The organism is Corynebacterium sp. HMSC055G02 (assembly GCF_001809065.1).
Taxonomy (GTDB): Bacteria; Actinomycetota; Actinomycetes; order Mycobacteriales; family Mycobacteriaceae; genus Corynebacterium; species Corynebacterium jeikeium_D.
The window spans coordinates 208833-266503 of record NZ_KV795672.1 but is presented as its reverse complement, the minus strand read 5'-3'; the positions used below and the strand labels follow the sequence as shown (position 1 = coordinate 266503).

The window sequence follows — 57671 nt, the reverse complement described above, 5'->3', positions numbered from 1 at the left end:
GGCCGGAAGGATCCAGATGGCGAACCGTTAACTGCCGCACTCGTCACAGAACATCTCGAGTATTCGCTGCCGTATCGTGCAGTTTTTTCTCAACAGGTCACCCGCGAAACTGTGGTCCGCCTGATTGACTCGCTGGTAGTCCTGCTAGTTCGGTTACATCTCCTTGGTTTTTACTGGGGCGACGTGTCACTGTCGAACACATTGTTTCGTCGTGACGCAGACGCTTTCTCCGCCTACCTTGTCGACGCGGAAACGGGAGATTTGCAAGGCACACTCTCAGATTCCCGCAGGCTTTACGACGTTGACGTTGCCCATACCAACATCATCGGAGAGCTCATGGATCTGCAGGCCGGCGGATTCCTCGATCCTGAGTTGGACGTAATTGCGGTGGGTAGGCGCATTATTGAGCGTTATGAGGACTTGTGGCAAGAGCTGACGGGGGAAGAATCTATTGGTGTTGAGGAGCCTTGGCTTGTCGATGAGCGGATTCGCAGGCTCAACGACCTCGGTTTCGATGTTGGCGAGCTGAAAGTCACCAGTGATGGTGGCCGTGTTGTGTTCCGACCACGAGTGGTTGACGCAGGGCATCACCATCGGCAGTTAATGCGACTGACGGGGTTGGATGTTCAAGAACGGCAAGCGAGGCGGATGCTCAATAGTATGCAGACCTTTCGGTTGGCGGAAGGTCTTGAAGGGGTTCCGCTAGAGCAGGTTGCGCACCGATGGCTGCGTGAAGTTTTCGAGGCCACAATTCTGGCTGTGCCCGAGGGGCTGCGTGGAAGGCTGCAGGATGCGCAGGTTTTCCACGAGGTCTTGGAGCATCGCTGGTACATGGCAGAAAAACGCCGTGCGGATGTGCCGCTTCAAGAAGCGGTGCAGAGCTACGTGGATCGAGTGTTGCCCGGGCATCGCGACGAGTCCGTATATCTTCCCGCGAGCGATGAGGTCGAGTAGCTCTCTAGAAGCAGACTGTCGAGCGTACGATTATTTCAAAAGTGACAAGTAAACGACCCGCCAGAATATTATAAAAATATACATTCAGGCCAAACAGGGGTGCTTTTGGTGGTCGGGTGGTTGTCGGGTCTGCGTGTGATTGTCGCGGCCAGGTGCTTACTTTGGTGCCGGTAGGCGGCTCTGTTCAGCGAAAACAGCTCGAAAACAGCTCAAATTCTAGGTGTGCTTTCGAGAGCTTTTGCTATTTTTCTCCTTTGCATTTGTTCACAGCTGGCTGAAGGCCAACCTAAATTGGTTTTGGTCAAGTAAGATTTTGGTGAGACCGAATACCCGCGTGGGTGGCGTCGAAGTTCGCATGAAAGGCTACTTCTAGCCGCAGGGCGGGATAATCCAATTAGGCCACGGCTGCTGGCAAATATTCGTCCGAATTGCTCGGAGGATGCCATTGAAGTGGCCTTTCTTCTCAAGGGAGAAAACATAGTGAAGAACTTCAAGCGCCTTTCAGCTCTGTGTGCAGCAGGCCTGATGGCAACCGCTGGTTTGGTTGCGTGCTCGAGTGATGATGCGGTTGCAGATGGTGGTGTCTACTTCCTTAACTTCAAGCCGGAGCAGGATGCCGCATATCAGAAGATTGCGAAGGCATACACTGACAAGACTGGTGTCCAGGTCAAGGTCGTTACTGCAGCTTCGAATTCCTATGAGCAAACTCTGAAGGCCGAGATTGGTAAAAAGGACGCGCCAACACTGTTCCAAGTCAATGGTCCGGCGGGCCTGCGTACTTGGCAGGAATACATGGCAGACATGTCTGACACTGAGATCGCACAAAACCTCAACGAGGGCATCGAGCCGCTGAAGGGCGAGGACGGCAAGGTATACGGCGTCCCGTTTGCAGTCGAGGGGTTTGGCCTGATCTATAACGAAGAGATCATGGACAAGTACTTCGCGCTGCCCGATGCCAAGGCCAAGAGCATCGACGAGATTAAGGCCTTCGGAAAGCTGAAGGAAGTTGCTGAGGACATGCAGGCCAAGAAGGACAAGCTGGGGATTTCCGGCACCTTCGCTTCCACCTCGCTCGCATCCGGTGAGGATTGGCGCTGGCAGACACACTTGGCCAACGGACCGGTTCATTATGAATTCGAGGACCTTGGCACCAAGGAAACCGCTGATGTGAAGTTCAAGTACAACAAGGAGTTCAAGAACCTCTTTGATCTGTACCTGAATAACTCCACTGTCGAAAAGACTCTGGCCCCGTCGAAGGCTGTGTCCGACTCGATGGCGGAATTCGCCCAGGGCAAGGCCGCTATGGTTCAGAATGGCAACTGGGCATGGTCCCAGATCAACGATGTCTCCGGCAACGTGGTCAAGCAGGACAAGATTAAGTTCATGCCTATGTACATGGGCCTGAAGGACGAGGATAAGACCGGCATCTCGGTTGGTACTGAGAACTACCTGACGGTCAACTCCAAGGCTTCGGAGGCTTCCCAAAAGGCAACGAAGGACTTCGTCAATTGGCTGTTCAACACCGATGAGGGCAAGAAGTACGTCGTCGAGGATCTCGGATTCATCGCTCCGTTCCAGAACTTCACTGAAGCCGACACTCCGAATGACCCGCTAGCCAAGGAAGTGGCCGCAGCAATTGAGAACGAGGACCTGACCACCATCCCGTGGGACTTCCAGTACTTCCCGTCGCAGCAGTTCAAGGATGATTTTGGCGCAGCGCTGGCGCAGTACGCTTCCGGAAAGATGCCGTGGGACAAGGTTGTCGAGACTTTCGCCGACAGCTGGAATGCGGAATCTCCGAACAATTAAATACCAGCAAATCAATGGTAATCCATTCCATCGGTGAGTGTGAAGCGAAAGCTTCTCGCGCATGAACAACCGACGGAATGAGTTCATCCAATGGCAAGGCGGAGCTCGGGGCTCGGTGACCTGTTAAACCGGTCTCGAGGCACCAGGCTCCGCCTTTAGCTTTAGGAGCGGTGTTGTAGATGCAAGCAACATTGAAAAAGTATTTCCCAATTTTCGTGCTACCCACGCTGATTGCCTTTGCAATCGCGTTCTTGGTGCCGTTCGTTATCGGTTTCTTCCTATCATTTACTGACTTCACAACCATCACTAATGCGCAGTGGGTTGGTATCGAGAACTACCAGAAGGCCTTTAGTGAGCGCGAGGGCTTCGTCGCTTCCTTCGGATTTACTCTCATGGTGGTTGTTGTTTCCATCATTACTGTGAACTTGTTCGCGTTCTGGATCGCATGGATTCTGACGCGCAAGCTGAAGGGCACGAACTTCTTCCGCACAGTCTTCTTCATGCCGAACCTCATCGGTGGCATCGTGCTCGGTTACACCTGGCAGTCGATGATTAACGCAGTGCTGGCATCGTACGGTACGACAATCGTGTCCGACTGGAAGTTCGGTTACGCCGGTCTGATCATCCTCATCAACTGGCAGCTGGTCGGTTACATGATGATTATCTATATTGCCGGTTTGCAGAATGTCCCGCCGGAGCTCATCGAAGCTGCGGAGATTGATGGCGCTGGACGCTGGGAGATCCTGCGGCACGTTACTATCCCGATGGTCATGCCATCGATTACCATTTGCCTCTTCTTGACCCTGTCGAACACTTTCAAACTCTTCGACCAAAACTTGGCCCTGACCAATGGTGCGCCGGGTTCAGAGACAGAAATGGTTGCTCTGAACATCGTCAACACCATGTTTAACCGAATTGGTGTGGAGGGCGTTGGTCAAGCCAAGGCAGTAATTTTCGTCGTCGTGGTCGTAGCGATCGCGATGCTGCAGCTGCGTGCTACTCGCAGCAAGGAAGTGGAGGCATAAATGTCTGTCGACGCTGCAATGACCACTGAAACGGCCACCAAGCTCCCCAAGGCCAAGCCCGCTAAGCAGGACGAGGCCAAGGTGGGAGGCGTATCTAAGGTCATCATCTACGCGATTCTGGTGTTTTTGACCGTCGTGTTCTTGGGGCCAATCGCGTTCATTATCTTCAACTCGTTCAAGTCCAAGTTCGCAATTTCAGATAACCCCTTCCAGCTGCCACTAGGTGACATGTGGGTCGGGTTCGAAAACTACGCCGTCGGCCTGATGAAGGAGGGCTTCGGCTGGGCGATCGTGTGGTCCTTTGTCATCACGATCCTCTCGGTTATTGCGATTGTGTTCTTCTCTGCGATGACGGCTTACTACATCACGCGAGTGAAGACGTGGTGGACCTCGCTGCTGTATTACCTGTTTGTGTTCTCGATGGTCATCCCGTTCCAGATGGTGATGTTCCCGACCGTCAAGATCGCCGACATGCTGCATTTGAACAACCCAATCGGCATTGTGGTTCTCTACTTGGGCTTTGGCTCTGGCCTGTCGGTCTTCATGTTTGCCGGCTTCATCAAGTCCATCCCGATTGACATCGAGGAAGCCGCGATGATTGATGGCGCATCTCCGATGCAGAACTACTTCCGCATCGTTTTGCCCATGCTCAAGCCGACTGCAGTGACAGTCGCCATTCTGAACGCAATGTGGGTATGGAACGACTACCTGCTGCCGTACCTGGTCATCGGCTTGTCCACTAAGTACAAGACCATCCCGGTCGTCGTGCAGAGCTTCGTTGGTTCCAACGGTAACCGTGACCTTGGCGCGATGATGGCAATGCTGGTGCTCGCAATCATTCCGATTGTGATCTTCTACGTCGCCACCCAGAAGCACATTATCGAGGGTGTTGCTGCGGGTGCCGTTAAGGGATAGCTGCCTAAGCGTTAGCGCATAGGACGCCAAGCACCGCGTTTTACGAAAGCGAAAGCCTCAACCGCGTAGGTTGAGGCTTTCGTCTGTTAATCAGCCTTTATTAGGATATGAACCCGTGGATAGATTTTTCAGCACCGATACAAAGTTCTACGCAGCCTGGTCGCTGTTAGCAGACCTTGTAATCATCAACCTGCTGATGATCGTCGCATCCATCCCGATAGTCACTGCAGGCGCCGCAACTCGCGCTGGGGTAGTGGTCGCTCGCGATATGGTCCGTGACGAAGGCTCAAGGCCCGTACAGCGCTTCTTGCGCGCACTGCTGGACAATTGGCGCACACCAACCGTGTGGTGGCTATTCACCGTGGTTCTCGCCGGAGCCATTGGCTATGAGTTTTACGTTATTTCCCGCGCGGATCTCGGCACTGTCGGCCTAATCTTCGCCGCAGGAGTTACCTCCGGGGCGCTAATACTGCTGGGAATTACCGCCTGGGTCTACTCGCTGTGCTCGCTTTCCGACGGTCAGTCGTCGCTACGCCGAACCCTGGCAACGGCCACCAGCATGACCGTCAAAAACCTGCCGCGGACTGCGCTCGCAGTTTTGGCGCTTCTCATCGTGCCCGCGGCCATATTCTTTTTCCCGGCGAAGATCTACGCGATTGCTACCTATGTCTTCCTCATCGGGTACGCGTTGAGTTGGTATTTGGTGATGCTGGCGCTTGAGCCCGTTCTGCCAGACAATGCTGGGTAGGTTTTCCCACTGGCCCCACTGGCTCCACTGGCCCGACTGGCACTGACTTAATCGGCGCCAGCTCGCGCACCAAGTCGTTGACGACCCTTAGCCCTCGTACTCTTTCACAGAGGGAAAATCCTCCGCCTCGACCATCTCCAGCAGTTTTTCGCGGCGCACAAAAGCGGAGCATGCGCCGACGGCCTGTACGGCTGCCGCACCTGCTGCGGTGGCCAGGGGGACGGCGTCGTAAAGCGAGGTGCCCTTAGCCAGTTCCGCGGTAAGCGTGCCGACGAACGCATCACCGGAGCCAGTGCCGTCGACAATCTTCTCCTCTGGCAGCTTAAGCGCGGGGTGCTCGTAGATTGTCGGCTCGTCGTCGAGACCGTCGGAGTGCTGTGCGAAGAGACAGCCGTGGTCGCCCCGGAGCATGACGACACTGGGGCAGTACTGCAGAAGTGCCTCGAGCTGTGCGCGGTAGTCGGTAGCGCGGATGCCCTCGGCGATGTCCAGGCGACGGATTGTTTCCCAGGCGCCCTTCATGTTGACGATCAGCGGATCTGCATGGTCAATCAGCGCAGGTGTAACGGTTACGACCGGATTGAGGTTCAGTACCAGACGCGCGCTGTACATGGATGCGACGGACGCGATGGCCTCAGTTGCTTCCGGAAGTAGCTCGCCTTGCGCGAGCACGACATCCGCTGATGCGAACTCGTCGACGAAATCGGTGGGGTCGGTTAGCGCATCGGCACCGCGCTGGACAAAAATCACCGGGCGACCCTTGCGGTTCGTTGCGACGAAAGCGCTGCCGGTCGGCAAATCCCAGGAAGTCTGAATGGAGTGGACATCTACGCCGTGTGCGTTGAGTTCCTCGACCACGAAATCCGCTGCGCGGTCCTCGCCAACAGTTCCGGCCATAATCGCACGGACACCGTCATAAGCGATAGCAACGGCCTGGTTGGCGCCCTTGCCGCCCAGCATATTCGTGCCGTCATCAACGATGAGCGTGCCACCTTCTGCGGGTACGCTATCGACCTGTACCAGGGTATCTAGGTGGATAGATCCACATACAACAACTGTTGGATTCTCATTCAGGTCAGGAATCGGCTGCATAAAAATATAGGATAGTCGGGAATTCAAATCCGTGTTGGCGGCCCGAGTTTACAGCCGTCAGAGCCTGCGAATCGATGCCCTACAATCGATGGCTATGGCAAAACTGTACTTCCGCTACGGAACCATGAACAGCGGAAAATCCATCGAGGTCCTCCGCGTCGCCCACAACTACCGCGAGCGCGACATGCGACCGTTGATCGCCAAGCCGGCCGTGGATACTTTGGCTGACGGTGATGTGCACTCCCGCATCGGAATCGCGGAACGCGCGCACCTCATCCACGATGGCGATGACCTTTCCTCGCTTGCCGACGGCTACGATTGTCTAATCATCGATGAGGCACAGTTTCTTACCCCTGACCAGGTCGATCAGTTGCTGGGAATTACCCTTCGCGGTACTCCGGTGCTCTGCTACGGTCTGCGTACCGACTTTCGCACGCATGCCTTCCCAGGCTCCCAGCGCTTGCTCGAAGTTGCCCACACCATTGAGGAAATCAAGACAATTTGCACCTGTGGGCAGAAGGCCATCTTTACTGCACGGTTGAATCCGGACGGCAGCATTATCCTCGACGGCGAAACCGTGGAAATTGAGGCACTCGAAGCGCCGAAGTACATCTCCCTATGCGCCAGCTGCTACAACCGGATGTCGGGTAAATGGGCGTGAGTAGAGCCCAGAGTTTTTAGTGCCCCCACCAGGGCTCGAACCTGGGACAAAAGGATTATGAGTCCTCTGCTCTAACCGACTGAGCTATAGGGGCAAGGATTGGGCATTGTGAAGTGACAATTAAGCACTATGAACCAGTGCCCAAAACCTCATAGCATCATAGCAATCTGCCACCGTGCGGTGATAAAAGCCCTATACCCAGCGGGTTCGGCTGCCATTGCGTGGGTTCAATGAAGCTAAGTGTTTCCGTGTCGACGAAGGTAATCCCCGTTCTCAACGAAGCTGATCTTTCCGCAAAGTTACGACTTTCGGTTGATGAATCAGCCCTAGGACACTTCTAGCATTAATCCTATGAGTACAAAACCTTCCTTGAGCAGCGCCGACGTCTCAGTCGACGCACAAACCGGTGCCACAGCGAAAGCGAAGGGCACCCCCGTCATGGCAATCGCCAACGAGGATCAGATTGCTGAGTTCGGGGCCTCGCCACAGCGGTGGTGGGGGTTGCTCGTGCTCGCGGTTGGCCTCGGCATGATTGTCCTGGACGGCACCATCGTTGGTGTTTCATTGCCGACCATCATTTCGGAGCTGGGCCTTGACATCGTGGGCGCGCAGTGGATTACCACGATCTACTCGGTCGTTTTCGCCGCACTACTCCTGACCTCTGGCCGCGCTGGCGACCGCTTCGGCCGTCGAACGCTTTTTCTCGTCGGTCTGGTCATCTTCACGGTCGGCTCCGTCGTGGCCGCACTTTCCACAGCCTTGGCGCCACTGGTCATTGCCCGCGTCATCCAAGGCATTGGTGGCGCGTGCATTCTGCCATCAACACTGTCCAGCGTGAACGCACTATTCCGTGATAAAGATCGTGCCACCGCATTCGGCATCTGGGGTGCGGTCATGTCTGGTGCTGCAGCAGTCGGCCCACTCCTGGGTGGCGTGCTTACGCAGTTTGCTGGTTGGGAAGCTATCTTCTGGGTCAACGTGCCCATCGCCGTCGTGCTTTTCGTCCTTGCGCTGCGCTGGGTGCCGAACACCGCAGGCGATACCAATGGCGCGGGTCGCTTCGATGTCCTTGGCCTGGTGTTGTCTGGAATTGGCTTTGGTGCCGTGGTCTTCGGCATCATTCAAGGCGCCAAGATAGGGTTTGCTTTTCCCTCCGCACCCGTCGTCACGCTCTTAGTTGGTGCGGTGGTGCTTGTCGCTTTCGTGCTGTGGGAAAACAGTCGTCGGAAGAACGCGGATCCTGCGCTGTTGGACGTGTCGATGTTCTCCTACGCCACGTTCAGCTGGGGGAATACCACGGCGATGCTTGTCGCGGTGGGTGAGTTCGCGCTGGTCTTCGTGCTGCCGCTCTACCTGGTGTCGGCGATTGGCTTATCGACGATCGCAACCGGCCTGGTCCTGGCAGCAATGGCTCTCGGTGCGTTCTTCGCAGGTGCCATGGCGCGTCATCTGGCAGCTCGGATTACCCCGGCCGGTGTGGTGATTGTGGGCCTTGGTCTCGAGGTCTTTGGTTCGCTGCAGTTGGCGGCCGAAGAGCGCGTTGACCTGCCGCTGTGGCTGGTTGTGTTTGCATTGATTGTCTACGGTCTGGGTCTTGGTCTGGCATCGGCGCAGCTGACCTCGTTGGTGCTTGGTGATATTCCGGTGCGGCTGTCGGGGCAGGCATCGGCAACGCAGTCGACGATTCGGCAGATTGGTTCGGCGCTCGGTGCTGCGCTCGGTGGTATGGCGCTGACGATTGGGCTGGATCGTGAGATCGCGAAGCTGTCGCCGGGCCTGGAGCAGATGGGGCAGGGGCTGAAGGATTCCGCCGGCTCGATGCTGATTGGTCTGCGTGCGCAGGGTGCTCCCGACGGTGTGTTGGTGTCGCTGACAAATGCGTTTGCACATGCCACGCAGTTTGCGCTGTATTCCGCTGTCGGCGCGTTGACTATTGGCTTCCTCTGCTCGCTGAAGGTACTGCAGTTGCGCAGGCAGGCTGAGAATGCGCAAGCAAGCTGAGAAATCGAATTAAAGATTCGGAATATTCGGTCGTGAGCTTGTGTTGGAAATTGGTGTCACAACATCAATCGTGGCAGTCTTATCGTTTGTCTCTTAACCGGACTTGCTAGATAGAAATGACCAACATGAAAATGCTCACAAAGCGGCGTTGGCTCGATTACGGCCGAATCTCCACTTCCTCCTGTCGCTAAACACTTCGGGGCTTCCGCCTCGCTGCGCCTGTCTCTTCGAGGCTGAGCTCAGCGGCCTCGGATCCCGTCGCGCGCATTTGTCAGACGGCATAAGGCGCGGCACAAGTGTTTTCAGAGAAATAAAACTCCAGGAGGAAAAGTGAATAAATTTAAATGGGCGACCGGCTTCGGTGCCCAAGTTGTCTATGGCCTGATTATTGGTCTCATTTTGGGCTTCATGGCCCGCAGTACTGGCGATGACTCCTCGCTGCGCACAGCGCTCGACGAGGTCGGCAGTACCTACGTCACGCTGTTGAAGCTGCTCATCCCGCCGCTGGTGGTCACCGCGGTCGTAGTGTCGATTGCCAACCTGCGTCAGGTCGCAGGTGCAGCCAAGCTGGCTGTTTCGACACTGATTTGGTTTGCCATTACGTCCTTTGTATCGGTGGTCATCGCCATCGTGCTGGGCTTGGTCATCAAGCCGGGCGTTAACTCTGGCGTGGATGCTTCGGCAGCGCAAGAGCCGAGTTCCGTGGGCTCCTGGTGGGGATTCCTGCAGAGCATCGTCCCGCAGAACTTCCTCGGCCTTGGCGTGAAGATCAGCGAATCTGACGGTGCTGTATCCGGCTCGCTGAACTTCAACGTCCTGCAGCTGCTGGTGATCGCGATTGTCTTCGGCGTCGCCGCGGTGAAGGTTGGCCCGAAGGCTGAGCCATTCATCGAGTTTTCCGGCTCTCTTTTGACCATCGTGCAGAAGGTCCTGTGGTGGGTCATACGTCTGGCACCGATTGGTACCGCAGCCCTCATCGGCCACGCCGTCGCTGAGTATGGCTGGGAAGCGCTCGGCAGCCTGGGCAAGTTCGCCATTGCCATCTACATTGGCCTGTTCCTGGTCATCGCAGTTGTCTACCCAGTTGTGCTGAAGATTCATGGCATTAGCCCAATCGACTTCTTCCGTCGCGTCTGGCCAGTGACCTCGCTCGGCTTCTTCACCCGTTCGTCTATGGGCGTCATGCCGGTCACTGAGCGCGTTGTCTCCCGTCGTCTGGCAGTACCGGATGAGTACGCCTCCTTCGCAGTACCGCTGGGCGCCACCACGAAGATGGATGGTTGCGCCGCCATTTACCCGGCTATCGCGGCTATCTTCGTCTCGCAGTTCTACGGTGTGCCGTTGGACTTCACGGACTACTTGCTCATCATCTTCGTCTCCGTCATCGGTTCGGCTGCAACTGCTGGCACCACCGGCGCTACTGTCATGCTGACCCTGACTCTGTCGACCCTTGGCCTGCCACTCGCCGGTGTCGGCCTCCTGCTGGCTGTCGAGCCGATCGTGGATATGGGCCGCACTGCGGTGAACGTTACCGGTCAGGCCGTGGTCCCGTTGGTCGTCGCAAAGCGTGCGGGAATCTGGGATAAGGACGAGTGGGACGCCAGCGCCAACGCCGACCTGTCGCCAGCCGACGAGTCGGACGACGAGTCTGCAGACGCGCCTGCTGAGAAGTCCGATTCCGCCGAAAAGTCCGAGTCCGCCACGCTTGCGTAGTCTTGAGGACATGACTTCTTGGAAGCCCTCTGTTCTTGCGCAAGTTGATCAGTGGCCAGTTGACACGGTCGCGGCTGCCGTGCGTGCCGACGATGGCAGTTGGCACACCCACGGAGATAGCGGTCGCGATTTTGAGCTCGCCAGTGTGACCAAGTTGCTAGCCGCCATGGGAATGCTTGTAGCCGTCGAAGAGGGCGCGGTGGAGCTCGACCAAGAGCTCACGCCACCCGGTCACGGCGCGACTGTGCGTCACCTTCTGGCGCACGCCGGCGGAGTGGGGTTTGCCAGCCGTGAGCTGGAAAAAGAACCAGGGGAGCGGCGCATTTACTCCTCCGCGGGCTTTGACATCATCGCCGATGCCATCGCTGCGGAGGCAGAGATGCCGTTTAGTGAATACCTGCGCCAGGCCGTGTTTGAGCCGCTGGGGATGTCAGATTCCGTGCTGGATGGCTCGGCAGGGCATGGCGCACGCAGCAGTGTCGCTAATCTCATGGCCTTCGTCGATGAGGTTCTCGCCCCGACTCTGCTGCATCCCGATACCGTGACCGAAGCGTTGACGGTGCAGTTCCCGGGCCTGAATGGTGTGGTGCCGGGCTATGGTATGCAACGTCCGGCCGATTGGGGCCTGGGCTTTGAGATCTTCGGGCACCCCGATTCCAAGCAGGGGCTGTGGTTTGGTGTTTCGATGCCCAAGGACGTCGCTGGCCACTTCGGGCAGGCGGGTACGTTCCTGTGGCTGCATCGTCCAACCGGGCGGGCGGCGATCGCCTTGACCGACCGAGCTTTCGGGGAGTGGGCAAAGCCGCTGTGGACTGATTTCAACGATGAACTATGGCGTGAACTGGAAGAACACGCTAAAGATTAAGGGGATATGAGCTAAGTCGGCGTCGCTTGCGGCGCCGATTTTTCGTCTCAGCGATAAATCACATCTGGGGGATTAAGGACAACTTGAGGGTTGCCAGCAGCCGTCTCGGAAATAACAATCATAAACACGTGCAACGCAAACCTCAGAAGTGTTGTTTTACCGCAGTGCTTTTTCTGCAGTGTGGCAAGTGTCGTTGGATGAGTTCGTAGGGGAAGACGAATCTCGTCTTACACCAATTGACCGCAACTTTTCCGAGGACCTTCGTCTATGCGCACCCAACTTTCAGGCGTTCTGTGGATTCACAGCATGCCAGGGCCGCTGCAACCACACATCACGTGGGCGCTGGCCCGGCTCAGCATGCCCGATGGCACTAAGCCAGGCCGGGATATTTGGCGTGCGACCGACCAGGATGCCACTTTGTGCGCCGAGGTGCCTTTCACTGCAAGTGCTGACACCATCGCCACACTGGTGGACAACCTGGCTAGGTGGCCGCGCCTCTATTTCGAGCTGGCGCAAGACCCAGCCGTGGATGATGACGGCTACGCCATCGATGGCATGCGCTACTGTCATACCCCGCAGCTGGGGACTTTTGCCGGACAGACTGATGCCGCCGGAAACATCGTGGTCAACGAGGATGCGCTGCGTTCCATCATGGCGCGCGGCGGCGACATCGAAGGGGCCCTAGACGCGGCCATCGGCGGGCCGTGGGACCGCGTGCTAGAGCCGATGCGCATGATGACGGCAGGCTACGCCCCCGAAGAGTGCTTTACGACGTCCGCCCCTGCCGGACCCGACAGTGCCAGCGGCAACTCGACCGCCGGCAATGCAGACCTCGGTTGGGTAGAGGCAGCTAACGTGCTGCAGCTCTACCCGCGCCGGGCGGCGATGTAGTCAACTACATCGCCAAGGGTCTTAAACGAGGAAATGTCCTCGTCCTCAATGCGGACTCCCAGCTCTTCCTCACAGCGGACGGCCAACTCTACGACGCTCAAGCGGTCAAAGCCGTAGTCGGTCAGCGAAGTGGAGAGCTCCAGGGACTCCACCTCGTCGTTAGCCATCTTTTTGACGATTGCCGCGACCTCGCCGTGAAGACCTGCGGGCAGGTCAGCGTCGGCGGAACCCTTCTTCGAGCCCGCGTTCGCTGCATTGGGCGAGGCATCGTCAGCGTCACCGGCGCCGGTGACCTGTGTGCCCAGTAGGGCGCTAAGCTGATCTCCAAGGCTAGAGGTCATTATTCAGCGTCCTGAGTGGTTGCGGTTGGGTCGGTAATCTGCAGCTCTTCGGCTGCTTCCTGGGCGACACTCTTGTCGAGCTTGCCAGCGCGTGCCAGTGCGGCCAGGGCCGCAACAGCGACTGACTCGCCGTCGGAGTTGAAGTAGCGGCGAGCGGCCGGACGGGTATCCGAGAAGCCGTAGCCGTCGGTGCCGAGGACGGTGTAGTCCCCCGGAACCCACTTGCGAATCTGCTCCGGGACCGCACGCTGGAAGTCAGTCACTGCGATGAATGGCCCATCGGTGTCGGACAGCTGGCGGGTTACGAAGGCGTCTTCGACCTCTTCAGCCGGGTTGTGCAGACGCTCAGTGTCACGCTCGTGTCCATCGCGAGCCAGCTCATTCCACGACGTCACCGAGTAAATCGAGGAAGCCACGCCGTAGTCTTCCAGGATGTCTGCGGCACGCAGCGCCTCCTGCATGCCAATGCCGGAAGCCAGCAGGTTGACATGCTTGTCGCCCTCGGCCTTGCGGAAGCGGTAGATACCGCCAAGCAGCCCCTCGACATCGAGATCTTCTGGGACAGCCGACTGCGAAGTCGGCTCATTGTAGATAGTCAGGTAGTAAATGACATCTTCGCCGCGCTCCGGGCCGTACATGCGGTCGATGCCATCGCAGACGATGTAGGCAATCTCGTAGGCGAATGCCGGGTCGAAGGAGACCACCGACGGGTTCGTAGCCGCCAGCAACTGGGAGTGACCGTCCATGTGCTGCAGGCCTTCACCTGTCAGCGTCGTGCGGCCAGCTGTCGCCCCGAGCAGGAAGCCGCGGGACATTTGGTCACCAGCGGCCCAAATGGAGTCAGCCGTGCGCTGGAAACCGAACATCGAGTAGAAGATGTAGAGCGGAATCATGGCCACGCCATGGGTGGCGTACGCCGAGCCGACAGCGGTAAACGACCCCACAGAGCCCGCCTCGGAAATGCCCTCGTGCAGAATCTGACCGTCCTTCGCTTCCTTGTAGGACAGCATCAGTTCATGGTCGACCGGAGTGTAGTTCTGGCCGTGCGGGTTGTAGATCTTCAGCGTCGGGAACCAGGAGTCCATGCCGAAGGTGCGGGCCTCATCAGGGATGATAGGCACGAAGCGGTCCTTGAGATCCTTATCGCGCATCAGGTCCCTGAAAACACGCACCGTCGCCATAGTGGTGGCAACCTTTTGCTTACCTGATCCCTTGAGGAGGTTTTTCAGGGTTTCCGGCTTTGGCGTTGTCAGTGGTTCGTAGCTAGTGCGACGCTCCGGCACGAAACCGCCGAGTTCCTTGCGGCGCTCCAGCATGTACTGCACTTCCTCGGACTCTGGGCCCGGGTTGTAGTACGGCGGCAGGTAGGGATCCTTCTCCAGCTCCTCGTCGGAGATCGGAATGCGCTGGTTATCGCGGAAAAGCTTCAGATCATCGAGCGTCAGCTTCTTCATCTGGTGGGTCGCGTTGCGGCCCTCGAAGTTATGGCCGAGGCCATAGCCCTTAACCGTGTGCGCCAGAATGACGGTCGGCTGATCCTTGGTCTCCAAGGCCTTCTTGTAGGCAGCGTAAATCTTGCGGTAGTCGTGGCCACCGCGACGGAGGTTCCAAATCTCCTCGTCGGTCATGTCCTCGACCAGCTTGGCAGTGCGCGGGTCACGGCCGAAGAAGTGCTCGCGCACCCAAGCGCCGTTGTTAGCCTTCAGCGTCTGGTAGTCGCCATCGCAGAACTTATTCATCAGGTCGACTAGTGCGCCGTCCTTGTCCTTAGCGAAGAGCTCGTCCCACTCGCGGCCCCAAACGACCTTGATGACATTCCAACCAGCGCCGCGGAAGAACGACTCCAGCTCCTGGATGATGCTGGTGTTGCCGCGCACCGGACCGTCGAGGCGTTGCAGGTTACAGTTAATGACGAATGTCAGGTTATCCAGGTTGTTCAGCGCCGCATGCTGAATGGCGCCACGAGATTCCGGCTCATCCATTTCGCCGTCACCGAGGAAGGCCCAAACGTGCTGCTGGGAGGTGTCCTTGATGCCGCGGTCATGCAGGTAGCGGTTGAAGCGTGCCTGGTAGATGGCGTTGAGCGGACCAAGGCCCATGGACACCGTCGGGAACTCCCAGAATTCTGGCATGCCATGCGGGTGCGGGTAGGAGGGAAGGCCATTGCCCTCGCCGAGGGAGACTTCCTGACGGAAACCGTCGAGGTCCTCTTCGGTCAGACGCCCCTCTAGGAATGCGCGGGCGTACATACCCGGCGAAGCGTGGCCCTGGAAGAAGACGTGGTCACCGCCGCCTGGGTGGTCTTTGCCGCGGAAGAAGTGGTTAAAGCCGACCTCGTAAAGCGGTGCGGCGCCCGCATAGGTGGAGATATGTCCGCCCACGCCGATACCCGGACGCTGTGCGCGATGGACCATAATTGCCGCATTCCAACGGATCCACTTGCGGTAGCGGCGCTCAATGTCCTCATCGCCAGGGAATTCCGGCTCCATCTCAGTCGGGATGGTGTTGACGAGGTCTGTCGAAGTCAGTGGCGGTAGAGCTACGCGCTTTGCCGTGGCACGTTCCAGCAGCCGCAGCATGAGGAAGCGTGCGCGCTCCGGACCTGCCTCTTCTAACAGGCCGTCGAGAGACTCAAGCCACTCCTTGGTCTCTTCAGGATCTGCATCCGTGAGATAGGAGGCGACCCCATCACGGATAAGGGCAAAGTTTGACTCATCAGAGTGGGCTTGTGGCGTGCCTGACGATGTATCGGACATTGTGAGCTCCTTTCAGTCCCTGAAGGAAAGGCAAAGGTTATTTTTCTCCACTCTACGTCTGAATCGTTTGTTGTGCCCCTAGCCGTTTCTTGCACACGCTTTCACCGAACAATCCGGTCGGCTTTACGACGAGCATTGCGAAGAACACTGCGAAAACTGCACCTTTTTGGGGAAATTCTTATTTTGCAGCTGTGAAAAATGTATTTGAGCGGTAAAATTTCCCCACATAGCTCGAAAAATCGAGCTGAATATTTTTTCTAGAGGAGGAAAAGGGAAGTGGTCAACGCCACAGGCGCTGCTCATGAATATGCGAGCAGGCTCGGCATCAAGGAAGGTCAGCTAGTCCAGGAGGTTGGCTGGGATACAGACTGTGACTCAGCAATCAGTGAGTCGGTCGAGAATTTCCTGGATGCAGACCTGCTCGACGAAGACACGGATGAGGTTGTCGACGTCGTATTGCTGTGGTGGCGTGAAGAAGACGGCGACTTGGTCGATGGTCTTGTGGATGCTTCCCGCCCTTTGGAGGATGAAGGCCGCGTTTGGTTGCTCACGCCAGGCGCTGGTCAGCCGGGTGCCATTGATCCTGGTGTGATTGATGAGTCCGCACAGCTGGCAGGTTTCTCCAACACCTCGGCGCTTCGTCTGGGGGATTGGCAGGGCAATTGCCTGGTGCAGCGCTCTAGCTAGCCGGTTCTAGCTGATTGGCTTTAGCTAATCAGCTAAATTTGGCCACTAGCTGAGCTGTTGCTGGGTAGGGCTGCCGTGAGGCGGGCTGTCGTCGTTGAGAAAGTCTGCTTAAATAATCTGCATAAACGCTGTGTGTAGTGCGCAATTGGCAATCTATGTTTGCCGTGTGTTAAAGTTTCGCAGCAGCGCGGCGATAGCTCAGCGGTAGAGCTCTGGTTTTACACACCAGCGGTCGGGGGTTCGAAACCCTCTCGCCGCACAGACATAATCCGCCCGGATTCTTGTAATGGAGAAACCGGGCGGATTTTTGTTTGTGCTAAACTCCCGGTCTGTGCGTTTTACCAAATCGCTAGTAACCATCATTGTTGCCGGATCTCTACTTGCGGGCCCACAGGCCTACGCAATTGGAGGAGACGGTAAACCAGTAATCGACGCTGCCACCTGTAAGGCAATGGTCAAAGCCGCAAATGCAGGCGAGCCGGTGGAGGATCCATCGATTCTCCATCTCTCCGACAAGATGCCTTCCTACCTTGCCGACGGCACCCTGGACTACGTTGTTGCTCCAGACTTTCCGTACCGCGCGCAGCTGGACGCTGCTGCCCAAGAGTGGAATGAAAAGCTCGGTGGCAAGGTCGTGCTCCGGGAAGTGACCAAAGACAAAGCTGATTCGGATACCGTGAGCGTTCGCTACGTGCCTAAGCCGAACTCGCACGTTTTGGCTTCTGCATCGGAAATTAGTAAAGAAATGACGGTTTTCGTTACTTCCACACTCTATCCTGATGCAATTCGCAGCACGCTTGCACACGAGTTTGGGCACCTACTCGGTATCCGGCACACCTGTGATTACACCTTGATGGCTGCATCTTCGCACCGTCATCCGGCAGCACATGTCACTCCGCTCGATGTCGTAGCCGTTCTGCAGGGACAGTTCGATTAAATTGCGTATAAAAGCCAGGAGCCGACAACTCTGGCGGCGCGGTGCAGCTATCGCTGTGGGGTATGCACTTGACCGCATTTTCGCAGATCCCACCAATCACCATCCGGTGGCCCTCTACGGGCAGGCTGTCAGCAAGCTTGAGCGCCGAATCTACGCCGACTCCAAAGGGTGCGGTGTAGCTTTCACCACCATCGCAGTGGCCACACCGGTAGCGCTAACCGCTGCGGCCAGCACAGTCGCTCCGAGCCTCACGCTGGCTGCTGTCACGTGGGTGTCGCTTGGCGGCACCACTCTTCGCCGCACTGGTGAACGCATGGCCGACCGACTCACCTCCGGTGACATCGATGCCGCTCGTGCGCTAGTGCCGTGGCTGTGCTCGCGTGATCCGAAAGCTCTCGACGCTGATGGCATCGCCCGAGCCACCGTCGAATCGCTCGCCGAGAATACCTCCGACGCCGTCACCGGCACCCTCATGTGGGGTGCCATTGCAGGAGCTCCTGGTGTGGTCGCTCATCGAGCGGCCAATACCCTCGACGCGATGGTGGGGTACCGCAACGCTCGCTATCGCCAGTTCGGGTGGGCTAGTGCACGGCTTGACGACGTCGCCGGGTTCCTCCCCGCGAGACTTACAGCTATCGCAACTGTGGTTGCAGGTCCGGACCGTCGTCAAGCATTGGCAGCGTGGCGACGAGACGCCAGCAACCACCCAAGTCCGAACGCAGGCGTCGTGGAGGCAAGCGCTGCAGGCGCGCTGGGGCTGCAGCTGGGCGGCGCGACGGTGTATCCCAGTGGAGTGGAGATGCGCCCGGTACTCGGCAGTGGTCGGAGACCTGCGGTGGCAGATGTTCGGCGTGCGGCTGAGCTGAGCAAGCGAGTACAAAATATTGTTGCGCTCAGCTGTGCGGGAGCTGTGGTTGTGGCCGGATGCGTCCGGCACGCGAAGGCGCGAGCTGCGAGCTAGAAGCGTTCGTCGTATCGGTTGTCGCGGTAACCTGCGGCGCGGTGGCCAGTGTTGCCGTAGCGTTGCGCCATGCGCTGGCGGTGCAGCTCGGCGGCGCGATCCTCTTCGGACTTAGCCTGCGGAGGAGTGGGAGTGGTGGCATCGTCCGATTCGGGTGTTGCGTCCTCAGAGTCATCAGCGTCATCTACTGGTTCCGCGGCTTCGGCATCGCGGAGGTTCTTAGCCATCTCCTCTTGCTCCGCGCGGTCTCGTCTGCGCTCGACGATTTCAGCACGAATGAACCAGACGACGGCCAGCGGCACGAGAGCGCCGAAGAAAATCCACTGAATGCCGTAGGAGAGGTAGGGGCCGGACTCCAGAGTGGGCAGTGGAATGGCCTCGATGACGGCATCGGATTTGTCCGAGAGCTGAAGCCAATCGGGGTTGAGTTCGGTGTCGACTAGCTCGGACACTTCCTTGGTGTTGATTCCGTAGACCTGCGGCGGGGTGCCGGGGATTGGGGCGGTCTCGGCGGGAATCTCGTTTCGGCGGGTAAAGGCCGAGATAGTCAAGGTGCCCTTCGGGGCTGGCTCAACATTGGGGGTGCTGGAGTCTGTCGGGCGTACAAAGCCGCGGTTGACCAGGTAGTTTTCGCCATTGTTAGCGACGAAGACATCGAGTACCTGGACGGCGGGGGCTCCATTGACCGGGCGGTTACGCAATAGCACGCGGGTATCCGGTAGGAAGGACCCGGTGGCGGTAACGCGACGCCATTCGTTGCCCTCGACGAACCCTTTGCCCTTGGGCATTAGCTCATTGACATCTACGGGGTCGAGCTCGAATGAGTGCTCAAGCTGCTGATTGCGATGCTGCGTCGCGGTGTTCTTACCCAACTGCCACGGAGCCAGAACAGTAAATGCGAGATAGGAAAACGCAATGGCGACAATGGCAGTGAGAACCCATCCAGGGGTCAGAAACTGGCGCACATTCTTAAACACATTCATTGAGCTTACCCGGTGGTGTGGATGGCACTAGAGCGGCAGGTGATTGGCGGTGCGGAGATTGAGTGAACTTCGGGTAAAGTTATTTGAGCGTATTTGACGGGGAATCTACCCGGGGATAGATGGAAAGAGAGGTGTCGTGGTGGGCACGCAAACAGCGAAATCTTCGCCTTCACGCCGCTTCAGCACAGTCTCGCGCCAGTTCATCAAGTTCGGCCTGGTCGGCGGCACAGGTGTGGTTGTCAACCTGATTGTCGTGATTATTGCCCGCAAGTTGGGCCTCAGTCTGGGCACCAATGAGCACGACGTGTTTATGAACTTGTTCGGAACGCGGTGGAATATCCGTTACTCCCACGTCTATGCAACTCTGGCGTTTGTCGTGGCTAACATCTGGAACTTCCAGCTCAACCGGTCCTGGACCTTCCGAACTGACAATCGCCCGAACTGGTTTAGACAGTTCTTCCCGTTTTTATTTGCAGGTATCTCAGCACTGATTGTGAACCTGGTTGTCATCACGCTGCTGACTAACCCCACCTCGCCACTGGCACTGCCGGTGGATATTTTCGACGACTCCACCGGCTTTAGAAACCGCCTCTACTGGGCAAACCTCATCGGCGTCATCTTGGGTACGCCCGCTAACTTCATCTTGAATAAGATTTGGGCGTTTCGAAACCGGGGCAATGCCAGCAAAACAAAAGAAAAGGTTGTTTTGAAACCTTAACGCTCAGAGGCCAGCGCCAGAGTCTCACGCAACCATGCGATGATTCCCGGCGTCGCGGCCTCAATTTCGTTTCGAGTGCGGACGAATCCCTCCGGACCTCCGTAGTAAGGATCAGCCACGACGGCCCCCTTCGGGGATGCCGGGTCGAAGGAACGCATCAGGCGAATCTTCTCTTTTGGCACGCCAGCGTGGAGTAGACCATTGATGTGCGATTCATCCATGGCGATGAAAAGCGTTGCATCCATGTGCTCATCGCCCAGCTGTGCCGCGGTGTGGTTCGGATCGTAGCCAGCATTTTCCAGCTCGGCTTGCGCTCGCTCGTCGGCGGGTTCGCCGACATGCCAGCCGCCGATTCCGCAGGAGGCGAGCAGGACATCGTCGGCAAGCGCATTGGCTTCAACCGCGTCACGGACGATGATTTCAGCCATGGGGGAGCGGCAGATATTTCCGGAGCAGACAAACACGACGTACACGGACTCAGTACGATGCGACGAGTTCATAAGCATAATAGGCAAAACCAAACTTCTCGGAAAATAAAAATAGGATTGTCACTAATCGTTGACGAGTCTTAAAGATACAACATTTCCCGCACAACACGATTCAGGTCCCCAGGCGACGACGCCACCGCCGCTGCCGATGCCCACTCAGATTCCGAGCCGTAGCCCCATTTAACAGCGATGGCGGGGATGCCGAACTGTGCGGCGCCCTCAAAATCATGGATGCGATCGCCAACCATTACGACCGAACCGTGCGGACGCACTGCTTCATCGGTTTCAATGCCCAACTCCTTGAGCGTGTACTCAATGACCTCGGTCTTTGTCTGTCGTGAGCCGTCGTCGCTGGCGGCGCCGATGAAGTCAAAGGCGTCGAGAAGCCCGAAATTGTCCAAGGTTTTACGGGCGAAGTAGTCGCCCTTGGAAGTCGCAGTGGCTAGTTGGACACCAGCTGCCCGCCAATCGCGCAGGAGCTCCGGCCAGCCGGGGAACATCTCGGCACGCTGCCAAGCACCGGCGTGTTGATGCTCCATGTACACAGCGAAGGCTCGGTCGACTTGTTCGTCGGAAAGCCCGAGGGATGCGAGTGTCTCCACCATTGGCGGGCCTGGGATCGTGTTGATAAAGCTCTCGGGCGGAAGTGGGTGGTCAATTGCCTCCAACGCAAGGCGGAATCCATGTGCGATTGCGGGGAGAGAATCGGCGATGGTGCCGTCGACATCAATAAGGACAGTGGGACGATGGCCAGTGGACATATTGTTCATCCTAAAAGGTCATTAGGCTGGATGGCATGTTAGACGACCCGCTGCGCTATCACGGCGATCAGGCCGCCCATGGCGCTGACCTGGACTTTGCCGTCAATGTTCACGGCACCACACCGCAGTGGCTGCAGGACTCGCTTGCCACGTCCCTTGGAGAACTTGCCGCGTATCCGTCTGCGCAGCTCGATGCCGACGTCCGCGCCGCCATCGCCGCCAATCACAATCGCAGCGCCGACGAGGTTCTGCTTCTTCACGGCGTCGCCGAGGGCTTTTCGCTCTTGCCGCACCTGGGCTTGCCCGCCACCATCGTCCAGCCGCAGTTCACCGAACCTGAAGCCGCGTTCCGCGCCGCGGGAGTCGGGGTGGATTCGCTGGTACTACCGTCGCCGTACACGCTCACGCCTACGCTTGCCGACGTCCACGAGAACGCCTCCTCCCCGCATTCCCAGCAGCTTGACGGTCGGATGGTCATCATCGGCAATCCGACTAACCCCACCGGTGTTGCTCATTCAGCGGATGACCTGCGGGGGCTCGCCAGCCGTTGTGGGATCTTGGTCGTGGATGAGGCATTTATGGACATCGCCGATGGTGAGATTATTCGGCGGTGCTCGCTAGCTGATTGCAGGCCGGGGGAAGCGAACAGTATCCCCGATAATGTCATCGTTTTCCGCAGCATGACTAAGACCTGGGCAATCGCAGGCCTGCGCTGTGGTTACGCGCTGGGAACCCCTGAGCTCCTGGCGCAGTTGGGGCGACTGCGTCCGCACTGGCCACTGGGCACGCTGCAACTTACCGCTATGGCGGCAATCGCGCGTCGCGAGGCAGAGCTGTTGCCACAAATCCGCGCTGAGATTGGTCAGCAGCGCGAGGCTATGACACAGCTGTTAGTAGCCGCCGGCTGGCAGGTGTTGGATTCCAAGGCTCCCTTTGTGCTGGCACGCCCGGGGGTTGCCCTGAGCACGCATGATGGTCCGGGCGCTGCGGAGGTTGACGTCGTCAAGCACGAGCGCCTGAGACAGCGGCTCGCTGCGCGCGGAGTAGCCGTGCGGCGTTGCGACACCTTCGCCGGTTTGGACGGTTCGTGGTGGCGGCTGGCTGTGCGGGACGAGACGAGTGTGCGGCGGCTTATTGCGGAAGTATCGGATTTGCTGTCGCAGAACTGATGGGGCGGGGCAGAGTTCACTACGCTGGAAGAGAAGCTGGAGAGAAATGCATGTTGAAGGGATGGATGTATGACGGACTCTGCGCAGACCCGTGCCGAGGGCAATAACACGGTGGTGACCGTTGCCGACGTGCGTGCGGCGATGGACGCGGCCTACCCGCCAGCACTGGCGGAGAGCTGGGATAAAGTTGGCCTGATCTGCGGTGACCCGCAGGATGAGGTGCGTCGCATCGCGTTGGCGCTGGACTGCACTGACGAGGTTGCAGATCGCGCGATTGCCTCCGGTGCTCAGATGCTCGTTGTGCACCATCCGCTGCTTCTGCGTGGTGTGAATTCCGTGGCGGCGGATACACCGAAGGGTCGGATTATTCATAAGCTGATTCGGGCAGGTGTGGCTCTCTTTGCAGCGCACACCAACGCTGACAGCGCCCGACCGGGTGTCAACGACCAGTTGGCCACGGTTCTCGGAGTTGAACCGGGTGCGCCGCTAGCTCCGCAGCCGGCTCCCGGCTTGGATACCTGGACAGTGAAGGTTCCGGCAGATCACGTCGATAAGGTCGCGCAAGCCATGTTTGAGGCGGGCGCGGGCACTATCGGCGACTACGACAGCTGTGCGTTTCGCATTAACGGCCGCGGCCAGTTCCGCCCGCTGAGCGGGGCGAATCCCTTCATCGGTGCCGAGGGGCAGATTGAGTATGTCGAGGAAGTACGCCTGGAGATGGTCGCGCCACGGTCCGTGCGCGCGGCGATTGTCAAGGCTCTCGTTGCAGCGCATCCGTATGAGGAGCCTGCCTTCGACATCGTGGACAATCAGGCCACCGGCTTGGATCCGCAGCAGGCTGTGGGCATTGGGCGAGTGGGCACGCTGGATACGCCGATGCCATTTAAGGAATTCGTCGCCCGTGTGGCTGAGCGCCTGCCCGCAACGGCATGGGGCGTGCGAGGCGCAGGCGATCCGGAGCGGATGATTCGCACGGTTGCCGTCGCATCTGGTTCAGGTGACTCTTTCCTGGACACTGTGGCAAAGATGGGCGTCGATGCGTTCGTTACCTCTGACCTGCGGCATCATCCTGTCGATGAGACACTGCGAACCGCGGACTTCTGCGTGGTGGACACGGCTCACTGGGCCAGCGAGTTCCCCTGGTGCTACCAGGCCGCAGAGATCCTGGCCGAGAGGCTCGGGGTCGCGACCGAGGTCCTTGAGGTGCGCACCGATCCCTGGACAGTGGCAGAATCGTCGACACAGGCAAGGAAGTGAAGACCATGAGGCTTAGTCCACAAATCCAAGTTGCGATGTTGGAAAAGGCGGAAAACCAAACTCTGTTGGATGGGCTCACCGCCCGCCAGAACGTTCTGCCCGAGCGTGCCGAGTTGCAGGAGCTGCGCAAAAAGCACAGCCGTCAGGCCAGTGAGGCAGCGCGCTCCAAGCTCAGCGCCTCCGATATCGGCCGCGATATTGCCAAGCTGGAATCGGACATCAACAAGCTGAAAGCCCGCGAAAAGGCTGATCGTCTGTCGCTCGGTGCCGCAGAAGACGCATCCACGCGCCGTGACCTCGAGCATGACCTGCGCTCCACCAAGCGCCGCCGCGAACGCGCTGAACAGGAACTCCAGCAGTACGAGCGCATGCAGGAGGCCTATCAGGTCGACGCTGAGCACGAATACGACGCCGACGAGGCGCACGATGACATCGTCGCCGCCAAGCAAAGGCTTAACGACGCCGAGGTTGACCTCATTGCGCGCATTTCCATCGCAGAGACCCGAATCGAAGAGGCTGACAAACTCATTGATGGTTCGGCAGCCAAGCTTTACCGTCGTCTAGCGCTTGCTAATGGGATCCCCGTTGCCCGCTTAAACGGACGCACCTGCGGTTCCTGCTTCATGGAGCTCGATGTAGGAACCGTGCATGAATTCACCACGCTTGCGCCGGAAGAAGTGACGTTTTGTCCTGAATGTGGCGCGATGATTGTGCGTGCGGAAACGCTGGGAGCGGTGAAAGGCGCGTAAATGAGCCAGGCTGCAGACAAGCGCGATAGCGCGCCGGGCTGGACGGGTGCGACTACGGATCCCACGCGGTTGGTGCTGCTGCGCCATGGGCAGTCGCCAATGTCGATTCGCCGGGAGTACTCGGGAAGTCGTTCGAACCCCGACCTGACAGAGGTGGGCAGACAGCAAGCGGAAGCGGCAGCACGTCACCTGGCGACGTTGGCCGATAGCGGCAACATGAGTTTCTCGGCGATTGTGGCCTCTCCACAGCGTCGTGCACAGCAGACAGCAGAGGCGGCAGCCAAAGCGCTCGGGCTGGACATCCACGTTGAAGAGGATCTGCGCGAGACCGACTTTGGGCAGTGGGAGGGCATGACTTTCTCCGAGGCTCACAACGCCACCCCTGAGCTGCACAGTTCCTGGCTTGCGGATCCGGCCGTGGCGCCACCGGAGGGGGAGGATTTCCGCACGGTCGATAGCCGAGTGAGCGCCGCGCGTGAGCGCATCGCTCAACAATTCGGTGCCTCGGATGTGCTGGTAGTCAGCCATGTCACACCAATCAAGTCGCTGCTGCGCCAGGGGCTCGGCTGCGGCTTTGAAATCTTCACTCGCCTGCACTTGGACCTGGCCAGCCTCTCCATCGCGGAGTTCTACGCAGATGGGCCGACATCAGTGCGGCTGATTAACGACACCAGCTACCTGCGTGGTTAGCAGCCGAGCACGGCGGGTTATTTGAATTGCGGTTGTGGCGGGTACACTAACCATTCGAGCGAGCCGGCCGGGTGATCGCGGCAGTTAACGGAACCGGACGCCTCTTTTACAGAGTGTGTCCAGGCCGCTGTCGAGGAAAGTCCGGACTCCACTGGGCATGGTGGTTGCTAACAGCAACCCAGGGTGACCTGCGGGAATAGTGCCACAGAAAATAGACCGCCGGGCGCACAGCCGATGTCTTTGACGTAAAGCTGTGGAGATCCGGTGAGGGTGAAAAGGTGCGGTAAGAGCGCACCAGCGGGGCAAGTGATTGCACCGGCTAGGTAAACCCCACCAGGAGCAAGGCAAAATCGCGCATGCTTCGTCGTGCGCGTGCGCGAGTGTTTGAGGGCTGCCCGTCCGATACTCGCGGGTGTGCTGCTTCAGGCTGTCAGCAATGGCAGACCGAGATGGATGATCGCCACCCGGCGCTTTCCGAAAGGAGCGCCGAGGGACAGAATCCGGCTCATAGGCCGACTCGTTCACACAAGCTTTTCTACTCGACCACCGCGCCGGCCGCAGTGTTCTCCACACGGATGGTCTCGGAACCGCCGTCGTTAAGCGCGGAGGCAATCCGATCGGCATCGTCGACGTGGGACCACATCACCAGCGACGCACCCGGGCACGGCGCACAACGGGCAATCTTCTCGCAGTCAATGGTGTCGGTCAGCTCGGCAATCTGCCCCAGCACAGAGCTTGCCGACGGCGCGGAGCCACGCTCACTGACATCGCGCGAAACCCCTGCGATGGCTGCTTGAATATCGCTGTGACGGATGTGGCCGATGACTGCGCGGGCGCGGTCGGAGGATGCGTCGGCTTCGTCAAGCCACTGAATGGCACGGCCGATGGTGGGGATGTCTTCGTCGTCCGGATGCACCTCGTGACGAGCACGCACCCAGTCCGCGACCCGCTCTTGTGAGTCGGGGAGGCTAGCGAGAGTCGGCACGCCAAAAGCGGCGCAGGCTTGCTGGAAGAACTCGTAGCGCTCCTCGTCGGGCGAACCGCCGGTGACATCGGGGGAGTAAGCGACAGTCAGCGCCAACGACTGCGGGAACGCCGTCTGCGTGACTGCCTCATCGGAGTGGTTGATGCACAGTAGGCTGTCCGGGCGGCTGCGCAGCGCCGTGGTGTAGGGGTACAGCGGCCACGACTGTCCCTTAATCTGCACCATGGTCTCGTGGATAGCGGTGGCAATACGCGTGCGGGTGGGCACATCATCGCGGTCGCCAAAACGCGCATTGAGAGCCAGCGCGAGAGCACACTGAATTGCCGGAATCTCTCCAAAACCGCGACCTGGCGCGATAGTGGAGGCAATGGTGACCTTCAGGCCGTTGCTGTTGCGCGGAACGAGATGCAGCGAGTGCTGTAATGCGACGATGGCAGCCGCGACAGCGGTCGGCACCTGAGAAAAAGCGGCGGGGACGCTATCCGGGAAATCCATCTTGGTAGTTTCGCGCTTGTACACGACAACGAGCTGCTGCTCGTCAATTTCCTCGATGCCGACCGCAGCATAGGCCGGAATGGCGGTGGCTAGGAGCATGCCGCCGGAGGACGCGCAGTCCTCACCCAACAGGTTGATGGAACCCGGGGCGTATGCAACTGAAGCATTAGAACCGACGGCATCGAAGACGTCGTTTACGACAGCGGGTGCGGCGGGCATGGGTGAAACCTCTCCAGAGATCGGACTCATAGTGCTGGTGTGCAGTGTTCGCGTTCAACGCTTGTGTTCTAAGGTGAACAATTCCGTCGATAATACCCGGGTCGGGGGACAGTGACAAACCTATATACTGGGATTTTATGTCGCCGCAGCGCACATGGCAGGCAAATGGTTGCCTCTCTGCAAGTTTGCTTATGTGTGGAGTTGGCGGTGACAGAACCGCTTGATAACTCGACAAGTTCTCGATGTGGAAGAGGAGAAAAATCGTGAGCGACAACAGCAGTAAGTGGTACTACCAGCCGTCGACGGGCACGGTGTTTCAGGGAAAGAAAACCGGTTGGGACGACCGAATGGGCCCCTACGATTCCGAAGAGGAAGCCCGCGCTGCCATGGAAAAAGTCGCCGAGCGCAACAAGGCGGCCGACGACTGGGATGAAGAAGATGACGACTGGGGAGTAGCTGAAAAATAAGGCTCTACGCCTTTAGGCCTTCTTGCCCTTCTTAATCTTCTTTTCCATCTTGCGGAAGGCCTTGAAAACCTTTGCCACGGCATCGTCGTACTCAGCCAGGGCCTTCAGGCCGTCGTAGTACTCCATCTGGTAAAGCACGCCGTAGCCGAAGGTGTCCCTGCCCGCACGGGAGGCACGCTTAGCGCGAGCCAGCACGAAGTCGCGCGCAGTACAGGTGTCCTGGAAGTCACCGAGAACCGACTGCAGGTTCTTGCAAGCAGCGTAGAGCTTCTCGGTCGGCAGGTCCGCGTTCTGAGCAGCTTCCGCGCTGTAGCGGAGCTTCTTCGCAGCCTTGCGGACATCGTGGTAACGCTCGTCCAAATCTGCCTCTGGCAGGTCAGCATCCTCGCGGCCATCGAGTACCAGGTTGTGGCGACGACGGAACTTCGAAAACGCGCTGCGCAGGTGATCAAGCAGCACCGCAGTGGTGTCGAGTTCCTTCGGTGCCGCTACCTTCTCCGGCTCGGCCTTGTCTGAGGTCGTGGAAGCTGCTGCATCGGCGGCAGTATCAGCCTCAGCCGCGACCTCGGAACCAGCTGCCGACGTATCCTCGGAGTCTGCGGCCTCCGCGCCGTCGACAAGCGAATCATCCTTCTTCTTAGACTTCTTTTCCCCAGCCTCGGCCTCGTCCGCATTTGCGGCAATTGGCGGATTGGCGAGGAACTCATCGAGATCGTCGAGAAGTTGCAGGTACTCGCCGGAATTCAGCGCGAGAATAACGCGGTGATGGGCGCGCTCGTAGTCCTTCTGGACATCCTCGACAAGGTTCGCGCGCAGCTCCTCGCCCAAAGCGGCGCTTTCGCGATTGGCCAGCAGTTCTTCCCAGCGCATAGCGACGACCTCAGCGTCACGAGCCACGCCGAGAACACCCGCCAGCTGCTTGAGGTTGCTCTCCAGCTCAGCGACCTTATCGCCCACAACAATGCCGTGGAAGGTCTGCATGTGACTGCGTAGCTCACGAGTGGCGACGCGCATCTGATGCACCGAGTCAAACTCATCGCGGCGTACCTTCGGGTCGTACTCGACCATCTTGGCCACGTTAGCGGCCAGCGCATCGACCACAGTGCGCCCCGGAGTACCCTTCGGCAGCTTCGCTGGAACCGGCGGCAGGGGAGCGGAGTCGATGGAGTCACCCAACGCCGTCGCCAACTTCGAAGGGCTTTCCGACGGCACGGCGCCAGCCACCTCAGCGACCTTGGACATCGCTGCCATTACGGCCTTACCGTCCGGGTGATTTGCCCAATCCCCGAGCAGCTCAATCTCCCACTCACGCCAAGTAGTGGTTTCGCCGCCATCGAGGAAGGAAGTCGCCGTGACGTGATCATCCGCAAACTCCGCCATGGGCGTGCCATCGAGGGCAAACACCGTGGTGACGTGGCGCTCATTGTCTACCTGCGCGATTGGTTGCAGCGGGTGATTGCGCACAATTGCGCGCACGGGGGCAAGCAACTCGGTAGGCACGATGTAGTCAGCATCGCGGCCTTCACCGTTAACAGAGCCCTCTTCCAGGCCAACGCCATATTCGAGGCGACCGCCGGTACCCGGCGCCTTCAGATGCCACCCCTCATCGGGGCCGCCCGTGCGGCGACGCAGAGTGTGCTTGGACCGGGTCAGACGCAGGTCCGCCGTGTCCAGGTAAATCGCGGAGAGATTTCGCACCTCAGTGGTGGTGGAGCCAACCTGTGGAACGAAATCGAACGATGGGGCTACCACTTCTGGGGTAGCTGAGAACTTAGATTCCACCTCCAACGCCGCAGTTGGAGTTTTGGACTTAGAACCAGACTTAGATGCCATAACCACTAATCCTACCCCCGAATCGAAGAGCTAACCCGAGAAGTTCTGCGCCTCAGTAGGGAACTCGCGGGAGTGCACCTGGTCGACATACTGCTTCGCTCCCTTGGTCAGCATCTCGCCGACCTCTTCGAACACCGAACTAAACGACGGCCTGCGGCCATCGGCCGGAACTGCAAAGGCATCCTGCCAGACGAGAACCTGGCCATCGCACTGGTTACCAGCGCCAATGCCACAGGTTGGGATGGATAGCTCGCGGGTAATCTCGGTGGCCAGATCCGCAGGCACCATCTCAAGGACCACGGCCGCGGCACCAGCATCGGCTACCGCATGGGCGTCGGCACGCAGCTGGTCCGCCCCCGCACCGCGCCCCTGGACCTTGAAACCGGACAGCGCGTTGACGGACTGCGGGGTGAAACCGATGTGCGCCATGACCGGAATGCCGGCGTTGACCAGCGCACGGATGCGCGGGGCGATACGCACGCCACCTTCGATCTTGATCATGTGTGCGCCGGTTTCGCGCATCATCTTCGCGGCGGACAGCACGGCCTGCTCATCGGAGGCCTCGTAAGTGCCGAAGGGTAAATCGGCAACCACAAGTGCGTTGCCAGCGCCCCGGACGACACCGCGAGCAAGCGGGATCATTTCTTCCAGCGAGATCTCGGTGGTGGTGTCGTAGCCGTAGACAACGTTTGCTGCAGAGTCGCCGACCAACAGCAGCTCGACACCGGCGGCGGAAAAAGCGCGCGCGGTGGAGTAGTCGTAGCAAGTCAGCATTGCCCAGGGGCGAGACTCAGCCTTCCATTCGGCCAGATTATTCAGACGAATCTTTTTTCCGCTCATGTCAATAGAGCATGCCATAGTCACCCGCAATTCGAGGCCACGAGGGCAGCGGTTATGACACGGGCGCGGCAGTTGGCTAGCCACGCCGGATGGTCAAAATGTGTACCGCGAATCCGGGCACCTGGGTAACGTTGGAAAGTATGAACAGTCAGCAGGAATTCGTCCTCCGCGCAATCGAAGAGCAAGATATCCGTTATATCCGCCTCTGGTTTACCGATATTTTGGGGTATCTGAAGTCCGTTGCCGTCGCACCGGCTGAGCTCGAGGGCTCCTTTGAAGAGGGCATTGGTTTCGATGGCTCCGCGGTGGAGGGCTTTTCCCGCGTTTCCGAGGCTGACACTATCGCGCAACCGGATCCTTCGACGTTCCAGGTCATGCCGCGTCTGCATAAAGAAGACACAATCACGTCCGCGCGCATGTTCTGCGACATCGTCATGCCCGATGGTCAGCCGTCGTGGGCAGATCCACGCCAGGTGCTGCGCCGCCAAATTAAGGCGCTTGCCGACGAGGGCTTCCACGCGTTCATCCACCCGGAGATTGAGTTTTTCCTAGTAGAGAGCCTGGCTACTGATGGAAAGCCGCCGGTGCCAACGGACAATGGCGGTTACTTTGACCAGGCGGTCTACGACCGCGCACCCCGCTTTCGCCAAGAAGCGATCACGGTGTTGGAAGACATGGGAATCCCTGTGGAGTTCTCCCATCACGAAAATGCGCCGGGTCAGCAGGAAATCGATCTGCGCTACGCCGATCCGCTGACTATGGCGGATAACGTGATGTCTTTCCGCTACATCATTAAGCAGATCGCAATGAAAAACGGTGTGCAGGCGACATTCATGCCGAAACCTTTCCAGGATTTGCCGGGCAATGGCATGCACACTCATATTTCCCTCTTTGAAGGGGACACTAATGCATTCCACGACCCGGATGATGAAAACCAGCTCTCCGACACCGCAAAGGGTTTCATTGCCGGCATTCTGACTCACGCCAGCGAAATTTCCGCTGTGACCAATCAGTGGGTCAACTCCTACAAGCGCACGGCATTTGGCGATGAGGCTCCGACGTCCGCGACATGGGGCATGGCCAACCGCTCGGCTCTCGTGCGTGTGCCCATGTACTCACCGGGTAAGGCACATTCGCGCCGGGTGGAAATTCGTTCCTTGGACTCGGCCTGTAACCCGTATCTTGCTTACTCGGTGATTTTGGCCGCCGGTTTGAAGGGAATTAAGGAGGGCTACCAGCTTCCGGAGCAGGCAGAGGACAACATCTCCGAGTTGACCAAGCGGGAACGACGTGCGATGGGCTACCGCGATTTGCCGACATCCCTGGAGGTGGCGCTGCAGGAGATGGAACGCTCCGATCTGGTGGCCGATGCTCTCGGTGACCATGTCTACGAGTTCTTCCTGCTCAATAAGTGGCGCGAGTGGCGCGAGTTCCAGCGTCAGGTGACGCAGTGGGAGCTGCGCACAACTCTGGATTACTAGTTTCCCCGTACCGCCCCCTTCCTTTTTCGTCTTTAATTTGTTTTTTGGGTGACCAGTTTCAATGGTGATGAATCGACCTCGCACATCTCGCCAATCAGTGCCGCGGCCCGCAGCGCTGGGCTTGCGTAATGACGATCGGACGCGGGCTGACCTGGAAGATTTGGGGTGGTACAACGAGGAGTCCCTACATCTGTTGTGGGGTCTTGCCGGAGCCAGCGACCCCAAGCTGGCGCTTATGGCGCTAGTGCGGCTGAAAGGCGCTCTCGACGAGCTGGAGCAGCAGGGAAAGCTGGAGAACTGGGCCACCTGGTCCGGTCTCGATGAAGCCATGCGCGAGCAGGTGCCGCTACGTACGCGTATGTTTGCGCTGCTCGGCGGCTCGAGTGCACTGGGCGATCACCTGGTTGCACACCCAGAAAAGTGGGTTCTGCTCCAAGCTGAGTTTCCAACTGAGGCAGACATGTTCCGCGAGATGCTCTCCAGCGTCGGGGCTGTGCCCGAGGTCATCGAACTCACTGATGAGGCCAGTCTGGAAAAGCAGGAGGATCCCGAGTATCGCAACCCCGTCGTTGCGCCCGCCACGCTTGAAGGCCCCGGTTTGTACCGTGCGAAGCTAACCGGCCGTGAGGCCGAAGTTGCGATGCAGTGCGCCTACCGCGACTTGATTATGCGTATTGCGTGCTACGACTTGGCTGGCACGTACCCACGGGGCCCTCGCCGTCCGGGACAGCCACAAGTCCCATTCCGTCAGGTCTCGGAGGCACTCAGTGATCTGGCTGATGCGGCGTTGACGGCTGCACTCTCTGTCGCGGTGCAACAGGTCTTTCCTTCGTCGCCGGTCTCAACACGCCTGGCCGTAATCGCCATGGGCAAGTGCGGTGCGGAAGAGCTGAACTACATCTCCGATGTGGATGTCATTTTCGTCGCAGAGCCGGCGGATGCCCGAGCCACCCGTTTGGCCAGCGAATTTATCCGGATTTCTTGCCACTGCTTCTTTGAGGTCGACGCGAATCTCCGACCGGAGGGTAAGTCGGGTGCACTCGTACGCACCGTGGATTCCCACGTCGCCTACTACAAGCGGTGGGCTGAAACCTGGGAGTTCCAGGCGTTACTGAAGGCGCGGCCGATGACAGGCGATATCGAGCTGGGCCGCGAATACATCGATGCTCTAGCTCCGATGGTGTGGACCGCCTCTCAGCGGGAATCCTTCGTCGATGATGTTCAACGCATGCGCGCCCGTGTGGTCCAAAACGTCCCCGAAGAGCTTCGCTACCGAGAGCTCAAGCTCGGTCGCGGTGGTCTGCGTGATGTCGAGTTCGCGGTGCAGCTGCTGCAGCTGGTCCATGGTCGCTATGACGATAGCCTCCGCGTGCTGCCAACTGTGATGGCACTCGACGCACTTGTCGAGGCTGGCTATATCGGTCGCGAAGACGGTGCCGCGCTGATTAACGCCTACGAGTTCGTCCGTCTGCTGGAGCACCGCCTGCAGCTGCAAAAGATGCGGCGGACGCATTTGTTGCCTGCCGACGACGACACCGAAGCTCTTCAGTGGCTCGGTCGCGCCTCTGGCATCGTCGGTGAGGGCGGCACCGATGCCAGCAAACCGCTGGCCAAGCAGGTTCGACTGGCCAGCTCACAGATCCGCTCCCTGCACAACAAGCTTTTCTACCGTCCACTGCTGAACTCCGTGGTGGAGCAGGACATTGGAACCCTGCAGCTATCGGCCGATGCGGCAAAGCGCCAGCTGGCCGCGCTGGGCTATCAGTACCCGGATCGCGCCTACGAGCATCTTTCTGCGCTGGCGGCGGGCACCTCGCGCAAGTCGCGTATTCAGGCGATGCTGCTACCGACGCTGATGGAGTGGCTATCGTCGACGCCAGACCCCGACGCGGGTCTGCTCAATTATCGCAAGCTCTCTGAGAAGCTCCACGACGAAACGTGGTTCCTGCGTACGCTGCGCGATGAGGGCGTCGTCGGCCAGCGGTTGATGCGGGTGCTCGGTTCTTCGCCGTACGCGTCTGATCTGATTATGAGTGCGCCGGACGTAATTAAACGGTTCGGCGACGGCGCGTCCGGGCCGAAGCTACTGAATACCGACTCCGATGCAGTCGGGCGTGCGCTGGTCGCAGCGGCTGCTCGTCACAACAGTCCAGCTAAGGCCATTGGTGTGGCACGTGCGTTGCGCCGTGCAGAGCTCGCGCGCATTGCCTCCGCAGATCTCTTCGGACTGATGGATGTGCAAGAGGTCTGTCATTCTCTGTCGATGGTGTGGGACAACGTACTCGAAGCTGCCCTCGCCGCCGAAATCCGTGCGTGGTCGCTGGAGCATCCTGACTCGGAGGTCCCGGGCATTATCTCCGTAATCGGTATGGGGCGACTCGGCGGTGCTGAACTGGGCTACGGCTCCGATGCCGACGTGATGTTCATCTGTGAACCCCGCAAGGACGCCGATGGAGCGCCGCTTGTCGACGATTCCGAGGCGGTCAAGTGGGCAACCAGGATTTGTGACTCGTTGCGTCGTCGGCTGGCAAAGCCAAGCCAGGACCCGCCATTGGAGGTCGACGTGGACCTGCGCCCAGAAGGACGCTCGGGCCCGATTGTCAGGACCCTGGATTCCTATGTGACCTACTACGAGCGCTGGGGTGAAACCTGGGAGATTCAGGCACTGCTACGGGCTACCTGGATTGCCGGCGACAAAGACCTGGGCACCCGCTTCCTTAAGGCCATCGATCCGCTGAGGTACCCACAGGGCGGAGCTGATGCCAAGATGGTCCGCGATGTCCGTCGTATGAAAGCGCGTGTTGATTCCGAGCGACTGCCTCGCGGAGCCGATCGCCGTACCCACACCAAACTCGGTTCCGGTGCACTGACCGATATCGAATGGACTGTGCAGCTGCTAATCATGCTGCATGCCCACGAGGTGCCGGAGTTGCACAACACGTCGACGCTGGAGTGTCTGGAAGTGCTGAAAGACCGCGGAATTCTAGATGCGGAGGATACCGACGCACTTCGGGATGCCTGGCTGATGGCGACGAATGCTCGCAATGCGCTGGTGCTCACCCGTGGTAAGCGCACGGATCAGCTGCCCCAGCCGGGGCGTCAGCTGACTCAGGTCGCCGGTGCGGCGGGGTGGGAGGCATCGGATTCCAACGGTTTTATTGAGCACTATTTGCGTCTGACTCGTCACTCCAGCCGTGTCGTCAATCGTGTGTTTTGGGGTGAGGAGAACCCCGACCACGAGTAGGCCGGGCAGAGGTCTGCCGCACCTCGCTGCGAGGCTCAATATGTGGCAGCGGGGTGCAGCCTTTGTCTTAGCACGGCGACCGGGCATAATGGTGGGCTATGGAACGCAACGTCGATTACTCGGTACGCCCTAGGTATGAGGATTTCATTCTCAACCTCGATGGCACTGACCTGCGTTTTTTATTGAGCCGCACGTGCCCAGCCGCTGATACCTCAGCTGCTGGGCAAGAGGCGGTGGAATTGCTGATGTCACAGGATTCAGCGCATACGGCGCTGTCTTTTTGTGATCCCGATGTTCTCGATGTGGCCCACTTGGTTCATATTCTGGAGGATTCCGCATCGCTGGATACCCTCACAGAAGTGGCCTATTGGGCATCGGATGCGGACGTGATGGCGCACGATACGCCGAAGGGCGTTGACCGCAAGCGTCGTCGCGTCGGCAAGCAGCAGCTTGAGCATGTGCTACGCCGTGGCCAGCGCCAGGGGCTCGTGTGGGAGGAACCGGCGGGCGTGTGGCATGTGCCGCCACATATTTCGGAGGTGTTCCCGGCGGAACCGAGCCTTAGCTTCCGCGTCGCCGACTTAGTGGCGAATATGCCAGCGGATGTGCTGAGTCGCCGTATGGAGCGCATGGGGCTGGAGCCGGATAACGCGCCGGGAGAGGGCACACCGCGAGCCCTGAACGCCAGCGATTTAACGGTGCGGAATGTGCAGGCTCGCCAGGTGGAGCTCATTGCAGGCTTCCTCTGCGATCCGGTGAAGGTGCGGGCTCTGGTGATGACAGCTCCGGTGGATATTCGCAATGAGCTGCGCTGGATGGCAACCGACGAGAAGTACTTGCCCTCCTATATGTGGTCTGAACTACGTGCCGACGCGGTGCGCTGGGCCGAAGAGCGTCTGCTGCTGACTGTGCTAGAAGAACCGGCGATGCCGACATTTGAGCAAGAATCGGAAGCACGCAACGAATCGACAGTGGTTGCCCGCCTGGTGGGCGCAGTCGCGTTGGCGCTCAAGGGCGACATGTGGTCGATTCGTAAGCCGCATCCGACGGAGTCTTTCCCGGCAACGCTGGAGTCAAAGGAATTGACCGAAGCTTCGGTGGCTGCGGTGGCGTTTGCTTCGGCGTTTATGGATGCTGCGGGCAGCGGCGACGGACGTCTGAAGGACCCGTTGCACATGTATGAGGAATCGAGCCTGCTGTGGATTCAGGACTTCGCAGCGTCAATAGGGGCGAGTGCTTTCGCGGCGCCCTGGATTGTGGAGATGCTGGTCAACGCGGGATTGATTCACGCTGACAGCGGGCATCCGACGCCGCGCGCACTGCAGTACTGGTACAACGCTGATGCCTCGACCCGATGGGCGTATCTCGCGGCGGGCTTCCTCGTTGGTCGCGGTCCGTGGCACGGCGAGTTTCCGTGGGTGACCATGGGCGTCGATGATCTGTCGCATGCCACCCTTGCCTACGGCTACCCGTATGCCGCGCGTGAAGTAGTGTCACTGGCCGCGCAGCTGGAGGAAGATCAGAAGTTCTATGGCTGCTGCGTCGAAGGGCATATGGCTTGGAATGTCGACAACCTCTGCGCTCGCAATGGCGCCGATGGGGAAGCGATGGTCGGTTGGCTGCTGGAGCAGGCCGGCATCTTGGGTATTCTCTATCATGGGCACGCCTCCTGGCAAGCCATGGCCATCATGTATGCCTTGCACGACATCTGGCTGACTGATCAGCACGTCGGTGCTCAGCGCATGGCCGAACTCATCGCTGAGTATGCCGCTGGCCAGGTGCCGACGGCGGAGGCAGTCCAGATTGCCCGCCTGTTCAAGGATGCCGCACCTAACGAGCGCCTGGCTGCCACATTGGATGGCGTCGCCAGCAACCAGGTTGCCCTCGCGTTGGACTTCATCGGCGACCGCGAAACCTGCGCGGAAACTTCTCGCTGGATTATTTCCGAGGAGAGCCTGCGTCGCGCTTGCCTCGCGGTTGACGGCGACGTCGATGTCCTGTTTTCCCAGCTGGGGCCACTGGTCAATAGTTCTATGAAGCTGGTCATCTACGCCGAGCTAGTCCGCATTACCAAGACCGAGAAGCTGCAGGAAATGTATGAGCGTGAGGCCGTAGCATCAACGCCTTCGCTTGACGACGTCCCGGAGAACGCAGCCTCCGAAACTGACACCGGTGAGCGCGCTTCCCATGGTGCTCAGACCGATGGCAGCGAACGCACGGCGGATAGCGGCCGCGCAGACTCCTCTGGGCGATCGGAGGACTCGGATGACTCGGAGGGACTGGAAGGACCAGAGCAGCTTTCGCTGTTCTAGCCGCTCCGTCTCTCGACTTCCTGTAGTTCCTACTCCGTAGGTTCCAGCTCAAAACGGCTCTGCTGGGCGACAAAGCGTGCCGCCGCACGCTTTGCAACCAGCAGGCCAACGAAACCAATCACCCACACACCGACGACAGCCAACCAGCCAATGCGGAAGGTCTCCCAGGTGTAATTTCCATCGGGAGCTGCAATATCCAGCAGGAAGCCGACACCTTGTGCAGCGAGCATGGTGGCCACAAAACCGCCCATATTCGCCAACCCAGTGCCGGTGGCGAGTACCTTGCGATCGACCTCTTCGCGCACTGAGTCAAAGCCGAAGTTGGACATTGCACCAAGACCGGCCATTAGGATGTTGACTACGATAATTGCCCAGTACGCTGGTGGGTTGCTCGGTGCCAGGAACACAAGCCAGACGGCCATGTTGATAAACGCGATTGCGACAACAACCTTGATACGGTCGCGGCCGGTGCGTGCCGAGACCATGCCCATCAACGGCCCGGCGATAATTACTGACAGCGTGTTAACGACCAGCACCACACTGGCCTCGGAGGGCTTAAGACCCATACCTAGCATCATCAGAGGCATGCCCCACAGCAATGTGAAGATGCACTGATGCATCAAACCAGTCCAGTGAGTGAAGAAACCCTGCCAGCACACCGGGTGAGTGGTCACAATCTTCAGAGTCTGGCCGATAGTTAGTTTCTCATCGGCTGCGGCAGAGGCTCCGCCATCGGCAGCCGTTTTCGCGGCCTTCTCGGCGGCGCGGCGTTTACGAAGTGACATCTTGGCTGTGGAGGAGTTCTCCGGGACGTCGGCAAGCGCGATCATGCCTACGATAGCGATGAGAAGACCCGCGGTGCTCAGCGACAAGAACGCGGGCACCCACCCCGCGGCGTGCAGAATCGCGAGGAACGGGACCGCAGAGATGAACTGGCCGAGCTGGCCAAGACCAGCCGTGAGCTGCGTGAACAGCGGAGTGACGCGCAGTGGGAACCACGCGGGAAGCAGCCGCATAGCACCGAGGAATGCGGTGGCATCGCCGGCGCCGATGAACACACGAGCAATGACAGCCAGCGGATACGATGTCGTGAACGCAATGATGACCTGGCCCAGTGCCATGATCAGTGCGCCCACGACCATCGTTTTCTTGGCGCCGACGCGGTCAATGATGATGCCCGTCGGAATCTGCGCCAGGGCGTAGACGCCAACCTGCACGGCGGTGAACAGCGCGAGTTGGGAGGCGTTGATATGGAAGCGATCGAGCGCCTCGACGCCAGCGACACCCATGGAGGTGCGGCCGACGATGGCAACGATGTAGGTAATCAGCGCCGCCAGCCAGACGGCAATCGCGCGACCAGTGACATGCTCGCGCGGGTCCTTTGCCACTGCGGTGGCGGGCTGATCTGTTGATGAAATCTGATCTTTACCGTTACGCTGCTTTACCACTCGCCACATTGTAGACCCCATCAACCAACCGGCCTGAAGAGGGGTCGCACCGGGGCCTAGATGGCCCCGATCATGCCTGCGGCAAACTACCTTTGTGCCTTAGCCAGAACTTCCTTCACGAAGTCCGCGACCACCAGCCGTGAGACCTTGAAATCAATTACGGCAACGGAGGCCTCATCGGAGTTGGAAACTTCATGGAAATAGGCGTCGAGTTGGGCAAAGTCCTCAGGTTTGCCGACACTGAAACCGTGAGCGCCATAGGCACGTCCGACTGCGGCGAAGTCGTAGTCGGCAATCTCCATGGACGAGGTGTCCAACCCGACATCGCCAAACTGGTGCAGCTCCGCGCCGTAGGCAGCATCGTTAATGAACACCACGCAACCGCCACGACCACGCCGCAGCTGCTCAATCGCCGCAGGTAAATCCGCAATACCCATCGTGCCGCCACCGTCACCGGCGACTAGCACGCAATAGTCCTTGGGGCGTGCCGCCGCGAGGCCGACAAGTGACCCCATGCCCAAACCAATTGACTGAATCGCCGTGCCCACAATCACTTGCTGCTGCGGACCAGGCACATCAAGATATTTCGGAACCCACCCCAGGAAATGGCCACCGTCAGTACACACAGCGCGCTGATTGGGCAGGATACGATTCAGATACTGCAGGCACGCCCGCGGATCCAACCGGCCATCCGCGCACGTCAGCGACTCGACCTCCGCTGTCGTCGGCAGTGTCTTCAACTCCGCACGCCATGTGCTTGACGACGCCCGGGGCTTCTCCAGCTGCTCTGCCAGTACGGGCAGAAGTTCCTCCAACTTAGCCAATAGCGGTGTCACCGACGGCTGAGCAGCGGGATGGGGCTCGTCGACAACCTGGATAATCTTCGCGTCCGGTGCAAACATGTTGCCGCCACGGTTTTGGAAAGCGTTAAAGCTTGCTCCCAGGAACAGCACCACATCGGCCTGTCGAGCTAGCTCCACCTGCCACGCATGCGCAAAACCGCCCACGGTGCCAATCTGCCACGGACTGGAAAGCACATGACGAGCCATCGCTGAGTGCATAAACAGTGCCCCCACGCTGTCCCCGATGCGGCGGACTAGCTCTGCGGTATCAGAGAGCAGCACACCTCTACCAGCAATAATGAGAGGGCGACGGGCAGTCTGCAGTTCCTCGGCCAGCGACGTGACAGTTGACTCCAGCCATTCTGGTCGGCCCGTGTGCAGATGTTCCTGGTTAGCCGACTGTGTTTCAGATGCAGATGCCGTTATCGGTGCTTCTTGGATGTCATAGGGGAGCAGCAGCACGACAGGCTGCCGAGAGCTCAGTGCGTGCTGGACTGCAAAGTTTGCGTCGTCAAGCGCGGACTCGGGAGTAACGGTGCGATGACAGACGTCAAGGGCGTCGAGGAGCGCCGCCTGATTAAGGTCAAAGGGACGTGGGCGTTCCGGGTGCGTGCCGACGACAAAAATCAGCGGAATACGGGCTACCCGAGCCTCGGCCAGAGTGGTTAGCGCATTGGTGAATCCTGCGCCGCAAGTGGCGGTCGCGATAGCAAGCCCACCGCCTGCGCGGTGGAAGGCATCGGCGGCCCCGACAGCAGCCGATTCGTGTCGGACGGAGGAGTAGCCGAATCCCGATTCAGTAAGGGCTGACGTGAAGTGGGAGTTCGCGTTGCCGATGAGACCGAAGCAGTGGTCGCAGTGCTGGGCCAGTGTGTCGGCCAGCGCCCGCGAGACCGTGGTGGTCTTTTGGGAACCTTCCAGCGGGGAAGATGCGGGCGCGTGGGGCATAGGACGGCTATTAACTCGAGTGAAACTCATGTGAACAATTGTGAGGTAATCACGGGGGTAATAACAGCCCTATAGCCCAAGATAATGCCGTTTGCCCTTAAAAAAGAGGGCACTATTCCACATCGCTGCTGCGCGGATGGGGGGGGGACGTTGGGCTATGCCCGGTTTTAAGCCACGTTGTCGTCGATGAACTTCTTCACCACATCGACATCATTCGGCAGCTCGGTAACGCGGCGCGGGGCATTCATGATGTCCGCGAAACGCTCCGGGCAGTCCGGCTCGCGTCCGGTGGCCTCCAGGATGGTCTCGGAGAACTTTACCGGCAGAGCGGTCTCCAGGCAGACAATTGGGGTGGATACCTGGTCTACCAGGCCGCGGGCGACGTGGATGCCGTCAGCGGTGTGCGGATCGACCATGACCTCTAGGCGCTCCCAGCAGTCCTTGATGGTCTCGACGCGGTCAGCGTGAGTCGAGCGACCGGAGAGGAAACCGTACTGGGCAGAAGCCTCCGGGAAGATCGGATCAGCAGTAAGAGAGAAGCCGCCCTCCTTGACCTTGACACCAAAGAGGTCTGCAGTGCGCTCAGCATCGCGCCCCAGCAGATCGAAGATGAAACGCTCGAAGTTAGACGCGCGGGAGATATCCATCGATGGGGAAGAGGTAGCCTGAGTCTCCGCAGCGCTGCGCACGCGGTAGGCACCCGTGCGGAAGAACTCATCCAAGACATCGTTTTCATTGGTAGCCACAATCAGGCGGTCAATTGGCACACCCATCTGGCGCGCAATATGGCCGGCGCAAATATCACCGAAGTTGCCGGTCGGCACACTGAAGCTGACCTTCTGCGCGTTGTTCGCCTCAGCACCGTTGCCGCCAGTGACACGAATCCACGAGGAGACGTAGTACACGATCTGAGCCATCAGGCGAGCCCAGTTAATCGAGTTGACTGCACCAATGTGGCGGCTGGCCTTGTACTCCAAGTCACCGGAGACGGCCTTAACGATGTCCTGGCAATCGTCGAAGACACCGTCGAGGGCGACGTTGTGAATGTTGGCATCCTGCAGACCAAACATCTGAGCCTGCTGGAACGCGGTCATTCGACCAGCCGGAGTTAGCATGAACACGCTGATTCCCTCACGGCCGCGCATTGCATACTCGGCCGAGGAACCCGTGTCACCAGAGGTGGCGCCGAGGATGTTCAGGGTCTCGCCACGACGAGCCAGCTCATACTCGAAGAACTCACCGAGCAGCTGCATCGCCATATCCTTGAATGCCGCTGTGGGGCCCATGGACAAGTGACCGATGTAGAGCTGATCTTCCAGCTTCGTCACCGGCACAATATCCGGATCGGAGAACTTCGGGTAGGTGTACGCCCGTGCACAGATACCGCGCAAATCCTCCAGTGGAATGTCGTCCACAAAAAGGCTGACGACCTCTGCAGCCAAGGCTGCGTAACCGTCGTCGACAAGCACGGAGCGCCAACGCGTCAAAGTGGCATCGTCAACCTGTGGGTACTCGACCGGCAGGTAGAGGCCACCGTCGTTAGCGAGACCTCCCAGGAGAATGTCTGAGAACTTGTGCGGCGTGCGCTCTGGGTCGCGAGTCGAAATGAAGTCCAAGGCGGGCCCCTTACATGTATGCCAACACCCGCCGCATCGGCCCATAAGAAGGCCTTTTGAAAGATTGCGACGGGGTTGACCGGTGGATGTTTTCTTTAATTTTTACATATGCACCGAAGCCAGTTAGGCCTCGGTTGTGGAAGATGCGGAATTGGCCTCTTCAGCGTCGAAGCTGAGCTCTTCGGAACGGTCGATGACATCATCCTTGGCAAAGCGGTTAACAATCATGGCAATTGCACCGTCTCCAGTGACATTACATGCGGTACCGAAGGAGTCGATGGCGATGTAGGCGGCAATCATCAAAGCGACCTGCTCCTGATCGAAGCCCAGCATGGACTGCAGCACTCCGACCGCGGCCATAATTGCGCCACCTGGAACGCCCGGAGCCGCGATCATGGTGATACCCAAAGTGAGAATGAAGCCGATGGCCATGCCCGGCGAAAGCGGCTTGTCCGCCATGAACATCACGGCAAATGCGAACAGCGTGATTTTCATCATCGAACCGGCCAGGTGGATGGTCGCGCACAGCGGCACGGTAAAGCCTGCGACCTTCTCCGAGACACCATTCTTCAGCGCGGCCTTGTAAGTCACCGGAATGGTAGCGGCCGAGGAGGAGGTACCGAGTGCGGTGGCGTAAGCCGGCAGCATGTTCTTCAGGGACGTCCACGGGCTGCGGCCAGCGATGGCGCCAGCGATGGAGAACTGGATTGCCAACAGGAGCACGGTGCCGATGACTGCCAGAAGCAGCACCTTGAAGAACATCGACAGCGTCGTGGTCAGGTTGCCGTTCATGCCCATAGACAGGAACATGCCGAAGATGTAAATCGGCAGCAGCGGGATGATAAACGCCGAGATGATCTTCATAATCACGTCGCGCAGCTGCGTCGCACCGCGGTAGAGCGAGTCCGACTTCACGGTGGTCATCGCCACACCGACCGTGAAAGCCAGCAACAGGGCGGTCATGACGTCAAACGGCGGTGGCATCTCCACATTGAAGAAGCTCTCCAGCGCGCCCTCATCAATATCCACCGATGCGCCGGCTTGGTCAGCGCCGAGCAGCCAAGGGTAGAGCCCCTGGGTGGCGGCGTAGGCCAATAGACCCGAGAACACCGTCGAGCCGTAGGCGATAGCAGTGGTAATACCCAGCCACTTTCCGGCGCCGCGGCCCAGGCTGGCAATCGCCGGCGTGATGAGGGCAAAAATCAGCACCGGGATAAAGAAGCCCAGGAAGTTACCAAAGAGGCCATTGAAAGTGACAAAAATTCGAGCCAGCCATTCCGGGAAGAAAAAGCTGCAGACAATGCCCAGAATAATCGCGACAATAACGCGGAATAGGAGCGTTTGCGTAAAACGCATTCGGGTACTCATAGTCAATCCTTGTTCGGATGGAATTTACTTCTCTAGCGTGCGGTATTTACGTTATGCAACGCAAATAACCGGGTGTGGTTTTACGCCTTTTCGGCTACCTCTTCTGCAACGGTCTCGTCGGCAAGCACACTCGCCGGGCGATTTGCGCGCTGCTTTCGCGTGACGACGTCAATTGCGTATCCGATCACCGTCGCTGCCAGAGTCGGCAGGAACCATCCGAACTCGATGGTCTGACCAGGTACGAGACTGAGGAAGTCCGCCAAAGCAGAACCACCGACACCCAAACCGGAGAGTACTGAGATACCCGACCAGATGGTGGCAACCCAGACGCCCAGGCGGTAGGTGTAATGCAGCTTGAAGGAGTAGGAAATGACCGGGTCGAGAAGAGTCAGTGCAATCAGAGTGATAGCCGGCGGGTAAATAAAGGTGATGATTGGCGCGGCAATCGCCAGTACCTGAGACAGCCCCTGTGTTGCCATTACGAAGGACATGACCGTGAAGATAATCGCCCATGCCTTGTAACTGATGCCCGGAAGTAGCAGGTTGAAGAACTCGCTGGTGGCGGCAATCAGGCCGACAGCCGTGGTCATACATGCGAGCAGAACGATGAGGCCGAAGATGATTTGTCCGACCTGGCCCATGGCCAGCTTGGAAGCCTCTGCGAGAATGCCCGAGCCGTTATCGAAGGAGGCGGCATTCGGCAGCACCTGGCCGACATAGCCCAGACCCAAGTAGATGATGGCCAGCAAAATGCCGGCGAACAGGCCTGAGATCATTGTGCCGCGAACCATACGCTTGCCCTCTGGGACACCGCTGACGCGGAGGGCAGAAATGACAATGATGCCGAATGCCAGGCCGGCGATGGAGTCCATTGTGAGGTAGCCCTCGACCAGGCCGGAGGCAAATGGGGTAGAGGAGTACTTCTCAATTGGCGCAGCCGGAGCGGCATCGAATTTGAATGCCGACATTCCAACCAATACAACCAAGAGAATTAGCAGAGCCGGGGTGAGGATCTTGCCCAGTTTGGACACAATTTCATTCGGATTCCACGCAAGTGCTAAGGCGATACCGAAGAAAACAAAGTAGAAGGCCGCAGCGACGGCCAGTGAATCACTGCCGAAAATCGGCTGGACACCGGTTTCGTACGACACGGCACCGGTACGCGGCAGAGCGTAGAAAGCACCGATGGAAAGGTATGCGATTACCGGGAAGCCCAAGGAAAAGATGCGGCCCGCGCGGAACGCTAGGTCACGCAGGTTGTTGCCTGAAATGGCGATGGCGATGATGGCCAGAACTGGCAACGCCACACCGGTGAGCAGGAAGCCGGTGATTGAGGGGCCAAAATTGGTACCGGAATCCACTCCGAGCTTCGGCGGGAAGATGAGGTTGCCCGCGCCGAAGAACATCGAAAACAGCATGAGAGCTGTAACAACGATAATGGAAGCGAAAGACTTCGGGGACTCCACTTCGCTCGACTTGGTCATGAGAATTGTGTTCTTTCTAAATTAGTGTCGCCCGTAAGGTCAAGGGCGATGCTGCAAGCTGCTGTGGCGATGCCATTGTTGCCGGTGCTGCGGTGGCGCAAACGCCCGTTACAGCAGCGCAATTGCAGTTCGTGTGCCCATGTAGATGAAAGGCCACGATGTCGAAAACTGACACTCTTAATGTGAAATTGTGAATTTTCACGGGCTGGGTGGAGCCTGATGCGTGAATTAAGTTGCGGCTTGTATGATCCGTCTTTATTTGAATTATTAAGGGGCTTCGACGGCGTTGGTGGTGCCGACGAAGGCACTCTATTTATCCTAATGGGGCGTTCGAGAGAGGGAAAATCAAGAAATTTCCCAGAAAATTTGCTGCCTGTGATGGGGCAGCGAACATAAGAGAAAGAGCCTGGCGCACACGTTTACGCTGACAGCGTGTGTACGCCAGGCTTAGTGCTAATTCCGTCGCTCTACAGCAGATCCTTCACCTTCGGATCCACCAGCGCGGTCACTGCGGCCTTCGCATCGGCCGCAGTTTCGGCATCGACAGCGTATGCTGCCATCTGCTGGCAGGTAGCGCGGTCGTGGAGGCGGAGAGCGGCGCGGACGGCCGGCACCTTCTTGGAAGCCATGGACAGCGAGCTCACGCCGAGGCCCACCAGGACCAGTGCCAGCAGCGGGTCACCGCCGGCTTCACCGCAGACACTAATGGGCTTGCCGGTAGCATTGCCGCCCTTGCATGCGGACTTAATCATTTGCAGCACAGCCGGCTGCCATGGAGATAGGAAATCCGCCAGAGCCCCCTGCATACGGTCGGCCGCCATAGTGTACTGCGACAAGTCGTTAGTACCAATGGAGGCAAAGTCCACAATGGACAGCAGCTGCTTCGCACGAATCGCTGCTGCGGGGACCTCAATCATGATGCCGACCTTCGGCAGGCCACGCTCACGCGCTTTGTCCGCAAACCACTTTGTTTCTTCGACCGTTGCGATCATCGGAGCCATAACCCGTAGGTCAGCCTTGCGCCCGGTGGCGTCAAACGCAGCGGCGAGTGCATCCAGCTGCGTATCCAGCAAATCTTCCCGAGCCTGCGACAGGCGCAGTCCGCGGCGACCCAGCGCCGGGTTTTCTTCCTCGCCTAGGTCGGCAAAGCTCAGCGGCTTATCCGCACCCGCATCCAGCGTGCGCACAACCACGCGTCGCTCACCGAATGCCTTCAGCACACGAGTGTAGGTTTCCGTTTGTTCTTCCAAACTCGGAGCCTTGTCGCGGTCGAGGAAAAGGAACTCAGTACGGAACAGGCCGGTGCCCTCATTATCCTGCGCTGCCGCAGACTCACCATCTTCCGCGGTACCAATGTTGGCCAGCAGATTCACCGGGTAACCATCAGCGGTCTTGCCTGCGCCCACAGACTGCGCTAGGGCTGCTTCCCGGCGTCGAGCGCGCTCTTCCAACGCGGCGACCTCATCGGCGGTCGGATTCGCAATCACCTCACCGGCGCCGCCGTCAATGGCGACGAAGGTTCCGGCCTCGAGTTCCATGACGCCCTTCGCCTTAACGACGGCTGGAATGCCCAGCTGTGCTGCGAGGATAGCCGTGTGACTGGTCGGCCCGCCACCAGCGGTGGCAATGCCTACGACCAACTCGGGGTCAAGACCCACGGTTTCGGCGGGCGCGAGATCGTCGGCAAGCAGAATAGTTGGGGTGGAGACATCCGGGACGCCCGGTTTTGGCAGGCCACGCAGCTCGCAAATTGTGCGGTCGCGAACATCGTAGAGGTCGGTGACACGTTCAGCCATGTAGCCACCGAGACTGGTTAGGAGCTGCGCGTAGTCTTCAACGGCATCGTGAACGGCCTGGGTGATGCCGGAGCCTGCCTTGAGTTTCTTCACCACGGCCTTGGCGAGCGCCCTATCGGAAGCCAGTTGCGCAGTGGCCTCCAGAATCGGGCGTGCCTGCGGGCTGGAGTGCTCAGCCTGCTTCTTCAGCGACTCTGCGACGTTGGCCATCGTCGCGCGGACGCGCTCACCATCGGCGACGGGATCGGTCGACGACGGCTCTTGAGTATCAACTCCCGGGGCGGGGAGTACCTTTACTACTTCAGCGCTGGCCGTACCGGTCGAGACACCGATGCCATAGATGACAGTGTGCTGCTCGTTCATTGCTTCCGATCTCCTTTTCGGGACCTCTGCGGGGATACTCGTCGGTCGTGGTGTGCCGTGGTGTTATCCAGGAGCGTTCTAGCTGGGCTTACTCGGCATCAAGGTCGCGCTCGAGCATGGCTGCAAGCTCGTCCAGAGCTGCAGCTGCGGAGTCGTCCTCGCAGCTCAGCGTGACTTCGTCGCCGTGCTTAGCGCCGAGGGTCATGACCTCCAGGATCGAGGCGGCATCGGCCTCTTCGTCGTCAAGGGAAATGACAATGTCGTAGTCGTACTCAGCAGCAGCCTGAGTGAACAGGGAAGCCGGGCGAGCGTGCAGGCCTACGGAGGAACCGATGGTAGCGGTACGAGTAATCATGGTTGAATCCTTTCGGGTCGAATATGTGAAATTTTCTGACTCAGGCACAGTGCCTGTACACCCCACCGCTGGTGCTTGCTTAGCATCAACGTCGCGCACGCTCCGGGAAGCCCTGGAGGCGGTGGGAGATACAGCCGCTGCCTGCACAATGCGTGCAATGTGCAGGGTGAGGTAGGAAACTTCGTCTTCCGTCAACCCCGACCCCAGACGCAGTTCAATGACTGCGGAAATACGCTGTGCGCAGCGAAACGCCTCTGGGGCGGAGTCACGGATGGCCTGGCCAATAGCGGAGGAGTGATCTTTCAACTGCTCATGCTTGGCAATCCGGACGAACAGGTAGCGCAGGTGTGTGATGAAGCGCCCCACATTGACAGTCTCTGGCTCCAGCGTGATGCCAAAATCACTTTCAATGATTGTGAGCAGCTGCTGCAGGACGCCCGTCATGGTGTAGGTGAAGCTCAAATCACCCGTAGAAAAACCAGCATTGACCAGGTGTAACGTAATCGCCACCGCTTCTGGGCGGGGCAATGGCGCTATACGACGGTCATTGAGGGCGCGATTGATATGCGACAAAATCGCCTGCGCCTGCGCGTATTCTTCACTATAAAGTTGGCTGACTTCCGCGAGCAGCGGGTAATCGGCTCGCTGCCCGTTAGCTGCCCTCATGATGGCGAAACCAATGTGATCGGCCAACGCCACAAGGAGGGAAGCGTTCTTCGTCATTGATTCCGGCAGGCCGGCTGCGGTTACCGCATCGGTCACAAGAGTCATGTGAGCCAGCGGAATTTCTGTGAGCATCGTGGCAATATGGTCCGGATCGCGGCCTTCTGCCGGGACGAAGATTCGGACTACTTTGCTCGAATCAACCGGCTGTCCCGGGCGAGCCTTGAACCCAATTCCGCGGCCGGTGATGATTTTCTCGCCGGTCGCGTCCTTGGCCAGGACCACGTTGTTATTGAATACTCTCAGGATTTCCATGTCGGTAACCGTGAACTCCTCCATAAGTTGAGGGATTTCAGGCCGGTATGCCTTCTAGAAATCAATTATGGCTGAACCTCGATGACCATGTCGCCGGCTTGGACAGAGATGCCGGTGACCGGGGAAACCTTGGTTAGCTTCTTGGTATTGGTGATGGTCATCAGTGTCGTGGTTGGGTAGCCAGCTTCCTTGACCTTGTCGAAATCGACCTCGGCAAGAACATCGCCGGCCTCGACGTGCTGCTTCTTGGAAACCTGGACATCGAAGCCTTCACCGGCCATCTTGACCGTGTCGATACCGACGTGGACGAGTACCTCTACACCGTCATCGGTCTTAATACCGAAGGCGTGACCGGTCTTTGCCACAGTCATCAACGTGCCCGATACGGGTGCGACCACGGTAGAACTGGTCGGCTTGATACCGACACCGTCACCGAGAGCACCGGAGGCAAAGACCGCGTCGCCGGCCTCAGCAAGGCTGACAACCTCACCGGCAACCGGGGCCTGCACCTGTACAGGCTTGGTATCAACGGCAGTTGCGACACCACCGGCGCCAGCTGCCGCAGCAGCCGGTGCGGCAGCCTCGGCGTTGGTACCAGCGTCACCGGAAGCCTCAGCTGGAGCCGAATCGGAGCCACTGGTGGCAGCGTGTGGGGTGGCGTCGCTGGGCTCGTCGTCAAGCTCTGCGGCGCGTGCGGCCTCGGCCTCAGCCTTCTCTTCCGGCGTGCGGTAGTCGGTGAGAATGATGGCGAACATGGCGACGAAGAATGCCACGGCGACGGAAATCAGGTAGACCCACATCGGTTTGAACACGACAGTGGTGATGAGGGAGGTGAAGACGAAGGCGTTGGTTGTCACACCACCGAACGGAGCCGACAGGATGGCGATAGTCAGACCGCCGGCGAAACAGCCGAGCAGCATGCGCGGGTAAATCCGCTTGAAGCGCAGGTGAATACCGTAGAGGGACGGCTCGGAGATACCACCGAAGAGACCGGCAGCGAGTGCACCCGTTGCAGTTTGGCGCATCTGAGTGTCGTGGTCGCGCATGGAAAGAACCAGCACACCGGCAGTTGCTCCGAAGCAGGCGAAGTTCCAGGCACCCATCGGGCCTTGGATGAAGTCGTAGCCGAGAGTCTGGATATTGACCAGCATCAGCGCATTCAGTGGCCAGTGCAGACCCAGTGGCACCAGGAACGGGTAGAGCATCGGGATGAGAATTGCGAACACAAACGGTGCGTTCGAGTTCATCCATGCCAGGCCGGAGCCGATGCCGTTACCCAGCCAGATTCCCAGTGGGCCGATGAGGAAAGCGGTCAGCGGAATCATAATCAACATGGAGATAAACGGCACGAAGACCATCTGCACATTCTCCGGGAAGATCTTCTTCAAACCGTGGTAGACCACTGCCAGGATGGCGACCATGATCAGCGGTACAAAGACCTGTCCGCCGTAGTCATTGAGCTGCATTGGCAGGCCGAAGATGTTGGCGGTGAAAGTTTCGGTACCGAGTTCCTCGTTGACTGTCTTGATGGTGTCCGAGAAGCGATCGGTATCCTGCAGACTCATAAACTCCGGCGTCATTAGGGCAGCCATGATGGCTGCGCCCAGCCATGGATCTACCCGCAGCTTCTTCGCTGCGTTGTAGGCGACCATGATTGGCAGGAAGTAGAAGACGCTGCGCCACATGGCATCGACGAAAATCCAGGTGGCGGACTTATCCTCAGCGCGGAAGTCGACGATGTTCAGGCCGTCGAGTACAGCCGCAATCGCGATAATCAGCGATGCACCCAACAGCACGCCCAGGATTGGGCGGAAGGAATCCGAGAGGTACTCGAAGAAATTGTCCAGCCAGGAGTACTTGCCGCGTGCCTTCGAGCGAGCTTCTGCCTTAACGTCTGCGTCGGACTTAGTGGCGACTGCGCCGGCACCCTTCATTTCCGGTAGGTGCTTAATGGCCGTGTACATCGATTCGACGCCACCGCCACAGATGACCTGGTAGCGGTTATCGCCCTGGTGAACGACACCGAGTACGCCCGGCACCTTGTCAATCTTGTCCTCGTTGATCTTGGAGACATCACCGAGTTCAAAACGCAGACGCGTCGCACAGTGCGTCATGCTTGTGATGTTTCCGGGTCCACCGAGGTTTTCAACTATTGCCCTCGCGCTGGAATCTTTTGACGACCCCATCGTGACCTTCCTTCACAGTAAGCAGGGCCGTTAAACGCAAAAAGACCCGAGGCGCCACAAACTGTGGGCCTCAGGTCTTGCCTCAAAAGAGTAACAACCCTGGGTTGATATCTATTAACTTCGACCCTACTCCGCTTTACATAGTTTTGACAAGGTAGTAATTCAAGCTCAAATTTCACATTTGGGGATAGCCTGGATTGCCTGTGGACAACCGCATGCAACCTATTTCGCGCTCAGTGCGGAAGTCGTAAGGTGGCAGCTATGAGGATTGGAGTTTTAGGTGTAGGAGCTGTCGGCGGCTGGTTTGGCGGTCGCCTCGTGCAAGCGGGTTATGATGTCGTCTTTCTCGCCCGCGGCGAGACCCTGACACGTCTTCGTGAGGTGGGGCTCACGCTTATCGACGAGCACGGGGAACGCAGCATTATCCCCGTCAAAGCAGCCGACAATTGGGGTGAACTCACTGCCGATGGCGTCGACGTCGATGTTGTGATTGCGGCAACCAAGGCGCTGCCGGGCAACGATCCTTTCCCGCAAGTTCCGGCTGGTGCAGCAGTGGTGACCACCCATAACTCGGTGGAAATCCCTTATTTGGCAGCGGGGCGGTTCGGTGAAGACAAGGTGTTCCCGGGTGTTATCCGCGGTTTCTTTATCCACACTGGCCCGGCAGAAGTCACCTTCCGACCAGGACCGATGAGCCTGAACATCGGCACATTCGATGACTCCACTAATGACCTGGTCGGGGCAGTTATCGAGGCATTGCACATGGCTGGGCTCGGTGGCGAACAGCTCCCGGATATCTGGGTCGATATCTGGGCAAAAGCGATGTTCGTGGCTAACCTCGGTGCCCTAGGTGCCCTGGCTGATAGTCCGATTGGTTACTTGCGTTCGGAAATGCGCGACAGCTTGACGCGGATGTTTGAAGAAACCGAGGCAGTCGGTCGAGCCTGCGGCGTTGCGCTGCCAGAGGACATCGTGTCGCGGACCTTGGCCTTTACTGATGATCAAGGGTACGACAACACCTCGTCGATGCAGCGCGACTACACCGCGGGACTTACCAATGAGCTCGATGCCCAGATTGGCGCGATCCGCCGGATGGGGCAGAAGGCGAAAGTGGAAACGCCGACGCTGGATCTGGTGTATGGCGCTCTGGTTGGGCGTCAACACAAGCATATGAATTAAGAGCTGCGGTGCTCAGCTAAGTCAAACCGGAATTGGGGGATTGGAAAGACTGATGAAAATTGGATCGGACTACACGGAAAACAATGGGCTCATCATCGGTGAGGATGGATTGGCTCGACCGGCATGGGCTGCTCACAGTGAGCTGCTGAGAGAGTACTACGACACCGAGTGGGGGATGCCGGTGCGCGATGAGCAAGGACTATTCGAACGGCTCAGCCTGGAGGTATTTCAGGCGGGGTTGTCGTGGGAGACAGTGCTGAAGAAGCGGCCCGCGTTTCAGGAAGCCTTCGCGAACTTCGACCCCGATGCGGTTGCTGATTTCGATGACGAAGATGTCGAAAGATTGATGAATGATGAACGAATCATTCGGAATCACAGGAAGATTACCGCGGTAATCAATAACGCCGCCGCGACTATTGCCTTGCGTGAAAACGGCGGCTTAGCCGAGTTGATGTGGTCGTTTAAACCGGAGAAGTCTCCCGAGCCACGTTCAATCGAAGAGGTGCCCAGCTTCTCCGAGGAGTCCGAGGCGCTTGCCAAGGCATTGAAGAAAGCTGGTTTTAAGTTCGTAGGCCCCACCACGGTCTTTGCATCAATGGCTGCCGTGGGGATTGTCGATATCAACATTGTTGGCGCACATCGGCGCGGTGCCTCTGGCGTTTTTGACTAGGGGGGGGAAGAGGAGCTTGACTAGTTAGGGGGAAAGAAAAAGAGCGTGCCAACCGGCACGCTCAAAATCTTTCGGTTCGTGTCGAACTACTTGTTCTCGTAGGAGTCGGAGTAGTTCTGGCCGTCCTCAGAGGTCCACTTCATGGTGTCCTTAGTGAACGGCTGCTCCCAGCCGTTTTCAATCTCCGACTCCGGTGCGGTCGGCAGACCAATCTCGTTTTCCAGTGCACCGTTGGCAACCCAGGTCTCGCGAATCTTACCGATCAGCGGCTGTGCACCATTAGTCTCTGGGGACTCAACGAAGGTGACGTTCTCGTATTCAGCGGCAACCGCGTCGCCGACCTTCTTAGCGGACTTGAACTCGCCAGCCTCAGAATCGTACGGGGAGGTGAAGGAAGAAGCTGCCTCGGTGATGGACTCAGGCAGGTCAGCCTCTGCCACATCCTCGCCAGCAGCGTCGCCCAGCCCCAGACCGTTCATAGCCTCGTTAGCCTTGTCCTTAGCGCCATCAGCAGCCTCGCCAGCCTTGTCCTTAGCGCCATCAGCAGCCTCGCCAGCCTTGTCCTTAGCTCCGTCCATAGCGTCGCCAGCCTTATCAGTGGCGTCGGTTGCTACCTGGCCCGCCTGATCCTTGGCGTTGTTAGCAGCATCCTGTGCGTCATCGGAAGAACATGCAGCCAGGCCGCCGAGAAGAGCGGCGGAGCCAACGATTGCGGTAGCGATACCGGTCATCTTCTTGTTCTGCATTTCAAAACCACTTTCTTGAGAGCTAACTAAGTTACCTATTCAATTATTGGCATCTTCCACTATTTGTCCGAATTAAATTCAAAGAGAAATTGACAATTCTTTTGAATATCGGACATTCGAAGATGGTGTGGCTTCAAAGCCGTACAGAAAGAACACTAGGTAATTCTGGGGCCTGTGCAAGTCAAATGGCGCGAATCTGTGCGCTCTATGCTCTATTTGTTACCGAATTTGCGTGATTGCGAAATTGGAATAGTGCTGGTGAGGGCGTTGCGAGTAACGGAAAGGTATCAATCTTATTAAGCTTGACGTTTATTGCTTATTTTCTTTCTCTGCGTGGTTGGAGCCGCGGGCATCGTCGTCAAGCGTGTACTCGCCATCTGGCAGGACGAACCAGGCCAAGAGGTAAAGAGCTAGGAACCCAGCGCCAATCTTCCAGCCAATCATCGATCCAACGCAGGGAAGGATGATGTAGACCATTCGTGTGAAAGTGATATCCCAGCCTTGGCTTTCCGCGATTCCTGCGAGGATGCCACCGAGGAGGCGGTCATTACGCGAGCGGTAAATTTTCTTGGTGGGTTTTTCGGGAGCGGCGTCGCTCATTAGATAAATACTCCAAGGTATGGCTATTTAGGTATTTTTCGGTCGACCGCGCTTATACGTAAGTTTCCTTCGGCATGATAATCCATGCTGCGAGGTAGAGAAGAAACTGCGGACCAGGCATCAGGAAAGACGCGACAAATATAACGCGCAGCAAAGTCGCATCCCAGTTGAAATACTCAGCGAATCCACCGAGTACACCTGCAACCATTTTGTTATTGGTGGAACGGGTCAGTGACTTGTTGTTCATAACAATCAAGGGTAGCCCCAATCCGTTTAGTTCGCAGTGGTGCTAGCTCTACTAAATGTGCCGACTAAAAACAGCGTGTCCCAGCTAAAAACACCGCTACCCCAATACGGTTAGGTGGGGTAGCGGTGTGGGCGTCGTCAAGCGAGCTTTTACGGGGCGAATGCTAGCAGTCGTAGTAGAGCTCGAACTCCTGCGTCGTCGGGCGCAGACGTGCCGGCATAATCTCCTGCTCGAACTTGTAGCGGATATGCGCGTCGATGAGATCCTGTGTGAAGACATCGCCGGCAAGCAGGAACTCGTGGTCCTCTTCCAGCGCCTTCAGCGCACCCTCCAGCGAATGCGGGACGGTGGGGACGTCCTTGAGTTCCTCTGGTGGCAGCTCGTAGAGATCCTTGTCAATCGGCTTGCCAGGCTCGATGCGGTTCTTGATGCCGTCGAGACCAGCCATCATTGCGGCGGTGAAAGCCAAGTACGGGTTGCCCGACGGGTCCGGAGCGCGGAACTCGATGCGCTTGGCCTTCGGGTTTGCGCCGGTAATCGGGATTCGGATGGCGGCCGAGCGGTTCTCCTGGCTGTAGACCAAGTTGACGGGAGCCTCGAATCCCGGAACCAGGCGGTGGTAGCTGTTCATTGTCGGGTTGGTGAAAGCCAGGACTGCACCGGCGTGCTTCAAGATGCCGCCAATGTAGTAGCGCGCCATGTCGGACAGGCCACCGTAACCGTTTTCATCGTGGAATAGTGGCTTGCCATCCTTCCACAGTGACTGGTGGATGTGCATACCAGAGCCGCCATCGCCGGCCAACGGCTTCGGCATGAAGGTAGCGGACTTCTGGTTGAACTTGGCGGTGTTCTTCACCACGTACTTGAAAGTCTGCATGTCATCGGCGGCGTGCAGCAGGGTATTGAAACGATAGTTAATCTCCTGCTGACCGCCGGAGCCCATCTCGTGGTGGGAGCGCTCAACATGGAAGCCAACATCCTGCAGGTGCTCGCCGATTTCGTCACGAAGATCCTGCATGTGGTCATACGGAGCAGTAGGGAAGTAGCCGCCTTTGGTGCGCACCTTGTGGCCGAGGTTGCGCGATCCGTCCGGGTTTACCTTCACACCGGAGTTCCACCAGCCCTCAACCGAGTCCACCTCGTGGAATGACTTGTTTGAACTGGAGTCGTAGCGGACGGAGTCGAAGATGTAGAACTCTGCCTCAGCGCCAAAATTACAGGTATCGGCGAAGCCCAGTTCGTTCAGGTAGTTCTCGGCCTTACGGGCAATATTGCGCGGGTCGCGGCTAAATGGCTCGCGGGTGTGCGGGTCATGGACGAAGAACTTCATGTTCAGCGTCTTCGATTTGCGGAACGGGTCGATGAAAGCCGTGTCCAGGTCGGGCAGCAGCATCATGTCGGAGTTATCCACCGAGGTGTAACCCGCAATGGACGATCCGTCGAAGGCAAGGCCCTCGTAAGCGGAGTCCTCATCAAACTCGGATACCGGAACGGTTAGGTGCTGTTCGATGCCGGGAACGTCGGTGAACTGGACGTCTACCCAGCGAATGTCATTGTCCCGGATGTATCGTTGGATTCCTTCCGGAGTTGTCTGGTCACTGCTGGGTTTGAACTTACCCATTGGTAAAACTCGCCTACTTCGCGTCTAGCTTGTTGAGCTTACTAATCGTGTTGTCGAACTTACTGGTCACTATTACTTCAGCAGCGGAACATCCCACAGGTTCAGCTTGGTGCCGATGCCCTTTGCCAGGGCGTTGTCGTAGACATCGGTGGCCCAGGCGACGTCCTCGACTGGCATGCCTCCGATGGAGTAGCAGAAGATTTCCTCGTCGTTCTGGCGACCCGGGGCCTTACCGGAAGCGATATCGCCGATGTTGACAAGCTTCTCGGCGGGAAGAGTGCCCTCTTCCTTCATGTCCCACCAGCGGTTACCCGGAATACCGAGCAAGCGCTCATAGGTCACGTCTGGGCCGTTCTCGTTGAACCACTCTTCGTACAGGCCGGTGTAGTCAACGACGAGGTTGCAGTCGTCGGAACGCACGAAGTCGTCGTCGAGGCGTGCAGCGGCTGGCATGAGCAGCAGCGCGCCGGGCTTCAGGTACTCCTTCTTGAAGTACGGGAAACCGGACGGGCCATCGGAGGAAGTCGAGGTGCCGGCGATGAGGATGTCGGAGTCGCGGATGGCCTCTTCTTCGGTCTCGACGATACGGACCTCTTCAAGCTGTGGGAACTCGTCCTTAATCCAATCGACAGCCTTCTGGGTCGAAGCCTGGGAGCGGCCCTTGACCTTGACCTTCTTGATGCCCGGACGCTGCGACATGGCAGAGCCGAGAATGGTGCGGCTCATAACACCCGGGCCAATGATGCCAACGACCTCGGCGTCTTCGACGGCAAGGTGCTTGACGCCGACACCCGGAACAGCGCCAGTGCGGTATGCCGACAGGAGGTTTGCCGACATGACAGCCTTCGGGGCACCCGTAATTGCATCGTTGAGAATGAACAGGTGGATCGAACGTGGCAGGTCGTTCTGGCGGTTATCGGCATTGGAGCCGTACCACTTCACACCTGCGCCGTTGAAGCGACCACCGAGGTAAGCGGGCATTGCCATGAAACGACGGTCAGGGCCATTTGCCGGCATACCCTCATGGATTGGGTTATCCGGGAAGTTGATCTGGGCACCGTGGGAGTTAGCGGAAGCGCCGGCCATCCGGTAGTCGCCGTCGGCCAGCAGAATCAGGGTTTCTTCCATGGTCTCAACACACTTGGCGAAATCCGTGACACCAGCTTCAACCATGTCAGGTTCGCTGAGGTAGAGAAAATCAATGCGAGTTGAGTTTTCTGGGTTGGCAGCGTTTTCGTTAGTCAAGAATGCTCAAATCCTTCTTAATGTTCATCGGCCACCCTATGCGGCGGCTGGGCTTAAGTTATTCCAGATGCATGCTCTCCAGAATCAATCAAAACGCCTCGGCGCGGGCTCTCGAGGCGCCATTTCCGAGGGGTATGTCGTACCACCATACGGAAAAACCACAGCGTAGGGGGCGTTTACGCAGTTTTCAGCACGCCATTTCTGCTTTACGACGGTCACAGCGACAGAGCCCAATTTCCGTCAATAAGTTGCCCGTAATAACTACTTCGACATGCACAATTGATACTTTTTGAGAACGATTACAGATGAGTGAATTATCCTCCCACGCATCAATGTTTATGAACTTTGTCACATGTCATTAAGTTGCGACACATTTCTGGTTCAACGGGCGTGATTGCCTGGCGTCCTACCTTCGCAGCATGCCCCATCCGCTCTTGGTGTCCGCCCCCTTGCGGTGTCCCTCGCATCCGTCCCTCGTGTTGTCCCTAGCGCCACCCTCGCACTTATGGCCACTTTTCTGGCACTTATCGATGATTTTCCTTCACTCATCGACGATTTTTCATCACTTATCGACGGCTGTCCGGCACTTATGCGCACGGTATCCTCCCCACCCTGTCACTTGTCGATGCGCTGTTCACTTATGGCCACGCTATAGCGCATCGACAAGTGAATATTGCATCGATAAGACTGGGGCGGAGAGTGTGCAACTCTACTCGTGCAGGAGTCGCGGCCCTTTTGTGGTGGTGTATGACCCTGTTCAGGGGAGTGGCCCGGAACCGCGCACAAATTCGTGCTCACATACGCGCGCGTATGCGGGCCCAGGCGCCCGCAGCCAGCATGACCGCAATGAAAAACCGCCTGACCACATTAACTGTGGTCAGGCGGCATCTAACAAGCTCGTTGGGCGGCCATGAGGAGCAATGGGGGGGGGG

General features: G+C 58.4%; 45 protein-coding genes, 2 tRNA genes, 1 other RNA gene and 2 pseudogenes (1 of these 50 only partly in view). 26 read left to right on the top strand and 24 right to left on the bottom strand.

Annotation, left to right across the window (positions count from 1 at the left end; genetic code table 11):
* The 5 genes from HMPREF2547_RS09745 to HMPREF2547_RS09725 all read left to right on the top strand — a co-directional run.
* Positions 1-954, top strand: partial view of a DUF4032 domain-containing protein gene (locus HMPREF2547_RS09745; protein WP_172620277.1) — the 3' portion only. It extends 258 nt beyond the left edge of the window; the window shows 954 of its 1212 coding nt (coding positions 259-1212); its start codon lies beyond the left edge, outside the window; it ends in the stop codon at positions 952-954.
* A 525-nt stretch (positions 955-1479) separates the two neighbouring features.
* Entirely contained in the window at positions 1480-2763 is a 1284-nt protein-coding gene (locus tag HMPREF2547_RS09740) for an ABC transporter substrate-binding protein (RefSeq protein WP_088611979.1), read from the top strand.
* A 179-nt stretch (positions 2764-2942) separates the two neighbouring features.
* Positions 2943-3788 carry a carbohydrate ABC transporter permease gene (locus HMPREF2547_RS09735; protein WP_016423090.1) on the top strand — a complete coding sequence of 282 codons (846 nt, stop codon included), beginning with the start codon at positions 2943-2945 and terminating at the stop codon, positions 3786-3788.
* A gap of 18 nt (positions 3789-3806) precedes the next feature.
* The gene (locus HMPREF2547_RS09730; protein WP_042389412.1) at positions 3807-4703 is read left to right on the top strand and encodes a carbohydrate ABC transporter permease; all 897 of its coding nucleotides are present in this window, start codon (positions 3807-3809) and stop codon (positions 4701-4703) included.
* 115 nt (positions 4704-4818) lie between these two features.
* Positions 4819-5451 (top strand): MusI family membrane protein, encoded by a 633-nt coding sequence (locus HMPREF2547_RS09725; protein ID WP_016423088.1) that lies wholly within the window; start codon positions 4819-4821, stop codon positions 5449-5451.
* A gap of 87 nt (positions 5452-5538) precedes the next feature.
* Here HMPREF2547_RS09725 and HMPREF2547_RS09720 read toward each other — a convergent pair whose 3' ends face one another.
* On the bottom strand, positions 5539-6543 hold the full coding sequence (locus tag HMPREF2547_RS09720) for a PfkB family carbohydrate kinase (protein ID WP_049189606.1): 1005 nt from the start codon (positions 6541-6543) through the stop codon (positions 5539-5541).
* A gap of 94 nt (positions 6544-6637) precedes the next feature.
* Between HMPREF2547_RS09720 and HMPREF2547_RS09715 the strand changes: the two genes are divergently transcribed.
* A complete protein-coding gene (locus HMPREF2547_RS09715) occupies positions 6638-7204 on the top strand; it encodes a thymidine kinase (RefSeq protein ID WP_048732776.1) in 567 nt (188 codons plus the stop codon).
* Between the two features lie 20 nt (positions 7205-7224).
* Here the strand turns inward: HMPREF2547_RS09715 and HMPREF2547_RS09710 are convergent.
* Positions 7225-7298 (bottom strand) — tRNA-Ile (locus HMPREF2547_RS09710).
* Between the two features lie 257 nt (positions 7299-7555).
* On the opposite strand from HMPREF2547_RS09710, the gene HMPREF2547_RS09705 reads away from it, so the two are divergent.
* From HMPREF2547_RS09705 to HMPREF2547_RS09690, 4 genes are all read left to right on the top strand, one after another.
* A complete protein-coding gene (locus HMPREF2547_RS09705) occupies positions 7556-9205 on the top strand; it encodes a DHA2 family efflux MFS transporter permease subunit (RefSeq protein ID WP_083296889.1) in 1650 nt (549 codons plus the stop codon).
* Positions 9206-9535: 330 nt separating this feature from the next.
* Complete coding sequence (locus HMPREF2547_RS09700; protein ID WP_048732641.1) at positions 9536-10918, top strand: dicarboxylate/amino acid:cation symporter; 1383 nt, start codon at positions 9536-9538, stop codon at positions 10916-10918.
* 10 nt (positions 10919-10928) lie between these two features.
* Positions 10929-11783 carry a serine hydrolase domain-containing protein gene (locus HMPREF2547_RS09695; RefSeq protein ID WP_070605678.1) on the top strand — a complete coding sequence of 285 codons (855 nt, stop codon included), beginning with the start codon at positions 10929-10931 and terminating at the stop codon, positions 11781-11783.
* A gap of 267 nt (positions 11784-12050) precedes the next feature.
* The gene (locus HMPREF2547_RS09690) at positions 12051-12674 is read left to right on the top strand and encodes a DUF3145 family protein (protein WP_070429151.1); all 624 of its coding nucleotides are present in this window, start codon (positions 12051-12053) and stop codon (positions 12672-12674) included.
* On the opposite strand, the gene HMPREF2547_RS10660 is transcribed toward HMPREF2547_RS09690, so the two are convergent.
* Entirely contained in the window at positions 12650-13015 is a 366-nt protein-coding gene (locus HMPREF2547_RS10660; RefSeq protein WP_083276308.1) for an acyl carrier protein, read from the bottom strand. The two genes, HMPREF2547_RS09690 and HMPREF2547_RS10660, sit on opposite strands and share 25 nt — an antisense overlap.
* The gene (aceE, locus tag HMPREF2547_RS09680) at positions 13015-15771 is read right to left on the bottom strand and encodes a pyruvate dehydrogenase (acetyl-transferring), homodimeric type (RefSeq protein WP_070605676.1); all 2757 of its coding nucleotides are present in this window, start codon (positions 15769-15771) and stop codon (positions 13015-13017) included. The genes HMPREF2547_RS10660 and aceE overlap by 1 nt, the downstream gene beginning before the upstream one ends.
* A gap of 276 nt (positions 15772-16047) precedes the next feature.
* On the opposite strand from aceE, the gene HMPREF2547_RS09675 reads away from it, so the two are divergent.
* The 4 genes from HMPREF2547_RS09675 (at position 16048) to HMPREF2547_RS09660 (ending at position 18356) form a co-directional block, all read left to right on the top strand.
* The gene (locus HMPREF2547_RS09675; RefSeq protein ID WP_005511050.1) at positions 16048-16458 is read left to right on the top strand and encodes a DUF3052 domain-containing protein; all 411 of its coding nucleotides are present in this window, start codon (positions 16048-16050) and stop codon (positions 16456-16458) included.
* A 187-nt stretch (positions 16459-16645) separates the two neighbouring features.
* Positions 16646-16717, top strand: a tRNA-Val gene (locus HMPREF2547_RS09670).
* Positions 16718-16789: 72 nt separating this feature from the next.
* Positions 16790-17395 carry a zinc metalloprotease gene (locus HMPREF2547_RS09665; RefSeq protein ID WP_141698021.1) on the top strand — a complete coding sequence of 202 codons (606 nt, stop codon included), beginning with the start codon at positions 16790-16792 and terminating at the stop codon, positions 17393-17395.
* Positions 17396-17402: 7 nt separating this feature from the next.
* On the top strand, positions 17403-18356 hold the full coding sequence (locus tag HMPREF2547_RS09660) for a cobalamin biosynthesis protein (RefSeq protein ID WP_370548588.1): 954 nt from the start codon (positions 17403-17405) through the stop codon (positions 18354-18356).
* Here the strand turns inward: HMPREF2547_RS09660 and HMPREF2547_RS09655 are convergent.
* Positions 18353-19339: an SURF1 family cytochrome oxidase biogenesis protein gene (locus HMPREF2547_RS09655; protein ID WP_049170162.1), complete on the bottom strand. Its 987-nt coding sequence runs from the start codon at positions 19337-19339 to the stop codon at positions 18353-18355. The two genes, HMPREF2547_RS09660 and HMPREF2547_RS09655, sit on opposite strands and share 4 nt — an antisense overlap.
* Positions 19340-19475: 136 nt before the next feature.
* Between HMPREF2547_RS09655 and HMPREF2547_RS09650 the strand changes: the two genes are divergently transcribed.
* Positions 19476-20057, top strand: coding sequence for a GtrA family protein (locus tag HMPREF2547_RS09650; RefSeq protein ID WP_042388795.1), 582 nt, complete (start codon positions 19476-19478; stop codon positions 20055-20057).
* Here HMPREF2547_RS09650 and HMPREF2547_RS09645 read toward each other — a convergent pair.
* Both HMPREF2547_RS09645 and HMPREF2547_RS09640 read right to left on the bottom strand, forming a co-directional pair.
* Positions 20054-20557, bottom strand: coding sequence for a low molecular weight protein-tyrosine-phosphatase (locus HMPREF2547_RS09645; protein ID WP_369707166.1), 504 nt, complete (start codon positions 20555-20557; stop codon positions 20054-20056). The two genes, HMPREF2547_RS09650 and HMPREF2547_RS09645, sit on opposite strands and share 4 nt — an antisense overlap.
* Before the next feature lie 68 nt (positions 20558-20625).
* Positions 20626-21306, bottom strand: coding sequence for an HAD hydrolase-like protein (locus HMPREF2547_RS09640; RefSeq protein WP_049192884.1), 681 nt, complete (start codon positions 21304-21306; stop codon positions 20626-20628).
* 35 nt (positions 21307-21341) lie between these two features.
* On the opposite strand from HMPREF2547_RS09640, the gene cobC reads away from it, so the two are divergent.
* The 5 genes and pseudogenes from cobC (at position 21342) to rnpB (ending at position 25695) form a co-directional block, all read left to right on the top strand.
* Positions 21342-22475, top strand: coding sequence for an aminotransferase class I/II-fold pyridoxal phosphate-dependent enzyme (gene cobC / locus HMPREF2547_RS09635; RefSeq protein WP_070595654.1), 1134 nt, complete (start codon positions 21342-21344; stop codon positions 22473-22475).
* Positions 22476-22544: 69 nt separating this feature from the next.
* Entirely contained in the window at positions 22545-23732 is a 1188-nt protein-coding gene (locus HMPREF2547_RS09630; RefSeq protein WP_049192886.1) for a Nif3-like dinuclear metal center hexameric protein, read from the top strand.
* 5 nt (positions 23733-23737) lie between these two features.
* Positions 23738-24481, top strand: coding sequence for a zinc ribbon domain-containing protein (locus tag HMPREF2547_RS09625; RefSeq protein WP_016423071.1), 744 nt, complete (start codon positions 23738-23740; stop codon positions 24479-24481).
* Positions 24482-24505: 24 nt separating this feature from the next.
* Positions 24506-25171, top strand: a pseudogene (locus HMPREF2547_RS09620) (histidine phosphatase family protein); the annotation flags it as partial.
* Between the two features lie 59 nt (positions 25172-25230).
* Positions 25231-25695, top strand: an RNA gene (rnpB, locus tag HMPREF2547_RS09615) — RNase P RNA component class A.
* Between the two features lie 11 nt (positions 25696-25706).
* Here the strand turns inward: rnpB and HMPREF2547_RS09610 are convergent.
* Positions 25707-26870 carry a galactokinase family protein gene (locus HMPREF2547_RS09610; RefSeq protein ID WP_049170173.1) on the bottom strand — a complete coding sequence of 388 codons (1164 nt, stop codon included), beginning with the start codon at positions 26868-26870 and terminating at the stop codon, positions 25707-25709.
* Positions 26871-27133: 263 nt separating this feature from the next.
* Between HMPREF2547_RS09610 and HMPREF2547_RS09605 the strand changes: the two genes are divergently transcribed.
* Positions 27134-27337 (top strand): SPOR domain-containing protein, encoded by a 204-nt coding sequence (locus HMPREF2547_RS09605; RefSeq protein WP_016423068.1) that lies wholly within the window; start codon positions 27134-27136, stop codon positions 27335-27337.
* 12 nt (positions 27338-27349) lie between these two features.
* On the opposite strand, the gene HMPREF2547_RS09600 is transcribed toward HMPREF2547_RS09605, so the two are convergent.
* The gene (locus HMPREF2547_RS09600; protein WP_070605670.1) at positions 27350-29170 is read right to left on the bottom strand and encodes a CYTH and CHAD domain-containing protein; all 1821 of its coding nucleotides are present in this window, start codon (positions 29168-29170) and stop codon (positions 27350-27352) included.
* Positions 29171-29200: 30 nt separating this feature from the next.
* On the bottom strand, positions 29201-30010 hold the full coding sequence (panB, locus tag HMPREF2547_RS09595) for a 3-methyl-2-oxobutanoate hydroxymethyltransferase (protein WP_224783789.1): 810 nt from the start codon (positions 30008-30010) through the stop codon (positions 29201-29203).
* A 140-nt stretch (positions 30011-30150) separates the two neighbouring features.
* Here panB and HMPREF2547_RS09590 point away from each other — a divergent pair, with 140 nt between their 5' ends.
* From HMPREF2547_RS09590 to HMPREF2547_RS09580, 3 genes are all read left to right on the top strand, one after another.
* Positions 30151-31491 (top strand): glutamine synthetase family protein, encoded by a 1341-nt coding sequence (locus HMPREF2547_RS09590; RefSeq protein WP_005511085.1) that lies wholly within the window; start codon positions 30151-30153, stop codon positions 31489-31491.
* 61 nt (positions 31492-31552) lie between these two features.
* Positions 31553-34735: a bifunctional [glutamine synthetase] adenylyltransferase/[glutamine synthetase]-adenylyl-L-tyrosine phosphorylase gene (locus HMPREF2547_RS09585; protein ID WP_049189593.1), complete on the top strand. Its 3183-nt coding sequence runs from the start codon at positions 31553-31555 to the stop codon at positions 34733-34735.
* Between the two features lie 98 nt (positions 34736-34833).
* Positions 34834-37047 carry a hypothetical protein gene (locus tag HMPREF2547_RS09580; RefSeq protein ID WP_049189592.1) on the top strand — a complete coding sequence of 738 codons (2214 nt, stop codon included), beginning with the start codon at positions 34834-34836 and terminating at the stop codon, positions 37045-37047.
* 29 nt (positions 37048-37076) lie between these two features.
* Here HMPREF2547_RS09580 and HMPREF2547_RS09575 read toward each other — a convergent pair whose 3' ends face one another.
* The 9 genes and pseudogenes from HMPREF2547_RS09575 to HMPREF2547_RS09540 all read right to left on the bottom strand — a co-directional run bounded on the left by HMPREF2547_RS09575 (position 37077) and on the right by HMPREF2547_RS09540 (position 50431).
* Positions 37077-38504 (bottom strand): MFS transporter, encoded by a 1428-nt coding sequence (locus HMPREF2547_RS09575; RefSeq protein ID WP_049189591.1) that lies wholly within the window; start codon positions 38502-38504, stop codon positions 37077-37079.
* A gap of 77 nt (positions 38505-38581) precedes the next feature.
* Positions 38582-40315, bottom strand: a complete 1734-nt coding sequence (locus HMPREF2547_RS09570) for a thiamine pyrophosphate-binding protein (RefSeq protein ID WP_246819671.1) — start codon at positions 40313-40315, stop codon at positions 38582-38584.
* A 137-nt stretch (positions 40316-40452) separates the two neighbouring features.
* Complete coding sequence (thrC, locus tag HMPREF2547_RS09565) at positions 40453-41901, bottom strand: threonine synthase (protein WP_049189589.1); 1449 nt, start codon at positions 41899-41901, stop codon at positions 40453-40455.
* Positions 41902-42024: 123 nt separating this feature from the next.
* Positions 42025-43269 (bottom strand): dicarboxylate/amino acid:cation symporter, encoded by a 1245-nt coding sequence (locus tag HMPREF2547_RS09560; protein ID WP_070605667.1) that lies wholly within the window; start codon positions 43267-43269, stop codon positions 42025-42027.
* 80 nt (positions 43270-43349) lie between these two features.
* A complete protein-coding gene (brnQ, locus tag HMPREF2547_RS09555; RefSeq protein WP_070605665.1) occupies positions 43350-44753 on the bottom strand; it encodes a branched-chain amino acid transport system II carrier protein in 1404 nt (467 codons plus the stop codon).
* Between the two features lie 467 nt (positions 44754-45220).
* Positions 45221-46912 (bottom strand): phosphoenolpyruvate--protein phosphotransferase, encoded by a 1692-nt coding sequence (gene ptsP / locus HMPREF2547_RS09550; RefSeq protein ID WP_070605663.1) that lies wholly within the window; start codon positions 46910-46912, stop codon positions 45221-45223.
* An 88-nt stretch (positions 46913-47000) separates the two neighbouring features.
* On the bottom strand, positions 47001-47267 hold the full coding sequence (locus HMPREF2547_RS11025) for an HPr family phosphocarrier protein (protein ID WP_224433282.1): 267 nt from the start codon (positions 47265-47267) through the stop codon (positions 47001-47003).
* A gap of 162 nt (positions 47268-47429) precedes the next feature.
* Positions 47430-48245: pseudogene (locus HMPREF2547_RS11020) on the bottom strand (PRD domain-containing protein); the annotation flags it as partial.
* Between the two features lie 65 nt (positions 48246-48310).
* Entirely contained in the window at positions 48311-50431 is a 2121-nt protein-coding gene (locus HMPREF2547_RS09540) for a glucose PTS transporter subunit IIA (RefSeq protein WP_016423055.1), read from the bottom strand.
* A gap of 261 nt (positions 50432-50692) precedes the next feature.
* Here HMPREF2547_RS09540 and HMPREF2547_RS09535 point away from each other — a divergent pair, with 261 nt between their 5' ends.
* Together HMPREF2547_RS09535 and HMPREF2547_RS09530 are read left to right on the top strand one after the other, a co-directional pair.
* Complete coding sequence (locus tag HMPREF2547_RS09535; protein WP_049192897.1) at positions 50693-51610, top strand: 2-dehydropantoate 2-reductase; 918 nt, start codon at positions 50693-50695, stop codon at positions 51608-51610.
* Between the two features lie 52 nt (positions 51611-51662).
* Positions 51663-52280, top strand: coding sequence for a DNA-3-methyladenine glycosylase I (locus HMPREF2547_RS09530; protein ID WP_049192898.1), 618 nt, complete (start codon positions 51663-51665; stop codon positions 52278-52280).
* 86 nt (positions 52281-52366) lie between these two features.
* On the opposite strand, the gene HMPREF2547_RS09525 is transcribed toward HMPREF2547_RS09530, so the two are convergent.
* From HMPREF2547_RS09525 to HMPREF2547_RS09505, 5 genes are all read right to left on the bottom strand, one after another.
* Positions 52367-53026 carry a hypothetical protein gene (locus HMPREF2547_RS09525; RefSeq protein WP_070605660.1) on the bottom strand — a complete coding sequence of 220 codons (660 nt, stop codon included), beginning with the start codon at positions 53024-53026 and terminating at the stop codon, positions 52367-52369.
* Positions 53027-53335: 309 nt separating this feature from the next.
* Complete coding sequence (locus HMPREF2547_RS09520) at positions 53336-53626, bottom strand: PspC domain-containing protein (RefSeq protein WP_049192900.1); 291 nt, start codon at positions 53624-53626, stop codon at positions 53336-53338.
* 52 nt (positions 53627-53678) lie between these two features.
* Positions 53679-53873, bottom strand: a complete 195-nt coding sequence (locus HMPREF2547_RS09515; protein ID WP_048732581.1) for a PspC domain-containing protein — start codon at positions 53871-53873, stop codon at positions 53679-53681.
* A gap of 163 nt (positions 53874-54036) precedes the next feature.
* Complete coding sequence (gene glnA, locus HMPREF2547_RS09510) at positions 54037-55494, bottom strand: type I glutamate--ammonia ligase (protein WP_048732579.1); 1458 nt, start codon at positions 55492-55494, stop codon at positions 54037-54039.
* A 72-nt stretch (positions 55495-55566) separates the two neighbouring features.
* Positions 55567-56739 carry an ornithine cyclodeaminase family protein gene (locus HMPREF2547_RS09505; RefSeq protein ID WP_070605658.1) on the bottom strand — a complete coding sequence of 391 codons (1173 nt, stop codon included), beginning with the start codon at positions 56737-56739 and terminating at the stop codon, positions 55567-55569.
* Between the last annotated feature and the right edge of the window lie 932 nt (positions 56740-57671).

Excerpts from the sequence above, each read along its gene's own strand:
- ptsP (WP_070605663.1), bottom strand. The coding sequence starts at position 46,912 with ATGAACGAGCAGCACACTGTCATCTATGGCATCGGTGTCTCGACCGGT.
- HMPREF2547_RS10660 (WP_083276308.1), bottom strand. The coding sequence starts at position 13,015 with ATGACCTCTAGCCTTGGAGATCAGCTTAGCGCCCTACTGGGCACACAG.
- HMPREF2547_RS09735 (WP_016423090.1), top strand. The coding sequence starts at position 2,943 with ATGCAAGCAACATTGAAAAAGTATTTCCCAATTTTCGTGCTACCCACG.
- HMPREF2547_RS09730 (WP_042389412.1), top strand. The coding sequence starts at position 3,807 with ATGACCACTGAAACGGCCACCAAGCTCCCCAAGGCCAAGCCCGCTAAG.
- HMPREF2547_RS09520 (WP_049192900.1), bottom strand. The coding sequence starts at position 53,626 with ATGAGCGACGCCGCTCCCGAAAAACCCACCAAGAAAATTTACCGCTCG.
- glnA (WP_048732579.1), bottom strand. The coding sequence starts at position 55,494 with ATGGGTAAGTTCAAACCCAGCAGTGACCAGACAACTCCGGAAGGAATC.
- HMPREF2547_RS09610 (WP_049170173.1), bottom strand. The coding sequence starts at position 26,870 with ATGCCCGCCGCACCCGCTGTCGTAAACGACGTCTTCGATGCCGTCGGT.
- HMPREF2547_RS09575 (WP_049189591.1), bottom strand. The coding sequence starts at position 38,504 with ATGTGGCGAGTGGTAAAGCAGCGTAACGGTAAAGATCAGATTTCATCA.
- brnQ (WP_070605665.1), bottom strand. The coding sequence starts at position 44,753 with ATGACCAAGTCGAGCGAAGTGGAGTCCCCGAAGTCTTTCGCTTCCATT.
- HMPREF2547_RS09655 (WP_049170162.1), bottom strand. The coding sequence starts at position 19,339 with ATGAATGTGTTTAAGAATGTGCGCCAGTTTCTGACCCCTGGATGGGTT.
- HMPREF2547_RS09630 (WP_049192886.1), top strand. The coding sequence starts at position 22,545 with ATGACGGACTCTGCGCAGACCCGTGCCGAGGGCAATAACACGGTGGTG.
- HMPREF2547_RS09570 (WP_246819671.1), bottom strand. The coding sequence starts at position 40,315 with ATGAGTTTCACTCGAGTTAATAGCCGTCCTATGCCCCACGCGCCCGCA.
- HMPREF2547_RS09540 (WP_016423055.1), bottom strand. The coding sequence starts at position 50,431 with ATGGGGTCGTCAAAAGATTCCAGCGCGAGGGCAATAGTTGAAAACCTC.
- HMPREF2547_RS09525 (WP_070605660.1), bottom strand. The coding sequence starts at position 53,026 with ATGCAGAACAAGAAGATGACCGGTATCGCTACCGCAATCGTTGGCTCC.
- HMPREF2547_RS09695 (WP_070605678.1), top strand. The coding sequence starts at position 10,929 with ATGACTTCTTGGAAGCCCTCTGTTCTTGCGCAAGTTGATCAGTGGCCA.
- HMPREF2547_RS09585 (WP_049189593.1), top strand. The coding sequence starts at position 31,553 with ATGGTGATGAATCGACCTCGCACATCTCGCCAATCAGTGCCGCGGCCC.
- HMPREF2547_RS09530 (WP_049192898.1), top strand. The coding sequence starts at position 51,663 with ATGAAAATTGGATCGGACTACACGGAAAACAATGGGCTCATCATCGGT.
- HMPREF2547_RS09515 (WP_048732581.1), bottom strand. The coding sequence starts at position 53,873 with ATGAACAACAAGTCACTGACCCGTTCCACCAATAACAAAATGGTTGCA.
- HMPREF2547_RS09560 (WP_070605667.1), bottom strand. The coding sequence starts at position 43,269 with ATGAGTACCCGAATGCGTTTTACGCAAACGCTCCTATTCCGCGTTATT.
- HMPREF2547_RS09625 (WP_016423071.1), top strand. The coding sequence starts at position 23,738 with ATGAGGCTTAGTCCACAAATCCAAGTTGCGATGTTGGAAAAGGCGGAA.
- HMPREF2547_RS11025 (WP_224433282.1), bottom strand. The coding sequence starts at position 47,267 with ATGATTACTCGTACCGCTACCATCGGTTCCTCCGTAGGCCTGCACGCT.
- cobC (WP_070595654.1), top strand. The coding sequence starts at position 21,342 with ATGTTAGACGACCCGCTGCGCTATCACGGCGATCAGGCCGCCCATGGC.
- panB (WP_224783789.1), bottom strand. The coding sequence starts at position 30,010 with ATGAGCGGAAAAAAGATTCGTCTGAATAATCTGGCCGAATGGAAGGCT.
- HMPREF2547_RS09705 (WP_083296889.1), top strand. The coding sequence starts at position 7,556 with ATGAGTACAAAACCTTCCTTGAGCAGCGCCGACGTCTCAGTCGACGCA.
- HMPREF2547_RS09590 (WP_005511085.1), top strand. The coding sequence starts at position 30,151 with ATGAACAGTCAGCAGGAATTCGTCCTCCGCGCAATCGAAGAGCAAGAT.
- HMPREF2547_RS09640 (WP_049192884.1), bottom strand. The coding sequence starts at position 21,306 with ATGTCCACTGGCCATCGTCCCACTGTCCTTATTGATGTCGACGGCACC.
- HMPREF2547_RS09645 (WP_369707166.1), bottom strand. The coding sequence starts at position 20,557 with ATGAACTCGTCGCATCGTACTGAGTCCGTGTACGTCGTGTTTGTCTGC.
- HMPREF2547_RS09740 (WP_088611979.1), top strand. The coding sequence starts at position 1,480 with ATGGCAACCGCTGGTTTGGTTGCGTGCTCGAGTGATGATGCGGTTGCA.
- HMPREF2547_RS09690 (WP_070429151.1), top strand. The coding sequence starts at position 12,051 with ATGCGCACCCAACTTTCAGGCGTTCTGTGGATTCACAGCATGCCAGGG.
- HMPREF2547_RS09580 (WP_049189592.1), top strand. The coding sequence starts at position 34,834 with ATGGAACGCAACGTCGATTACTCGGTACGCCCTAGGTATGAGGATTTC.
- HMPREF2547_RS09600 (WP_070605670.1), bottom strand. The coding sequence starts at position 29,170 with ATGGCATCTAAGTCTGGTTCTAAGTCCAAAACTCCAACTGCGGCGTTG.
- HMPREF2547_RS09535 (WP_049192897.1), top strand. The coding sequence starts at position 50,693 with ATGAGGATTGGAGTTTTAGGTGTAGGAGCTGTCGGCGGCTGGTTTGGC.
- HMPREF2547_RS09720 (WP_049189606.1), bottom strand. The coding sequence starts at position 6,543 with ATGCAGCCGATTCCTGACCTGAATGAGAATCCAACAGTTGTTGTATGT.
- HMPREF2547_RS09715 (WP_048732776.1), top strand. The coding sequence starts at position 6,638 with ATGGCAAAACTGTACTTCCGCTACGGAACCATGAACAGCGGAAAATCC.
- aceE (WP_070605676.1), bottom strand. The coding sequence starts at position 15,771 with ATGTCCGATACATCGTCAGGCACGCCACAAGCCCACTCTGATGAGTCA.